Genomic DNA, 57671 nt, shown 5'->3' with positions numbered 1-57671 from the left:
GCCCACGATGGCGAGGGTAAAGGACATCAGACCAACTTTCTGCGATTCAGACGCGCCCCATAGCGCATCTGTGCGGCAACCGCCAGAGCTCAGCGGTACGCCAGCAAGTCACCCTTGGAAGAAACCACGTACAATGTACGCCCGGCAACAACCGGCGCTGTGGTAGCACCGCCAGGCACATCGGCTGTCCGCAGCAGGCTGCCATCCTCAGGATTGAAGAACCGCAGGAAGCCGTCATTGGACGCAATGGCAATCTGCCCGCCTGCAAGAACCGGGCCATAATGCACATAAACCGCACCGCGCTTGCCGGGTTTGTCTTTCAGGTATCCGGGCAGATCAACAGCCCAGATCACCTCGCCGCTGTCCGCATCAAGGCGCAGCAGCTGGTTCTGATCGCTTACCTGGAACAGGCTGCCGCCCGCCACCCATGCGGTCCCCGAGGCACCTTCGCGCGCGGTCCACAGCCGGTCACCGGACTCCAGATCAAAAGCCACGGTCCGGCCCGAGTTGTTGCCCGCGTAAAGCCGCTTGCCCGAGACCACCGGCGCGCCGGTCACATCGCTGATCCGCGACAGGGTCTGGCCGGTGCGCTGGCCTGACACGGAAGCACTCCAGCGCCGCAGGCCGCCGCGGCGGAAGGTGGCAATCAGATCGCCAGAGCCAAAGGCAAAAATGGCAAGATCCTTGGTTACCACAGGTGCCGGTGCGCCAAGGATGTTCGAGGCCGAAGGCGAGGCTTCGATCTGCCATGCGATACGGCCGTCTTTGGCATTCAATGCCCAGCCGGTGTCATCGCCTGCCACCAAATAGACAAGCCCGCCGCTCACGCGCGGCTGTCCTGAGCCTGTAGCCTCCAGCTCCTGGCGCCAGATCAGGCTGCCATCCGAGGCATCCAGAGCCGTCAGCACTCCAAAGCCGGAAGAGATATAAAGCACACCGCTGTCATAGGCCAAGCCGCCGCCGGTCGCCTGGCCTTCGTCATCCGCAGCCGGGATCAGCTCGCTTTGCCACAGAACCTGCCCTTGGGGCGATACCCCAGACACCTGGGCCGCGCTGTCCAGCGTATAAATGCGCCCGCCGCCTACAACCGGCGCCGCAGTGATGCGCTGGCGGCGGCCATCGCCTTCGCCGATCGACGCGGACCAAACCTGCTGCGGCGCTGCGGACAATGCAGGATGCGCAGTCCGGCCCGCCTCGGCGCCATGCCCCTGCGCCCAATCCGCATTTGCGACCTGTTTCGGCAGCGCAATGGCGCGGGCCTGGTTCACCACATCCTCAGAAATCCCCGGACGGATGTCTTCACGCTCGCCGCGCAGGATGATTTCCTCCTCGGAGCAAGCGGCCAGGAGGACAGCAGCTGCGCTGCCGCACAAAAGCGCCCGTGCCCGGGAGAAAGTCTTGTTTTTTGTCATTACCCTGCCCTGTCTTCTGCCGTTTGTGTTCCGCAATGTCCCATCCGCGGAGCGCCTGACCCTTTGGGTTACCCCTCTGGCGCAGCAGCATCCCCGACGGTGCCGCCAAGCGCCACAATCACCTGAGTTGCCCGTTCTTTCAAGTCTGCACTGACAGCAGCATCCGCCGCGATCTCCTGCAGCCTCGCAATCGCTGCCTGGCTGTCGCCGTCCTCGATATCCAGCAATGCCAGCTGTTCCGAGGCCAGCAGCGCCAGCGGTGCCCCCGGCTGGGCAAGCGCCTCGTACTGCAGACGGCGGTCCGCGACGCTCAAGCTGCCTGCCTGCAGCGCCAATGCCTTGAAGCTGGCGATATTGCGGTAGATCAGCGGCAGTTCGCCATCAACGGCCACCGCCACAAGCTCGGCAACAGCCTCCGCGGTCTTCCCCGCCTCCGCCAAAGTTCCGGCTTTCAGCATCTTCAGAATGGCGGCACCGCCGCTGCTGTCTGCAGACACGGCTGCCAGCGCTTCGGCCTGCTTTTCGCTGCCATCGATTTCCAGCGCCGCTGTAATCGCGTCGCCCAAGGCCTCGGCGGCCGCCTGATCCTGGGCCTTGGTGTATTCCCGGAAGGCCGCGCCGCCTACGATCAGCGCCACTGCAACGCCGCCGATCCAGCCATAGCGTTTCAGAGTCAGGTAGAGCCGGTCGCGGCGGACCTCTTCGGTCACCTCATCGATAAAGCTGTCGGTATCGCTCATGAAAAGCCCCTGATATGCGCCGCCCGGGCCTGCGCCCAAGGTGGTATTGAATGCGTCGCGCCCCTCATACCCCGGCTCTGAGGCCAAGCCAAGTGGCCCATTTGCAGCAGATTTCCCTCCCTTCGGCGCAGAAAAGCAAGAAATGTGAACTGAACCACTTAGTTTAGAATGGACATCGCCTATATGACGTCTATCACATACGCGCGAGTCCCACCGTGATATGGCCCGGCCAGCCTGTGGCCGCAGCCGCTGCACAGGGGATCAGACAGGAAACAGGAAAGGCCCGACATGCGTATCGTTCCAATGCTGACAGCAGTGGTGGTGACAGCCAGCCTCTATATGGTTGTTATTCAGCGTGACGATCTGATGGCCTTTGCCAGGGGGGAAGAGCCTGCGGACGCGGCTCAGGCTGGCTCTGAAACGGCAACCGCGGCGCAGCCAGAGCTTGCCCAGGCCGAAGATTCGCGAGTCGGCGTGGTGGCCCTGCAAAGCAAGGCGCGCACGATTGGCAGCGCTGTGATCCTGCGCGGCCAGACACAAGCGATCCGCCAGGTCGAAGTGCGGGCTGAAACCACCTCTACCGTGATTTCCGAACCCCTGCGAAAAGGCGCGCAGGTCAAGGCCGGCGATCTGCTGTGCCAGCTGGACCCCGGCACCCGCCCCGCCATGCTGCTGGAGGCCAAGGCCCGCCTCAGCGAGGCCCGTGCCCGTGTTCCCGAGTCAGAAGCGCGTCTTGAGGAAGCCCATGCGCTGCTTAAGGAAGCCCGGATCAATCTGACTGCTGCCTCCAAACTGTCGGAAGGCGGATACGCTTCTGAAACCCGTCTGGCCTCGGCCGAGGCGGCGGAACGGTCCGCCGTTGCTGGCATTGCCACCGCGCAAAGCGGTCTGGAAACCACCCGTGCCGGTATTGAGTCTGCAGCTGCTGCGGTAGCCAGCGCACAAAAGGAAATCGACCGCCTGGCCGTCACCGCGCCGTTCGACGGCTTGCTTGAAAGCGACACCGCAGAACTGGGCAGCCTGCTGCAGCCTGGCAGCCTTTGTGGCACCGTGATCCAGCTTGATACCATCAAGCTGGTCGGCTTTGTGCCCGAGGCGGAAGTGAACAAGGTAACGCTGGGCGCAGATGCCGGGGCCGAACTGGCCACCGGCCAGCGGGTTCAGGGCAAAGTGACCTTCCTCAGCCGTTCTGCGGACCCGAACACCCGCACCTTTGAGGTGGAGATCACCGTTCCCAACCCCGACCTGAATATCCGCGACGGACAGACCGCGGATATCGCGATCTCCGCGGCCGGCCGACTGGCGCATAAGGTACCGCAATCGGCGCTGACCCTGAACAACGAAGGCCGGCTGGGCGTCAGGGTTGTCGGTTCTGACAGCACCGTTGTCTTCTACCCCGTACAGATGCTGCGGGACGAGGCCGACGGCGTCTGGCTTGGCGGCTTGCCCGAAACCGCGGATGTGATTGTTGTGGGGCAGGACTTCGTCACCGAAGGCGTCGCCGTAGCGGCCACCTACCGGGAGAGTGAACAGTGATCGGCATCGTCAATTGGGCCGCCGGCCGTGCCCGGATGGTTCTGGCCTTTATAGCAATCTCGCTGCTGGTCGGCGGGTTTGCCTATTCCATGCTGCCCAAAGAGGGTGAGCCGGACATCGAAATCCCGGCCCTGTTCATCTCGGTCCCCTTCCCCGGCATTTCCGCCGAGGACGCCGAATCCCTGATGGTCAAGGTGATGGAGACGGAGCTGGCCGACCTCGACGGACTCGACAAGATGACCTCCACCGCCGCCGAGGGCTATGCCGGGGTGGCGCTTGAGTTTGAATTCGGCTGGGACAAGACCGCGATCATGGCCGACGTCCGCGACGCCATGGACAAGGCCGAGGCGGAATTCCCCGAGGGCGCCGAGAAATACTCGATCACCGAGATCAACTTCTCGGAATTCCCGATCGTCATCGTCAACCTGACCGGCGCCGTGCCGGAACGCACGATGGCTCGTATTGCCAAGGACTTGCAGGACGATATTGAGGCGCTGGACGCGGTGCTGGAGGCCGGCATTGCCGGCAACCGTGACGAAATGGTCGAGGTGCTGATAGACCCGCTGCGGCTGGAAGCCTATAATGTCACCGCGCTGGAGCTGATCAATGTTGTGCAGAACAACAACCAGCTGATTGCCGCGGGTGAAGTGGAGTCCAGCCAGGGCGCCTTCTCGGTCAAGATCCCCTCCTCCTTTGACGACGTGCAGGACATCTACCGGCTGCCGGTCAAGACCAACGGCGACCGTGTGGTCACTCTCGGAGAACTGGCGCAGATCAACTTCACTTTCGAGGACCGCGAAGGCACCGCACGTTTTAACGGTGAGGACACGGTGGCGCTGCAGGTGGTCAAGCGCAAAGGCTACAACCTGATCGACACCGTCAATCTGGTGAAGGAGACCATCCAGGCCTCCAAGGCCAAATGGCCGCCAGAGCTGCAGGCCGCGGTCGAGGTCGGCACCTCCAACGACCAAAGCCGGGTTGTCGGCTCAATGGTCAGCCAGCTGGAGGGCTCGGTCCTGACCGCGGTTGCGCTGGTGATGATCGTTGTGCTCTCCGCGCTTGGCAGCCGTGCTGCCCTGCTGGTGGGCTTTGCGATCCCCACCTCTTTCCTGCTGTGCTTTGCCTTCCTCGCGCTGATGGGCGTCACCATTTCCAACATGGTGATGTTCGGCCTGATCCTTGCTGTGGGCATGCTGGTCGACGGCGCCATCGTGATTGTGGAGTACGCCGACAAGCGCATCAAGGAAGGCACCGGCCCGATGCACGCCTATGTCGAGGCGGCGCAGCGGATGTTCTGGCCGGTGGTTTCATCGACCGCGACGACGCTCTGCGCCTTCCTGCCCTTGCTGTTCTGGCCCGGTGTTCCGGGCGAGTTCATGGGCATGCTTCCGGTCACCATGATCTTCGTTCTGTCCGCCTCGCTGGTGGTCGCACTGATCTACCTGCCGGTGATGGGCGGTGTCACCGGCCGCATCAGCCGCACCTTCGAAGGCGCCTCCCGCGCGCTGCGCATGATCGCGCCCTGGTGGCTGCGTGCCGCTCTGGTGCCGTTGCCGATGTGGGGAATGTTCGCCGGCGCCATGCAGATGCTGAACCCGGCCTACCTGCTGGGTGCAGGCGCGGGCATGGGCGGCGTACTGTTCGGAGGCCTGATTTTTACCCTGTCGGCCTTTGCTGCTTCCATCACTCTCAGCGCTGCCAAGATCGAACGCGAGCAGAAGGAAGCCGCTCCCGGCTACCGCCACACCCCGTTCGGCCATGTGATCAAGTTCATCGCCGGCAACCCGGTGATGCCGGTTGTGACCATTGCAGCCGTTGGTTTTGCCATCATGTCAGTTTTCGCGGCCTACGGTGAAAACAACCGCGGCGTCGAGTTCTTCGTGGATTCGGAACCGGAACAGGCCTCGGCCTACGTCCGCGCCCGCGGCAACATCTCGCTGCACGAAAAGGACGTGATGGTCCGCGCCGCCGAAAACATCATCATGCAGCACCACGCGGTGATCAACGTTTTCTCCTTTGCCGGCGACGGCGGCCTCAACACCGACAGCTCCGGTGCCCAGCTGCCTCCGGACACTATCGGACAGGTCCAGTTTGAGATCATCCCCTGGGAGGACCGGCCCACCCAGACCGAGCCTCTGGGCGGTTGGTTCGGCGGGCTGCTGACCGAATACCTGGGCGTTGAAAAGGAAATCATTGCCGAGGAATACGGTGGCAACACCGTGCTGGACGAGCTCAACGCCGAACTGGCCAAGCTGCCCGGTTTCGAGGTCGAGGTCCGCGCCCTGGCGCAGGGCCCCGCCACCGGCAAACCAGTGCACCTGCGCCTGCGCGGCGACGGCTGGGAAGATCTGACCTCCGCCACTCTGGCCGCGCGGGAGCATTTCGAGAGCGTCCCGGGCCTGATCCTGATCGAGGACAGCCTGCCCCTGCCCGGCATCGACTGGCAGATCGACGTCGATGTCGAGAAAGCCGGCCGTTACGGCGCCGATGTGGCCACTGTAGGCGCCATGGTTCAGCTGGTCACCCGCGGCATTCTCCTGGACACCATGCGGGTCGACAGCTCGGACGAAGAGATCGAAATCCGCGTCCGCCTGCCCGAGCAGGACCGGGTGCTGTCGACGCTCGACAACCTCAAGGTCCGCACCGCGGATGGGCTGGTGCCGCTGTCGAACTTCATCACGCGCAAGCCGGTGCCGAAGCTGGCCCAGATCAACCGGATCGGCCAGGAGCGTTATTATGACGTGAAAGCGGATGTGACTGCCGGCCTCAGCAAAGTCGAAGTCCAGGACTCGGACACCGGTGAGGTAACACGGCTGGCCCTGCTTAAGGAACTACCCGAAGGCAACGCTGCGGCTGGCGAAACGCTCACTGCCCCAAACGGCAGCACGCTGGAACTGGTTCATCTGACGGGCGCCGAAAGTTTTGACGCCGTGCTCACTGCATTGGAAGATGATGCCAGGATCGTCCCGGTGAACCCGAACGAGCGGATCGCCGTCATCACCGAATGGCTCGAAACCAACCCGCTGCCGCGCAGCATTTCATGGGAATGGACCGGCGACCAGGAGGAGCAGGCGGAATCCGGTGCCTTCCTGTCCAAGGCCTTTGCCGGCGCCCTGGCCTTGATGTTCGTGATCCTGCTGGCCCAGTTCAACAGCTTCTACAACTCGGTGCTGGTGCTGCTGGCGGTGGTGCTGTCCACCACCGGGGTGCTGATCGGCATGCTGGTGATGAACCAGCCGTTCTCGATCATCATGACCGGCACCGGCATCGTGGCGCTGGCGGGCATTGTGGTGAACAACAACATCGTGCTGATCGACACCTATCAGGAGTTCAGCCAGAAGATGCCCCGGATCGAAGCGATCATCCGCACTGCCGAGGCCCGCATCCGCCCGGTGCTCTTGACCACCATCACCACGATGGCCGGCCTGACGCCGATGATGTTCGGGGTCAGCCTCGACTTCATCAACGGCGGCTATTCGATCGACAGCCCCACCGCGCTGTGGTGGAAACAGCTGGCGACCGCAGTGGTCTTCGGCCTGGGCATTGCAACCGTGCTGACCCTGGTGCTGACACCGTCGCTGCTGGCGCTGCGGGTGTGGTTCTCCACCTATATGCGGGCCCTTGGCCGGGCACTGTCGCGGATCACCCGCGGCCGGTCCAGCCGCATCGCCCAGGACAGCCGCCTGTTTAAAAAGGCGCGCAAGCTGCCCTCCACTGAGATCCAGTGGGTCGACGAGCCGGCAGCACGGCAGTCCGGCTCCACGGCCGCAGAGGACGAACCCGAACCGCCACTGCCGCAAGGCAGGTTGCGCGCTGCCGAGTAACACAAAAAAGCCCCGCTCCGGCGGGGCTTTTCGCTGCTGCAGCCAGCTTCGGCCAGCAGGCAAAACTCAGTCGGTAAAGGTGTATTCACCCAGATCGCACAGATCGAGGCCGAAGTCCTCGGCCTCGGACCCGTCCGAGAATCCGCCGCGGATGTCGTAAACGCAAGTGGTCGCACCGTCGGCGATCTCAACGTCAATCTCGTAACCCGGCGCCAGATAGCCGCCTTCAAGAAGGTTTTCTTCCCAGCTGTCCGAAGACGCAGGCGACACGTTGAACTCCACAAGGTCAGCGCTGCTTTCATTCACCAGAAGGAATTGCAGATCCTCGGCAAAGGCCGGGGCTTGGAAGGCCAGCAGAGCAGCCGCGGCGGCGGCGGGCAGAAGTTTCTTCATCAATTCGTCCTTTCAGCCGGGCCGCACGGCGCCATGCCGCAGGTCCCGGAATAGATGCACTCTAGATGTACCACTGCACCGGTCAATGGGGAAACCGGCTGGTGGTTTCCCCGGCCCCTTTGCCCGGCGCACTGTTCACGCTTCCGCAGGGAAGATCTGATAGCTGCAGACAGAATTGGACAGCAACCTGCGGGAGAGTTACATGGCACGCCAACAGATCGTCTTGAAAGGGTTTGCTGCCGCCGCTGCACTGCTGTTGCTGGCCGCGGGAACCTACTACAGCCTCGGGCCTGACCGTACGGCAGCCCCCGCCGAAGCTATCGCCGTGATCGCTCCAGATGGCAAGGAGGCCCGTTCAACAGCACTGCTTGTGACCGGTGCCGGGGGCTGGGAAGGGGAACTGCAGGCCCGGGCGGAGCGTTTGTCGGAAATGCACACCCTGGTGATCGCCGTCGACGGGCCCGCACTGCTGGCCCGGGCCGACGGCAATTGCGCCGCTGCCGCGCCGCTTCTGGCAAATCTCGCCCGCCGCCTTCAGCAGCAAAAGGGCGCCCGCGCCCGCACCCCGGTGCTGACCGGCTATGGCGACGGGGCGGCGCTTGCCTTCTTTGCAGCCGATGCAGCGCCCGGACTGTTCAAAGGTCTGGTGACAGTCGGATTCGACGCCGCGCAAACCATATGCCCGGGAACGGCGCTGCAGGATGCCCGGGCAAGCAAAGCTCCGCTGCGCTGGCTGGACATTGCCGAGCCGGGCCTAACCTCTGCCGCCGAAGACATCGCCGGCGCGACCGCAGTGGAGACAGGCCCCGAACCCCGCCGCACATTCTATCAAAGCTACCTAAGGCTGGCAGGCACCGATCACGCCTTTGACACCGGAACGGCAGCCAGCGGCAAAGATCTAGACGGGCTGCCGCTTACCATCCACCAGGACCCCGGCGCCCCCGTCAGCGACACTTATGCCATTTTCCTCTCGGGCGATGGCGGCTGGGCAAATTTCGATGAGCAAGTGTCAGACCGGCTGGCGGCGCGCGGCATCCCTGTCGTTGGCATTTCCAGCCTGCGCTATATGTGGCGGGAAAAGCAGCCCGCCCAAATCGCCGCTGACCTGGCCCGCATCGATGCGCATTTCCGCCCGGTCTTTGGCCGCAGCAAATTGCTTCTTCTTGGTTTTTCCCTCGGCGCCAACACCCTGCCCTTTGCGGCCGCCGAACTGCCCGCGGAACTGCGCGAGCGTTTGGCCGGTGTCGGCCTGATCGCACCCGAGACCCGCACGGGCTTTGAAATCGTGGTCGGCGGCTGGCTGGGCCAGCAGACCGGTTCGGTGGCGGTTGCCCCGGCGATTGAGGCGCTCTCTGCCAGCTTGCCGCCGGAGCGGGTGTTTTGCCTTTATGGCAGCCGGGAAACCGTCAGCGCCTGTCCCCTTGCCCGGCTGCCGGGTATGCAATTGGTGGAGTTTGAGGGCGGCCATCACCTTGGCAACGATCACGACGGTATCGTCCGGGTCCTGGCGGCCGTTGAGCGCGCCAGCAATTGAGCCTGTAACTAATTGCGCCCCGGGCGGCGGCAGCTATCCCGTTGTCTTCCTGCGCTCACGCAAAACTCACAGAATAGAAATTCAACAAATTAACAAATAAAGAATCCACCCCAATAAAAACGTTCAATTTGAGCAAATAAGAAGGCATCCCGCCAGTTCCATTCAAAGGAGCCGCCAAAAACAACAACATTACCTCAAGACTCTGTTTTACATACATAATTCGACCAAGATCGCTCAACGAAACAAAACAATCCGATTTCCTAGACGCATCAATTGAGCCATTTGCGCCACTTAACGATGAAAAATGACGCATATCACCGAGGCTTATCACAAGCCTGATGCGCTCGCCCTTACCCAGGCGAATTGCGGAATTCACGTTATGTTATCGTTTACATGTAAATGAAAATTCGGAGCCAAAACTTTCCCGCTCCAGGTGTTCTTTCTTGTTAGGGAAAAGAAAATGTCATTACGATCGCAAATTCTGGCGCTGATCGCGATCCCGTTTATCGCCTTGGCCGGCATCGGCGGGTTCAAGGCGCTCGCTGACTGGGGACGGTTCCAAGCCGCCCAAGTCACACAGGCCGGAACCCAGGAATCCGTGGCCCTGATGAAAGTGGTCCACTATCTGCAAGTCGAACGCGGTTTGTCAGCCGTCTACCTGTCCTCCGGCGGTGAATCCGGAGCCTCTGACCTGGAAAGCACCCGGGTCAAAGCGGATCAGGCTATTCAAAACGTTCCGGAGACTGCGGCCGGCACGCTGAAGCATCTGAACGGTCTCGGCAGTTTGCGCAATTCCGTTACTGCGCTTGAACTCAAGCCTGGTCAGATGGGCGCGCAGTATTCCGGCGCCATTGCAAATGTTCTGCAAGACGTCAGCACCCAGCTGCTGCACCAGGAGAACGCCGAACTGGGACAGCTCAGCTCGGGCCTGGTCAGCCTGGCGTACGCCAAGGAAGCCGCCGGCCAGCAGCGCGCAGCGGGTGCCGCAGGCTTTGGCAACGGCAGCTTCAACTTGAACATCTACCGCTGGTACAGCCGCACCGGCGCTGTCGAAAAGCAACTGCTCGACATTGCAGGCCTCGCCCTGAACAGCATGCTGCCGGGCCTGAACATCCGCAAGGGACTGGAGCCCACCGGACTGCCCGGAATCCGCGAGCAGGTTCTGGAGGCCGGCCCCAGCAACCCGGCGCCGTCCTATACGTCCCGCGACTGGTTCGACCGGGCAACCAGCTGGGTCAGCTCTCTTCACGGTGTGGAGAACACCGTCGCCGACGCCATGATGGCGATTGCCGCAGAAGAAGCCTCCAACGCCCGTCAGGCGCTGATCATCACCCTGGCAGCTGTCGCGGTCTCCCTGATCGCCAGCGGCATCATCGGCCTGCGCCTGATCACTGCTTTCACCAAGCAATTCGGCGCCCTGCAATCGGACCTGGACAAGCTCGCCCGTAAGGAGTTCGACTTTGAACCTGCCTTCCTGCAGTCGAATACCGAAGTCGGCAAACTCAGCCGCTCGATGGAGCAGACCCGGGCGGCCCTGGCAGAGGCCGAGGACAAACTGGCCTCTATCGAAGCCAGCCGCATCGCCGACCGCGGCGCTGTTGTCGGCAAGCTGGACGACCATCTCGCCCGCCTGTCCAGCCGCGATCTTGAATGCACAATCAATGAGGCCTTCCCGGAGGAGTATGAAGACCTGCGCAAGAGCTTCAACACCACCGTGGAGAACTTGAAGGAAACCATTGAGCAAGTGATCTCGGCTACCGGCAGCATCCATAATGGCGCCACCGAAATCAGCACAGCATCGGACGATCTGTCCAACCGCACCGAAAGCCAGGCGGCCACGCTGGAGCAGACCGCCGCTGCGCTGGAGGAGCTGACCGCATCGGTGAAATCCTCGGCCGAGGGCGCGCGCGATGTCGAGAAGACGATGCAGGAAGCCCGCCGCGAAGCTGAATCCAGCGGTGAAGTGGTTCAGAATGCGGTCGCTGCTATGACCGAGATCGAGCAGTCTTCGATCAAGATCTCTCAAATCATCAGCGTGATCGACGACATTGCCTTCCAGACCAACCTTTTGGCGCTGAATGCAGGTGTTGAAGCTGCCCGCGCAGGCGAAGCCGGCAAAGGCTTTGCGGTGGTTGCATCGGAAGTGCGCGCTCTGGCACAGCGTTCCGCCGATGCCGCAACCGAGATCAAGGCGCTGATCGGTGACAGTTCGAAACACGTCAAGCAAGGTGTTGAACTTGTTGGTGAAACTGGCGACGCACTGACCAACATTGCGGGCCGGGTCAACAAAATCTCAGAGCTGGTCACCAACATCGCCGAAGGTGCATCCGAACAGTCCACCGGGCTTTCCGAGATCAACACCGGGGTCAGCCAGCTGGATCAGGTGACCCAGCAAAACGCCGCGATGGTCGAGGAGGCCACTGCTGCCGGCCATATGCTGCACAGCGACGCCAGCAAGCTGGCCGATCTGATGGGGCAGTTCAAAATCGCCGGTGTGGCTGTTTCGTCAGCCCGCAAGCCAGCGGCAGCGGCACCCGCCGTCCCCAGCGCACATGGCGGCGACATGGATTTCGAAGCGGCACTGCCGATGCCTGCCCAGGCGGCCAATGCCAAATGGGACGATTTCTGACCGCAGCCTGCGATCAGCAAGCAACAACCAAGGCCGGTCCCAGGACCGGCCTTGTGCATTCCGGCAGACGGGTTCCGTCAGGCTGCATCCTGATCGGCTTGCTGGCGCTGCCACAAGCGGGCATAGCGCCCCTGCCGGGCCAGCAGGTCTTCGTGCGTTCCCGTCTCGGCAATCTCTCCCTGTTCAAGCACCACGATCCTGTCGGCCTCGGCAATCGTAGACAGCCGGTGGGCGATGGTGATCACCGTGCGCCCCTGCCCGGCCCGCGCCAGTGCTTCCTTGATCTCTTGCTCGGTGTCGGTGTCCAGCGCCGAGGTCGCCTCGTCCAGAAGCAGCACCGGGGGGTTCTTCAGCAGCGTCCTGGCAATTCCCACCCGCTGCTTCTCGCCGCCCGACAGCTTCAGCCCGCGCTCGCCCACCTGGGTGTCGTAGCCATCGGGCAGGCCAGTTATGAAGTCGTGGATCTGCGCATCCCGCGCGGCCTGTTCGACGTCTTCCTGAGTTGCACCGTCCCGGCCATAGGCGATGTTGTAGCGGATCGTGTCATTGAACAGCACGGTATCCTGCGGCACCACGCCGATGGCCTGATGCAGGCTTTGCTGCGTCACACTGCGCACGTCCTGGCCATCGATTTTAAGCACCCCGCCAGTGACATCGTAAAAGCGGAACAGCAGCCGTCCGATGGTCGACTTGCCGGAGCCGGTGGAACCGACAATGGCCACCGTCTGACCAGGCTCGGCTTCCAACGACACGCCTTTCAGGATCTCCCGGCCCGGCTCATAGGCAAAGCGCACATTCTCCAGCGTGATCCGGCCGCCGTTCACCTTAAGTTTCGAGGCATCCGGCCGGTCGCTCACATCCGCAGGCTGCTCCAAAAGGTCGAACATTTCGCCCATGTCGACCAGGCTCTGGCGGATTTCGCGGTAGACGGTGCCGAGGAAGTTCAAAGGCACGGTGATCTGGATCATGTAGGCATTGACCATGACAAAATCGCCCACGGTCAGCGCGCCTTTTTCAACCCCGATGGCCGCCATAACCATAACGCCAATCAGGCCGGCCGTAATGATCACACTCTGCCCGAAATTCAGAGCCGCCAAAGAATAGGCGGTTTTCAAGGCTGCCTGCGCATAGCCCCGCATTGCGCCGTCATACCGCGCCGCTTCGCGCTCTTCGGCGACAAAGTATTTCACGGTTTCAAAATTCAGCAGGCTGTCGATGGCTTTCTGGTTGGCGTCGGTGTCCTGCTTGTTCATTTCCCGGCGCAGCTTTACCCGCCACTCGGTCACCGCAAAGGTGAACCAGACATAAAGCCCGATCGTGACAGCCACCACCGCAAGGTACCAAGCGTCGAACAGCACCGTCAGGATCACCGCAACCAGTGTCAGTTCCAGGATCAGCGGGCCGATGGAAAACAGCATGAAGCGCAACAGGAACTCGACGCCTTTCACCCCGCGCTCGATAATCCGGCTCAGACCGCCGGTCTTGCGGGTGATGTGATAGCGCATCGACAGTTTGTGGATATGGGTAAAGGTCTCCAGCGCCAGGCGGCGAAGCGCCCGCTGCCCGACGGGGGCAAAGACCGCATCGCGCAGCTGCTGGAAGCCGGTGGTCAGGATCCGCGACATGCCATAGGCCACTGTCAGACCGACCGCGCCCAAAGCCAGCGGCGGCACACCCTCGCCCGCCAGGCTGTCCACTGCCCCCTTGTACAGCATAGGCGTATAGACAGCGATAAGCTTGGCGGCCACCAGCACCGCCAGCGCCAGCACCACCCGCAGCTTCACGGCGCGGTTGCCTGCGGGCCACAAATACGGCCCCACCTTGCGCAGAGTGCGCAAGCCCGAGCGGCGTTCTTCTTCGGCGAGGTCTGCTTGCGTCGGCGCTGAGGCCTGATCGGTCTGGGTCATGGCTTATCCTGGCTAGACCCTCTGAGATACGCACCCGTTCACGGATTTGCGAGGGGCAGAAGTAAAAAACGCGCCGCAAGGGCGCGTTTTTGTTCCGTTATTCGGGAATGGTAAAGACCTGCCCCGGGTAGATCAGATCCGGATTGCGGATCGCACCCCGGTTCGCCTCGAACACCCGCACATAGAGGAAGCCGCTGCCGTATTTTTCCTGCGAGATCGCCCAGAGGGTGTCGCCCTTCTGCACTGTCACCGCGCGCACCAGCGGCGCGGGCTGATCCGGCGATACATCGCCGCCCGGCTGCGGCAGCGCCTCCGGCGCCTCGCGTTTGAACGGGGTTTCCAGGCGGCTTACCACTTCGCCGCTGATCAGCTCGATCTCGTCCAGGCGCAGAGTGTAAATACCTGGCTCGACGCCATCCAGCCGTCCGTTCCAGCGGCCATCTCCACCGGTTTCCAGCTCGGCAACAGGCGCGTTATCAACATACACCCGCACCCGGGATTGCGGACGGGCACGGCCCGACAGCTCGACGCCGCCGGTGCCATTGTAGCTGATCGAATCCAGCGCAACTTCGTCACTGAGCTCGGGATCGGAAGGGATGGCGGGCTGAACCACCTCGATTCCATCTGCATCCGCCCGCAGCACCGCCACAGCCTGGTTCTGAGGCTGCGGGGCAGCCGGATCGCTGGCAACCTCCGGATCTTCCGCCGGCACAGGCGCTTCGGCCGCAACGGCGGCATCCTGGGCTGGAGCCTCAGCCTCCGCAGCGGAAGTTCCCTCAGCTGCGTCTTCTGCCGCACCACTGCTTTGCCCAGCAGGTTCCGCACCCGCGGGCTGCTCGGCCGCAGCGCTGACCTCCGGGTCCAAAGCCGCGACCTGCTCAGACTCTTGAGCTGTCTCTTCAGATTGCGCAGTTTCTTCTCCCTGCGCCGCTGCCACGTCCTGCACCGCGTCTTCAGCCGCGGGCGCATCTTGGACCGAGGCAGCCGTTTCCGCATTTTCCACCGCAGCCGTCTGTTCTGACTGCTGCTCTTCCAGGCTGGCGACCGGATTTACCGGCGCAAGAATGAAAGAGGCATCCGACGCGCTCTGCTGCCCGCCATGCTCCGCCAGCAGCGAAACCACCCTGGCATCCGCACTCGGCTCAATCGTGGTCAGCGAAACAAATTCACCGCCTGCCGGAACCTCCACTTGTTCCAGAATTTCGCCATCCAGCAAAACCAGGACCCTGACGCCTTCCTGCGCCCGGCCCGCAATGACTGCCGCACCTTCACTGTCGACACGCACCAGATCCAGTTCCGGGGCGTCGAGGACAAAGATCTCTTCTTTGGCGTCCGGTTCGGGCAGCGCCGCTTGCGGAGCAACGTCCGCACCGTCTGCCGGCTCAGCCAATGCGATCTGTTCCCCGGTGCCCTCATCTGCTGGCTCCTGAGGAACGATAACCGTTTCGTCCTCGGCAGTTACGGGCAGTTCTTCCTCTGCTGCAACTGCCTCAGATCCACCCGCATCTGCCGGTTCCTCTGCCGCAACCGGCTCCGCTGCAGGTTCCGCATTGGCAACCGTCTCGGCCCCGTCCGTCTGATCTGTCCCGGCCGCTGCCACCGAATCCCCGGCGTCGCCAGATTGCGACAGACCGTTGTTTTGCAGCGGCTGGCCGGACTCATCCCCGTCGCCTGTAAACGTCCCGCGATCAGCCGCAGTCTGGCCGCCGGCCTGGCCGCCGTTTGCTGCGCCCGGCTCCGGCTCCCCCGAGCCGAACACGCCGAGCTGAAACAGCACCACGCCGCCCAGCACCACGGCTGTTCCAGCAATACCGCCAAGTGTGAGGGCCCCAAGACCCCCGCTTCCAGATGCATCCGCCATTGCGATCCCTTCAAGAGTTGCGGAATGTGGCCTTCCGCTTAGTTGAGCAAATCTAGCAATCCCGCTATCACGGGTCAAAACACCAATTGCGTTTCACCTTGAAATTCCACGGAAAGGCTGGCCGATGAGCATCAAATCTGTCTGTGTCTACTGCGGCTCCCGGGCCGGCGCGCTCCCCGCCTATGCCCAGGCTGCCCGGGAGTTCGGCCAGGCTCTCGCTGAAAACGGGATGCGGCTGGTCTACGGCGCCGGCGATGTCGGGCTGATGGGCGAAGTGGCGCGCGCGGCGCAGGCAGCCGGTGCCGAGACCTTTGGCGTGATCCCCGGCCACCTCGAGAAACGCGAAGTCGGCAAGTCGGATCTGACCACCTATGTGGTCACCGAGACCATGCACGAGCGAAAGAAGGTGATGCTGTGGAACGCAGACGCCGTTGTGGTGCTGCCCGGCGGTGCCGGATCGCTGGACGAGCTGTTCGAGGCGCTTACCTGGCGGCAGCTGGGGCTGCACGGCAAGCCGATTGTGATCCTGAACACAGCAGGCTACTGGGACAAGCTGCGCAGCTTGCTTGAGCATGTGGTGGATCAGAGCTTTGCCAGCCGGGAGACAGCAGACTACCTGATCTGGGCCGACACGCCGGCAGCCGCGATTGCTGCCCTGCGCGACACGCGTTCCTGACGCAGGGCAGAAAAGGAAAACACGGCCACGGCGCTCCAGATCAAGGCAAAGGCGATGCCGTGCCACTGGCTGAAGGGCTCGGCAAAGACCAGCACCGCAACCAGGAACTGCAAAGTCGGGTTCAAGTATTGCATAACCCCGACCGTGCCCAGCCGCACCCGCTTGGTTGCATAGCTGAACAGGATCAGCGGCAGACCCGTCAGGATGCCGGAAAACGCCAGCATTGCAGCATCCAGCGGCCCGCCCAGGAAGCCCGCGCCGCCTGTCGTCCAGATCACCGCCAGGGCCACAGGCAGGATCAGCAGCACCTCGGCTGTCACCGACACGACCGGTCCTAGCGGCAGTTTCTTTTTGGCCACGCCATAGAGCGCAAAGCTCACCCCGAGAACCAGCGCAATCCAGGGGGCCACCCCCAGCCCAAAGGCCAGAACCGCAACCGCCAGCGCCGCCAGGCCAATTGCCGCGCCCTGTGCCCGGGTCAGCATCTCGCCAAAGACCAGCCGCCCCAGAAGCACGCTGAGCAGCGGAAAGATATAGTATCCCAGGCTTGCCTCGGTGGCGTGGCCCGTCTGCACCGACGAGATGAACACAAACCAGTTGAGCGAGATCATCGCCGTCGCGCAGACCAGCAGCACAGCGTTGCGCCCGCTGCCCAAGGCTGCCCACAAGGCACCGATCCGTCCCTGCAGCAGCAGGACACCGGCAAAGAACAGGAACGACCACAGCACCCGGTGCGACAGCACCTGCTCGGGCGCTACATGCGACAGCGCCTTGTAGTAAATCCCTGACAGCCCCCAAACCACGCAGGCCGCGATCATTGCCAGGATGCCTTTGGCCGACTCACTCATAGGCTGCCCTCCCCGGCAACGCATGAGCGCCGCGCGGGCCGCTTGCAAGACTCAATCGAACTTCCGGCTGTGGAACGGCGCGTTAATCCACCGCCCGCTCAACCGCTGCTGCCAGCTTCAGAACCTGATCCTGCAACGCCTCCAGATCGCTTTTGCCCAGCATCTGGAAGTGACGCCTGTCTACCTCGCCGACCTTGGCCATAACCTGTTCGGCGAGCACCTGCCCGGCTTGTGTCATCCGTACGATGCGGCTGCGCCCGTCTTCCGGGTTCGGCAGCCGCTCCACTGCACCGCGCCGCTCCAGCTCAATCAGCACCTTGGTCATGCCGCCCGATGTCAGCAGCGCCGAACGGTACAGCTCGGTCGGTGTCATCTGCCGCGGCGGCGCGGACGCCCGCAGCGTCACCAGCACCTCAAAGGCGGCAGGCGTCAGGTTGAACTCTGTCAATACCTGATCGGTTCGGGCCCGGATCAGCTCGCCAACCCGGATCAGCGCTATTGCCATCCGCGACTGCGTAAAGGACGCCTCCGGCCAATGCGCCCCGATGCGGTCCAACAGGTCTTGTACAGGGTAGATGTCAGTCATGGCGCCTCCTGCCGTGATTTTAGATTTATCTTTCCAGAAAGGCAATTCATCGATATACCTTTCCAGAAAGATAAAAGGAGCTGCCATGACCGACCTCGCCAACACCCTGATCGACACTCTTCCCAAAGCCGAACTGCACCTACACATCGAAGGCACGCTAGAGCCCGAAATGATGCTCGCGCTTGCTAAACGGAATAAGGTCCAGCTGCCATACAAGGATGTGGAGGAGATCCGTAAAGCCTATGAGTTCAATTGCCTGCAGGACTTTCTTGACCTTTACTACCAAGGCATGTCGGTAATGCTGACCGAGCAGGATTTCTATGACCTCACCTGGGCCTACCTGCTGCGTGTGCAGGCCGACGGGCTCACCCATGTTGAAATGTTCTTTGATCCGCAAGCGCACACCTCCCGCGGCGTCGCCTTTGAAACCGTATTGGGCGGCATCACCACCGCGCTGGAAGATGCCCGCAAGGAGATGGGGATCAATTCCAAGCTGATCATGTGCTTCCTGCGCCATCTGCCCGAGGAAGAGGCCTTTCACACCCTCACCTGCGCCTGCAAGCACAAGGAGCACATCTTCGGCGTCGGCCTCGACAGCACCGAACAGGGCCACCCGCCCGCCAAGTTCGCCCGCGTGTTCGAGGCCGCCCGCAACGAAGGTTTCACTCCGGTGGCGCATGTCGGTGAGGAAGGCACTGCTGAAAATGTTCGCGAAGCGCTGGATATTCTGAAAATCGACCGCGTCGACCACGGCAACCACGCGCTGGACGACCCGGCCTTGACCCGCCGCCTGGCAGAGCAGCAGACCCCGCTCACCATGTGCCCGATCTCCAACTGGCGGCTGAAGGGCATCCCGTCGCTGGCGGCCAGTCCGGTGAAGAATGCTCTGGACGCAGGTCTTCTGGTCACGGTGAACTCAGACGATCCCTCCTATTTCGGCGGCTACCTGAACGACAACTACCGCGCGGTGCATCAGCATCTGGAACTCACCGAGCAAGAGATCATAACACTGGCCAAGAATTCCTTTGCAGGTTCCTTCCTGAGCGACAGGGAGAAACAAGCCCAGCTCGACAGGATTGATGGGCAATGCGAGATGCTGAAAAAGAGCCTCTGAAACGCAAAACGCCCGGCCAATCGGCCGGGCGTCTCAAAATCGCATTGACTGGAATTACATCCGCGAGGCGACGTTTTCCCAGTTGACCAGGTTGTCCAGGAAGTTGGTCAGATAGGCGGGACGCTTGTTGCGGAAGTCGATGTAGTAAGAGTGCTCCCACACGTCGCAGCCCAGCAGCGCGGTCTGGTTGAAGCACAGCGGGTTCACACCGTTTTCGGTCTTGGTCACAGCCAGCGAGCCATCAGCATTCTTGACCAGCCAAGCCCAGCCGGAGCCGAACTGGCCTGCGCCGGCAGCGGAGAACTGCGACTTGAACTCGTCAACCGAGCCAAAAGATTCCACCAGAGCCTTTTCCAGCTCACCCGGCATCGCGCTTTCGCCCGGGCCCATCATTTCCCAGAACTGGTTGTGGTTCCACAGCTGCGAGATGTTGTTGAAGATGCCGTTCTGGGCCACCGCATTTGCGTCGTAGGTGCCTTTGATGATCTCTTCCATCGACTTGCCTTCCCACTCGGTGCCGGCGATCAGCTTGTTGCCGTTGTCGACATAGGCCTTGTGGTGCAGGTCGTGGTGGTATTCCAGGGTCTCGGCCGACATGCCTTTGGCAGCCAGAGCGTCATGTGCATAGGGAAGATCGGGAAGTTCAAAAGCCATTGGGGCCCCCTGTGAAATAAGTTTGCGTTCCTGCGCAGATACATGCTGTGTGCACGCTATCAGGTCAAGAGCCAAGGCGCGCTATCCAAGCAAGGTCTATGTGCATTTTTCCGCACAGGAACCGCCGCTGCATGAACCGGCTGGAGCGTCCGCAGCCCACAAAGTCAGAATTGCAACTGATCCAGGTCACGTATGCCGCTTCGCTGAATCTGTTCGCAGGTCAACTCGCCTCTTTGGCCGGCTTGCAAGTGAATTCACCATTGATCCTTTGGCGATTGGACATCGGCACAGTTGCAAACATCCTGCCAGTCATATCCGTACTATCAACGTCCATTCGATAGTTTACTGGTGTATTGAAGTTCAAAGTGGTTGGGACGCTGGACTGCCATTTTACCCGCAACCGTTCCGAAGATTTCCTTTTGACTTTTGCCTTTGCTGTTGCCGTATGCGGCTTCCCGCCCAGTTCGAGAAGTTCAGGGATAAAAACTTCTGCCGAAGCGGAATCTTTGTGGAACGTCAATTCCAAGTAATAGGGCAGCCAGTTCCCGTAGGCATTTGAGGTAACTTCACATCCATACGTCGTGTTCGGTGCCAATGCGCCTGCCTGCACCGTCTGTGCAAGAAACGCTGCGCCAACTAGAAAATTTGCCAGTACGAGATGCTTCAAAGTTCTCTCCCAAATGTTACCGATTGGACGCTGTCAGAATCCAATTCCTAGCGTCGGCTTATAGCTGTCAGGCTGAGGTAGACTCTCTCAGTCCGTTTTGACTTTGCATTTCCCACGGGCGCGCGAGAAATTGGCAAACCCCGAGAAGGTGGCCCGAACCGAGAGCGTGCGCTTGCTTTCATTAAAAACGGCAGCAAAATGCCCGATTGTTGTGCTGACCCGATTGCGGACCGGCACCGCATCTACTGTCCAGCTCAGATCAAAAGCATGTGCTTTCCGCGGACTGATCCTAGCCTCAATCGGTTCTCCTGCTGCCTCGTGAATGAAGGCGTCATAGACTTTTGCTCCTTGCCGGTCTTTGTCCAGCAGAACCAACACCCTTGGCGGGACACCGCCATCGTTGGTGTTTGGTTTCATTTCACAGTCATAGACGATCTCAGCCGCAGCCGGCTGGAAACCCAAACCCGCCGCACAGGCAAACGCAGCCAGCACAAAATGCTTCATCGGGTAATACTCTCCACGTTGTTTCAATCTCTGCTTGCAATCATCACAATTATCTTTGCAAGCGAAACTCCAGCAGTCCAAGTATCAACCTCTGGCTTTGCGGACCGGCCGCAACACATGCGGGTCAATGCCACTCGGACCCGTTCTGCGCCAACTGCGACATGGTGCGCTGCAGCTGGCAGCTGCCCGATCCGCGCGGCAGCTGAGCGCCGTCGCCAGTGCGAACCGATTGAATGCTCATCTTCAGATTGGCGGTGTTCAGCACCGCCCGAAACCGCGGCTCGGCCTTGCCCGCTTCCGCCGAGACTGCAAGCCCGGGCAGAGACCAGCTAAGCGCAAAAGATGTTTCGCTGCGCTTGACCACCTTGGCAGGGACCGAGACGCCGAACGCCGCATCCTCGACCTTTGCCGCAGTGAAATCTTCCGAAAAGTGCACTTTGATCCGGCTGGGAATCCAGGAGGCGCCGGAAATCGGTTTCAAGTTGCAACTGAAGCTGGTGTCCGCCAGCACACCTGCACCTGCCAGCGTAAAACCAAGTGCTAGAACCCAGCATTTCGGCAGACCCATCAGCCGCTCCTCGAAACCGTCTACAGGGCTGCCACCGAGAACCAGGCAACAGCCGCAAAATCAATCAGTTGCAGTGACTGCAAAAGGTAGTTTCCCCTAGGTAAGACCCGACAAAAAAACGGTGCCCCGGGATTTCCAAGGCACCGTAAATGACGCATCATGGCGTCACAAGCAAAAAGCGAGTGATACTTTTAATAAACACCCACTTTACTTTGCGGATGCGCAGCGGCGCTCAGAAGTTTGAACACATATTCGCCGACCGAGCGGAAGCAGACGATGTAGAAGCTGCCGTCCTCGTTCATCCAGAAGGCACCAGCCACCTGGGCCAGGCGCGAGCGGCGGAACTCGCCGGGGGTGAAGGCGTCGCCGTCAAAGTCCACGGGGCTCACCTTGCCCAGCACCTCGCGCGCGCCCTCTCCCGACAGGCGGAAGAAGCCGCGGGCGTCGGAGACGTTCACCGCCAGCGCATGCTCACCTGCCAGCGCTTCAGCCAGCTCAGCGGTCTTGGCGACAGCATCCTCGTAAGGCACCAGCAGCAGCAGCTCATCCGGGGACATCCAAGCAGCCGCGCCGTTTTCGGCAACCGAAATGGTGCGCTGTGCCGGAACCTCGGCGCCGGTGGCTGCTTTGACGGCCGCCTTCAGCGCTTTGGAGTCCAGATCGCCGCGCAGGGTGATCATGCCCTGCAGGCCCGCGTCCTCGACCTTGGCGATCCCGGTATACTGGGCGCCGTTCAGTACGGAAACAGCCTTAGACATTCTGCTTTTCCCCTTCCTTGTCGTAGAAGACCGGGTCAACGATCTTGGCTTTGTAGGTCTTGCCGTCGGTGCCCGGGAACTCGATCACTTCGCCCATGCGCTTGGGACCGTGCTTGACCAGGCCCATGGCGATGCCGCGGCCCAGGGTCGCGGAATGGTAGGTCGAGGTCACCCGGCCGATCATGTTGCGCTGGCCGTTGGCGTTGACGCCTTCACCCACTGCATAGGCGCCGTCGGGCAGCACCGAACCGTCCACGGTTTCCAGGCCAACCAGCTGCCAGCGCTCCGGATCGACCATGTGCGAACGGGCTTGCGCGCGTTTGCCCAGATAGTCTTCCTTCTTCTTCGACAGCGCCCAATGCAGACCCAGATCCTGCGGGATCACGGTGCCATCGGTCTCGTCGCCGATCATGATGAAGCCCTTCTCAGCACGCAGGATGTGCAGGGTCTCGGTGCCGTAAGGCATGACGCCGAATTCCTTGCCTGCTTCATACAGCGCATCCCAGAACGCCTGGCCTTCAGAGGCCGCAACCGCGATCTCGTAGGACAGCTCGCCCGAGAAGGAGATCCGGTAAGCCCGGGCGTCGAATTCGCCGATCTTGCCGTCACGCCATTCCATGAACGGCAGCGCCTCTTTCGAGACATCCATGCCGCCGCCCGCTGCTGCGTTCAGCTTCTCCAGCACCTTGCGGGCGTTGGGGCCGACCACAGCAACCTGAGCGTACTGCTCGGTCACGTTCGCAACGTAGACTTTCCAGTCCCACCATTCGGTCTGCAGCCACTCTTCCATCCAGCCGTGGATGCGCTCGGCACCGCCGGTGGTGGTATGGCACAGCCAGGTGTCCTCGTCGATGCGGGCAACCACACCGTCGTCCATCAGGAAGCCGTTCTCGGTGCACATCAGGCCATAGCGGCATTTGCCGATCTTCAGCGTGGACATCATGTTGGTGTACATCATGTCCAGGAACTTGCCTGCGTCGGGGCCCTTGACCACCAGCTTGCCGAGGGTCGAGGCGTCCAGCAGGCCGAGGTTCTCGCGGGTGTTTTTCACCTCGCGGTTCACCGCGGCATGACGGTCCTCGCCCGGGCGGGTGATGGCGAACGGACGGCGCCACTGGCCAACCGGTTCCCAATCCGCGCCGTTCTGGTCCATCCAGTCAGCAATCGGCGTCTTGCGCACCGGCTGGAAGATCTCGGCCCGTGCCTCACCGGCGATCGCGCCCAGCGAGATCGGGTGGTAAGGCGGACGGAAGGTGGTGGTGCCCACCTGCGGGATTTCCGAGTTCAGGCTGTCGGCCAGAATGGCCAGGCCGTTGATATTGGACAGTTTGCCCTGGTCGGTCGCCATGCCCAGCGTGGTGTAACGCTTGGTGTGCTCAACGCTTTCATAGCCTTCGCGGGCCGCCAGCTGCACGTCCGACACTTTCACGTCGTTCTGATAATCCAGCCAGGACTTCATGCGCAGCTTGATGTCAGCCTTGGCCGGCATCAGCCAGACCGCTTCCATCTGCACTTCCGCCTCGGACTCGCCTTTGGCAGCCGCCACGGTTTTTGCCGGGAAGCCGGCCTCTTCAGCCGCCTTGGCACCAGCCGCCGCCGCGTCTTCCAGCAGCGCGCCCAGGCCGAATTCGCCGTTTGCGGCACCGGCCGGAACCACAAAACCGGTTCCGTCATGGCCCAGCGGCGGACGGGAGGCATCGGGGCGGAAGTTGGCGTTCACCTCGTCCCAGATCAGCTTGCCGCCGCAGTGGGACCACAGGTGCACCACCGGCGACCAGCCGCCGGACATGGCAACTGCGTCGGCCTGCACGGTTTCACGCGCGCCGCCTTCGCCGTTCTGGGCGCAAATGGAGACCTCGGTCACGCATTTGCCGTCCTTCACCTTGGCGATGGCGCGGCCCAGCTCGACCCGGATGCCCTTTTCGCGGACGGCTTCCATCAGCGCGCCGCCGCCGGTTTCGCGGGTGTCAACCACGCGCACCACTTCGACGCCTGCGTCATGCAGCACCAGCGCGGTGCGGTAGGCGTCGTCGTTGTTGGTGGCAACCACAACCTTCTGGCCGGGGTTGATACCCCAGTTCACCACATAGTCGCGCATTGAGGCCGCCAGCATCACGCCGGGAACATCGTTGCCTGCAAAGGACAGCGGACGCTCGATCGCACCGGTTGCGGTGACGATGCGGGTTGCCCGGATCCGCCACAGACGGTGGCGCGGGCCGCCCTGGCCCGGCGCATGGTCGGTCAGGCGCTCATAACCCAGGGCATAGCCGTGGTCATAGACGCCCGAGCCCATGCAGCGGTCGCGCAGGGTGACGTTGTCCATACCGCGCAGCTCGGCCAGGGTCTTCTCGATCCAGACCTCGGGCGCTTCACCGTCGATGGTGCCGCCGTCGACCGGCGCGCGGCCGCCCCAGTGGCTGTTCTGCTCCAGCACCAGAACCTTGGCGCCGGTGGCCGCTGCCGCCTTGGCCGCCTGCAGGCCAGCAACACCGCCGCCGATCACCAGCACATCTGCGAAGAAATAGAAGTGCTCGTAGGTGTCGGCGTCCTTCAGCTCCTTGTCGGGGGCTGCGCCCAGACCTGCGGACTTGCGGATGATCGGCTCATAGACGTGCTTCCACAGCGGACGCGGGTGGATGAACATCTTGTAATAGAAGCCGGCGGTCAGGAAGCGCGACAGCTTGTTGTTCACCGCCAGAACGTCGAACTCCAGGCTCGGCCAGTGGTTCTGCGACTGCGCAGTCAGACCCGAAAACAGCTCGGTGGTGGTAGCGCGCTGGTTCGGCTCGTAACGGTCGCCCACGCCCAGTTGCATCAGCGCATTGGGCTCTTCCGAACCCGATGCCACAACGCCGCGCGGACGGTGGTATTTGAACGACCGGCCCATCATCACCTGGCCGTTGGCCAGCAGTGCGGATGCCAGGGTATCGCCGGCGTAGCCCTGCATGGACTTGCCGTTGAAGGTGAAACCGATCTGTTTGGAGCGGTCGATCAGCCGGCCGTGTTTGGCGAGACGCGTGCTCATGTGCTCAGACCTTTCAAAAGAAAAGCGGATGTTTCAGTCAGGCGGAGGATCATTTCTGCTCGTCCGCAAATTCACGCCAGGTCCAGCCCGGGCGCTTGGCAGCGATCTTGTCGATGATCTCCTGCGTCGGCACAGAGGTCTGGGCGGTGTAGGTGCCGAAAACCTCTAACGTGGTGGTGCAGCGCGCCGCGTGGAACCACTTGCCGCAGCCATTGGCATGGCGCCAGCGTTCAAAGTGAACACCTTTGGGATTTTCGCGCATGAACAGGTAGTCATGGAACTCATCATCCGAGGAGCCGGGGCCAAAGCGCTTCAGATGCGCTTCGCCGCCCGCGGCCAGTTCGGTTTCTTCGGCTTTGACGCCGCAGTAGGGACATTCAAGGATCAGCATAGGCGGAACCTCCAGCTTGAATTTTCGGCGCGGCTACCCACGTGAATCTCATGTTGATCTGGATTCTCGTTGCGGTTGCCGCAGCTTTGCTTCTTCTCGGTTACATCGATTGGCGTCGGCATGAACGCGACCACCCGGAAGGCAAGTTCAAAGGCCCTGCGCCCGTCAGGTTTGCGAAGCACATGCTTTGCCACCTGTTTGACGGAGCACTGAGTGCCTTCTGACTTGCCACCCCCCATCAGTGCGCCACACCAGCGGCGACGCTCTCGTCGATGAACTTGCCTTCTTTGAAGCGGTTGATCGAGAACTCCTCGGTCAGCGGCGAGTGGCCGGTGGCCATCAGCTCTGCCATCGCCCAGCCCGAACCCGGGATCGACTTAAAGCCGCCGGTGCCCCAGCCGCAGTTGATGAAGCAGTTCTGAACCGGGGTCTTGGAAATGATCGGCGAGCGGTCGCCGGTCACATCCACGATGCCGCCCCACTGGCGCAGCATCTTCAGGCGGCTGACCATCGGGAAGGTTTCGACCAGGGCGCGCACGGTTTCCTCGATATGGTGGAAGCTGCCGCGCTGGGTGTAGTTGTTGAACCCGTCGGTGCCGCCGCCGATGACCATCTCGCCTTTGTCCGACTGAGACATGTAGCCGTGCACGGTGTTGGCCATCACAACCACATCCATGCACGGTTTGATCGGCTCGGACACCATCGCCTGCAGGGCCACGGATTCCATCGGCAGACGGAAGCCCGCCATTTCCGACAGCACCGAGGCGTTGCCGGCAACGATCATGCCGATCTTGTCGCAGTCAATCGGGCCTTTGGTGGTGTCGACACCCACGGTGCGGCCGTTTTCGGTGCGCACACCGGTGACTTCGCATTTCTGGATGATGTCCATGCCCATGTCGGAACATGCACGCGCGTAACCCCAGGCCACGGCATCGTGACGGGCGGTGCCGCCGCGTTCCTGCCACAGGCCGCCCAGCACGGGGTAACGGGGGCCGTGCAGGTTGATGATCGGCACGATCTCTTTGACGCGCTCCGGGGTGATCCACTCGGTCTGCACACCCTGCTGCTGGTTGGCATGCGCGGTGCGCTTATAGCCGCGGATCTCATGCTCGGTCTGCGCCAGCATGATCACGCCGCGCGGGCTGAACATCACGTTGTAGTTCAGGTCCTGCGACATGGTCTCATAGAGGCTGCGCGCCTTTTCATAGATCGCGGCCGAGGGATCCTGCAGGTAGTTCGAGCGGATGATGGTGGTGTTGCGGCCTGTGTTGCCGCCGCCAAGCCAGCCTTTCTCGATAATTGCGACATTGGTGATGCCGTAATTCTTGCCCAGGTAATAGGCGGTGGCGAGGCCATGCCCGCCCGCACCAACGATGACAACATCGTAATGGCGTTTGGGTTCCGGCGAGCGCCAGGCGCGCTCCCATCCGGTGTGATAGCGCAGGGCTTCCCGCGCAACAGCAAAGACTGAATAGCGTTTCATGAGCGAATCCGATGGTTCGTGTCTGGTAGCGGGTATGCCCTAAACGCATGGCTGACCCGTGCCGTTTATCGTCCCCTTTCTGCGTTATTGCGACATATCTTAATGACGCATTGCGGCATGCCCCGCGCCGGCGCGGCAGTTTGGCCCTTTTGTTCAGCCCGCCCCGCATATAGATGAAATCCAAACTACGGAGACACTATGGTTTTCTGGATAGTCACCGCATTCATCGCCTTTGCGGCAGCCCTCCTGCTGGCAATGATCCTTGTCCGCGCCCGCGAATTGGGCGAGCCGGCCGCAGCCTACGACCTGCGCGTTTACCGCCAGCAGCTGCGCGAAGTGGACAAGGACCTGGCCCGCGGCGTCATCGTCGAGGCCGACGCCGAGCGCATCCGCACCGAGATTTCCCGCCGCATCCTGGCCGCCGACGCCCAGCTGCAAAAGCGCAAGAGCGGCCCGGCACAGCCCAAGGGCCTGTCCCTGGTCTTTGCCGGTGCAATGGCGCTGCTGATCACTGGCGGCACATTGGGGGTATACTGGCAGCTTGGCGCACCGGGCTACGGCGATCTGGGCCTTGAGGACCGCATCCGCCTGGCAGGCGAGCGCGCCGAAAACCGCCCCTCCCAGGCCGAAGCAGAAGCCGATGTGCCCGCCCTGCCCAAGCCTCAGGTTGAGGAAGGCTATGTTCAGCTGGTTGAACAGCTGCGCAAAACCGCAGGCGAGCGTGCAGACGACCCTCAGGGCCAGGCCCTACTGGCACAGCACGAAGCCAACCTCGGCAACTTCAAGGCGGCTTATGAGGCCAAGGAGAACTACATCCGCCTGGCCAACGGCCAGGTCAACGCCCGCGATTTCACCGAGCTGGCGGAGCTGCGGATCATGGCAGCAGGCGGCTATGTCTCGCCGGAAGCGCAAACCGACCTGCGCAAGGCGCGCGCCATTGACCCTGAGCATGGCCCTGCCCGCTATTACTGGGGTCTGATGCTGGGCCAGATCGGCCGCCCGGACCTTGCCTACCGCGAGTGGGCCGAAACCCTGCGGAGCGGCCCGGCTGAAGCCCCCTGGATCCAAGGCATCCAGGGCCAGATCGAGGAAATGGCCTTCCGCGCCGGCGTGCAGCATCGCCCGATCACCCCTGGCGGCGGCTCCGCCCCCGCTGCCCTGCCCGGCCCCAGCACCGAACAGATGGAAGGCGCGGCAGAGCTGTCTGCAGAAGAACAGCAGGAGATGATCCGCGGCATGGTCACCCGCCTGTCGGACCGCCTGGCATCCGAGGGCGGCAGCGCAGATGAATGGGCCCGGCTGATCGGTGCCCTTTCCGTGCTGGGCGACACTGACCGCGCCCGCACCATCTATGATGAGGCGCGCACTGTGTTCTCGGCCGACCCCGAAGCGCTGGCCCTGATCGACACCATCGCCGCCCAGGCAGGACTTGCAGAATGATCCACGACGCTTTTGAAGACTTCGCCGCTGCCCTGCCGCCGATGAACGCGCTGATGGGGCTGGACCTTGGCACCAAGACCATCGGCGTTGCTGTCTCGGACCGCATCGGCGCCGTGGCCACGCCATTGGAAACCGTCAAGCGCAAGAAATTTTCGCTGGATGCCGCACGGCTTCTGGAGATCCAAAAGGAACGCGATATCAGCGGCATCCTGCTAGGCCTGCCGCGCAACATGGACGGCTCTGAAGGCCCCCGCTGCCAGTCCACCCGTGCCTTTGCCCGCAACCTCGCCCAGCTCACCGATCTCCCGATCGGTTTCTGGGACGAACGGCTCAGCACCGTGGCGGCAGAAAAAGCGCTTCTTGAAGCAGATACGACACGCAAACGCCGTGCAGAGGTTATCGATCACGTCGCGGCCTCCTATATTCTCCAAGGCGCATTGGACCGGATGCGGCATTTGACGAATGGATGATCGATGACTGACGACGTTTGGAAACGGGACGAAATCCAGTCCCCCTGCATCAAGATCTGCGTCGTCCATCCGGAGGCACGCATCTGCACGGGCTGTTACCGCTCCATTGACGAGATCCGCGACTGGTCGAAGATGACCAATGACGAGCGCGCTGACATCATGAGCGACCTCCCCGCCCGCGCCAGCAAACTGGTCAAGCGCCGCGGCGGCCGCGGCGCAAGGCTAAAACGGAGCTAACGCGGCGCGCGGCAAAGCCGGCGTTTAGGCACCAGGCGGGAAAACATTGCCCCAAAGTTCCGCACGTGAACAATTGGGGCAGTTTTCCTGTCGTATCGCAGCCGGCAGGCTATGATGCTGCTTGCCGGAGGACTTCAGGCTGGAACGCCTCCTGGCCGGCTCCGCTCCAGTTCTGATCCCAAGCCTGATCCAGCGCGGTCTCAGCAGCGCTGCTGCCGCCTGCCAGCTCAAAACTTGCCACGGTGCTGCGCAGGCGGCTGGCGTCCTGAAGCAGCTTGCCGGCCGTTTCCGACGACTCGTTCACCAGGTGCGTGTTCTGCTGGGTGTTCTGGTCCAGGCTCGACAAAGACGAGGACACCTCGTTCATTTGCAATGCCTGCTCCTGCGTCCGGTCGGACACCTCGGCAATCAGCTTGCTGATGTTGGTGACCTCATCCTTTACCGTCGCAATGAGGCCGCCGACCTTGCCAGCCAGGCTTTTGCCTTCGGACACCCGGGCGTTGCTGGTCTTGCTCAGCCCGCCGATCTTGCCGGCCGCATCCGACGTATGCTGGGCCAGCGTTCGGACTTCGTTTGCCACCACCGCAAAACCGCTGCCGGTCTGCCCGGCGCGCGCTGCCTCGACGCCTGCGTTCAGCGCCAGCAAGTTGGTCTGGAAAGCGATATTGTCGATCAGGTCGGAGATCTTCAGAATCTCCTCCGACGACGCCTCAATCTCCTCCATCGCGGCCATCACCTTGTCGAACCCTTCGGCGACTTCAAACGCGCTGTCGCTCGCAGACTGCGCCGCGCCGCGAACTTTCTCGGCGCTTTTGGAGGTCTGCTGCACCGATTGCGTCACTGATGCTGTCACTGCGTTGGCTTCCTCCAGCGAAGCAGCATTGTCTGTCGAAGACTGCTGAACATTGTGCATCATTGTGGAGAGGGACGACGCGCGGCCATCCAGCGAGTCGGCACCGCTGCGGGCACGGGATACGATCCGCTCCAGCTCTGCCCGTGCAGTTTCGGCATGGGACAGGATCTCGGCATAGCGGCCTTCAAGATCGGTTTCCGCCCGCTGTGAAAGGTCGCCACGGGCGATCCGCTCCAGAATTGCGGAGATCTCGAGGAACGCTTTGTCGAGCTGCTCCATCAGCCCGTTGGCCGAGGTCACGATTCCGCGGCCGTCGCCCTTGGCACTGTCGATGCGGCCGCTGAAATCGCCGCGGCGCGCCATTTCGGTGATGTTCTGCACCTCATCCGCCAGCATCGAATTGCTGCGGGAGGCCTGAATGGTCTGCTCCAGGCTGCGGGCCAGTTCGCCAAACTCATCCTTGCGCCCGGCGCCCGGCACTCGGGAAACCTCTTCGCCGTTATAAAAGGCATGCATGGTCTGGGTAATCCGGGCCAAGGGACGCAAGATGCTGAGGATCAGAACGGTTCCGGTCAGAAGGGTAATGAGGACCATGGCCGTTGTTGCGTATTTCGAGGCGGTGCTTGCGGCAAGATAATCTGCCCGCAACTGATCGATCCTCCCGGCAATGCGCAGTTCCGGCGAGGCCAGGAACTCATCAAGCGGCGCCATGATGTCGGCTTTGTACTGATGATATTCCTTCGAATGCATCAGATCCCGCGCCAGGGCAAAGTCGGGTTCTCCCTCGACGGTGTAGTTCCCCGCGTTGTCCGGAAAGAGCCCTTTCACCGCGTTCATGGCCTGCACTTCCAACGCAACAAGCCCGTCGGAGTTGGCCTTGGCCTTTTCCAGCAAAGCAAATTCCTGCTCGGTGAAACCGGCATCCCGCATCAGGTCCTCCAGCGACCGGGTGAGGCCGCTGCCGGGCGGAACCGGGCGGCCCGCAGCCACGAAATCCCAGTACACCCGGTGGTAGTCCGCGGGGCGCTCCTTTTTGCCATTCCGAATTGCAAGAATATCCATGTACTGCTGTTCGTAAGACGCATCGCCCGTGACAACATATGTCCGGGCAAGCCTGGTCAGGTCATCGCTGGACTGGCGCAGCTCGTCGGCCAGCAAATATGACTGGTACTGCTGCTCATAGGCTCGGGTCAGGTTCTCCTCCGCAGCAGAGCTGAGCCGGGTTGTCACAAAGACGGCAGAGGCACTCAAAAGCCCGGCAATGGTTAGGGCAACCCCTAGAATTGATATTCTTTGACGGGTAAACACGATGCTTCCTCACAAGTTACATGTTCGCAATACGACTTTTACGCGGGAGTGAATACCAGCGGGTTAACTCTCGTCTCACGGTGCTTTTATTCAGAAAAACGTATGTTTAGGGGAAATCTGGATCAGAAAACCAAGGGGAAGCGTTGCCGCAATTTAAGATTTCCAGAATACTCATTCACATTCAGTTCGCAAAGCCTCTCAAAAAAACAGAGCAACCATCTGAAATAAAACATGTATCCTTGGCACGACGGCCATACCTTAGCGTCCAGCTCCATGCAGGATCTCGTTTTGAAAATTCCAAAACTTCGCACGGTCAGGATGCACAACACTATCTCCAGAAAAGCGTCCAGACCTTTGCGAAACCATGTTATAACCGTTTTACGAGCATACATTCCCGTGGCATTTCATCCAACCGGAAGAAAGTTTATGATCCGGCGGCCTTCTCCAGCGGTCTTGGCTTTCGGGGATTCGCTGGGGATATTACAACTTTTGCAATATAAACGGTGGCCTGCTTGAGGCCGAACCCACGCCGCCATCCGGCTTTCCCGGCTACCGGTGCCAATCACAAAAAACATGTGCGTTTCAGCCAATCCGGCCCGCCCAGGAGAAAGTGCAGTTTCCGCTCCTCCGGCGAACATGGCGGCGCGAAACCCAAAGGGGCTTCTCTGCCGGTCGCCAGCACCGCTTACCCAGCCACTGCCTCCGCCAGCCATCCCTTAGTCCAGTCCGCAAGTTCCGGACGGAAATAGGCGATCATGCGGCCCTCTTCCGGCGCCGTCGCCCCCTCGCCCCAAGGCGCGACCCCGTGCAGGCACAACCGGTGCATCAGATAGGACTCGCCAGGCTTGGCATGCACGGTGATCCGCGGGCAGGTCTCGAACACTTCGGCGCGGGCCGCAGTGTAGGCGTCGGTCACATCCACATCTACCCAGCCGGTCCTGGGCACACCCTCAAATGCGGCGGCAAAGGCGCGGCGCATGATGTGGTGGCTGCCCTCCCAGATCACCAGCGGCGAAGCGTCCGGGCTGCTTTCATTGAGCGGAATGCCCAGCACCCAGGCATGCGGTTCCTCCACCTTGCGTCGGCGGTGCTCGCCGTACATTTTAACCCCGTCCACATGCGCCGCATCGCGTTTGATGCGGTAGCGGAAGGCGGCCTCGCCCTCACCCGGGCGCGGGCGCGGGTAACCGGGAAAGACCGAGGACACCTGTGCCCGGTGCAACGAGGGTATGGAGCCAATGTTGCGCCTGATAAAGTCTACCGGCGCTCCGGCCAGAGGCGGGCCGTCCTGCAGCCGTCCTTCTGAATCATTCGGCAAGGCATCGACACCGATGAACCAGGTACGCTCGCATTGAAACCATTCGGCGCAGGCCGGGTCGTCCAGCGACCGGATCCCGTGCTTCAGCGCATCCGCAGCCCAATCGGCCACTTGGCGGTCGTGGTCGAAACGCACCCAGCCCTTGCCCCGGTAGTGCTCCAATTGCTTTTCCATAATCTTCAATACCCAAACGCCTTGCGCAGCATGTTAAGCGCCACCAGCACCAGGAACGCACCGAACACCCGCTTCAGCGGCTTCGGGTTCATCGCATGTGCCAGTTTCACGCCCCAGGGTGCCGTCACCAGGGTCATCGCAATCACGATGAAAAAGGCCACCAGATTGACCGCACCGATCGTGAACGGCGGCCGTGTGGCCGGGTCCACCTCCAGCAACAGGAAGCCTGCCACCGATGGCACCGCAATGATCACGCCAAAACCTGCCGCTGTTGCCACCGCCCGGTGCACCGCAACCCCGTGCAGGGTCATCAGCGGCACCCCGAAGCTGCCACCTCCAATCCCCATCAGGACCGACAGGAACCCGACCGAGGGCGAAAGCGCCATCCGCTTGCCGCCCCGTGGCATGGTTTCGTCCAGCCGCCATTCCGAACGTCCCAGCCCCAGGTAGCAGCCGATCACCAGCGCCAGCCCGCCAAACACGCCCTGCAGCACCGTGGAGCGCAGGGCCGAGGCCGCAAGCACACCGACAATTGCGCCCAATGCGATGCCAAGCCCCCAGCTGCGCAGGATCTCCCAGTCCACAGCGCCCTTCTTATTGTGGCTCATCACCGAGCGCACCGAAGTAACGATGATTGTCGCCAAAGAGGTCGCAAGGCAGATCTGCATCAGCTGATCGCCGCCGTAGCCCAGTGTCTGGAAGGCATAGAAAAACGCGGGCACCAGCACGATGCCCCCGCCGACACCAAGCAGCCCGGCGAGAACGCCCGCAAAAGCGCCGATCACCACCAGAAGCCCCGCCATCTGCATCAGCAGTGCAGGCTCCGGCCATAGGGCAGCGGTCACGGCGGGATCGGTCATGCGGGCACCTCGGAGTTATGCGTCACCGGCAAAGGGTTAGCTGCCGCCGCCAGCCAGCACAAGGCAATAGCACGCAAGGGCGCTGCGTCAGGCTGCCGCCTGGCTTGCCACCTGTGCCAGCGCCTGTTCCACCAGTTCCGGCCCGGCGCCCGAGCGGCAGGCACCCTCGGACAGCATCCGCCGCCACTGCCGCGCGCCGGGCTTGCCCGCAAACAGCCCCAGCATATGGCGGGTGATCTGGTTCAGCTTGGCACCTTCCGACAGACGCGCCTCGATATAAGGCAGCATCTGCAGCACCGCCGTCGCGGGATCGCTTGCCGCACCGCGGCCGTAAATCTCGGGATCAGCCGCACAAAGCACATCGGCCGGCTGGTGATAGGCCGCCCGCCCCACCATCACGCCATCCAGGCCACGGTCCAGATGCCCTTTGGCCTCGGCCAGCGTCGCAATGCCGCCGTTGATAGAGATGTGCAGATCCGGAAACGCCGCCTTCATCCGGTGCACCAGGTCATAATCCAGCGGCGGAATGTCCCGGTTCTCCTTGGGGCTCAACCCTTGCAGCCAGGCCTTGCGGGCATGGATGGTCACCCGCTGGCAGCCGGCCGTGCGGACTTTCTCCAGGAAATCCGGCAGAACGTCTTCCGGTTCCTGCTCATCAACGCCGATGCGGCATTTGACGGTGACTTCGACCTGCACCGCTTCGCGCATCGCAGCAACGCAATCGGCCACCAGCTCCGGCGTCTGCATCAGCACAGCGCCAAAAGCCCCGGACTGCACCCGGTCGCTGGGGCAGCCGCAATTAAGGTTGATTTCATCATATCCCGCCTCAGCCCCCAGCCGCGCGGCCTCGGCCAGTTCTCCCGGGTCCGAACCGCCGAGCTGCAGCGCCACCGGATGCTCTTCAACGTTGAAGTCCAGCAAATGCAGCGCCCCGCCGCGCACCAGCGCCGGAGCGGTGACCATCTCGGTATAGAGCAGCGTCTCCCGGCTCAGCAGCCGGTGCAAATAGCGGCAGTTCCGGTCGGTCCAGTCCATCATAGGCGCAACGGAAAGACGTGCAGCCTGGTGCAGGGGGGCAAAATCTGTCATGCCGCGCCATATAGGCCCTGCGCCGCCATCTGCCAAGCCGATCTGACTTGCTGAGTTCCCTGCGCCCCGCCGCTACCCGGCCAAGGACGGCAGGTAGAGAACGATCCCCGGGAAGGCGACCAGCAGGGCAATGGTCACACCATCCGCAATGAAGAACGGGGTCACGCCGCGGAACACATCCTGCACGCTCAGATCATCGCGCACCCCCGCCACCACAAAGCAGTTGAGGCCGATAGGCGGGGTGATCAGGCAGAACTCAGCCATTTTCACCACCAGGATGCCGAACCAGATCGCGCACATGGTGCCGCTCATGCCAAAGGCGCTGTCTGCTGCGGCGACGCCCTCGCCGCCATTCAGCGCCATCACCGCCGGGTAGACCACCGGCAGCGTCAACAGCAGCATGCCGATGGCATCCATAAACATGCCCAGCACCGCGTAGGCCAAGAGGATGCAGATCAGGATCACCATCGGGCTCATCTCCAGCGAGGTGATCCAGTCGGAAAAAGCCCCGGGCAGATCCGCAAAGCCCAGGAACCGCACATAGATCAGCACCCCCCAGATGATGGTGAATATCATCACCGTGAGCTTGGCGGTTTCCAGAAGAGCAGATTTCAGTTCCGCCCATTTCATGCCTTTGAAGACTGCCATGCAGAAGACCACAAAGGCCCCCAACGCGCCGCCCTCGGTTGGCGTCCCCCAGGCGTCGCCGCCAAAGGGGTTGTAGACAAAGCAGATGATGATCACGACGACAAAGATGATCGGCAGCGCACCGGGCAAGGAGGCAAACCGCTGCCCCCAGGTGAAGCCTTTGACCGGCGGGCCGACGGATTTGAAGATCACTGCGATACCGACAATCAGCAGCCCGTAGATCACCGCCGAGAATGCGCCCGGGATGAAACCTGCGAGCAGCAGCTTACCCACGTCCTGCTCAACGATGATGGCGTAGATCACCAGGATCGCCGACGGCGGGATCAGCGAAGCCAGAGTGCCGCCTGCAGCCACGACGCCGGCTGCGAACTGCTTGTTGTAGCCGATCTTCAGCATCTCGGGGATGGCGATGCGGGCGAAGACGGCTGAGGTAGCCACAGAGGCGCCGGACACGGCGGCAAAGCCAGCAGTGGCAAAAACGGTGGAGACCGCCAGCCCGCCTGGAAGCCAGGCAATCCAGCGCTTGGCGGCTTCGAACAGCGCCCTGGTAAGGCCTGAGTAATATGCCAGATAGCCGATCAGGATGAAGGTGGGGATCAGGCTGAGGGCCTGGCTGGAGACCTTGGAATGCGGCACCTGGCCCGCAATTTTGACCGAGACGGTCAGCGCCTTGCCGAACCGTGCCGGATCGTAGCCAAACTTGGCCCAGAAGATCCACACCAGACCGATGAGGCCCGCCAGGCCGGCTGCAAAGGCCACCCGCATCCCCAGCACCACCATCAGCAGCAGGCCGCCCGTGACCCACAGTCCGATTTCAATGGGTTCCATATGCCTTACCCCTGCCCGCCGGTCTTGTTCTCGTTGCTGTCATGGCCTTCCAGCTGCTCCGCTTCCGCTGCGGCCTGCTCTGCCGCGCTCTGGATCAGCGGCACCGCCACCGGCGCCTCCAGCCCCAGCACAAAAGCGCGGCCGTAGCCCCAGATCTGCAGCAGCAGCCGCAGCCCCAGCACCGCAAAGGCCACCGGCGCCAGCAGCTTGGCGGGCCAGATCGGCAGGCCGATATCGATGGAGCTGTCGCGGCTCCACCAGGGGGCGGCGAAGTCGAAAGAGCGCAGGAAATGCGACCAGCTGCCCCAGACCAAGGCGGCGATCAGCAGGAAGATCAGCAGGACAGAGATCAACTCAAACAGCCACAAAGCACGGCCCCGCAGCGCGCCGATGAAAATATCCATGCGGATGTGGGCGCCGTCGCGCTGCACAAAGGCTATGCCCATGAAAGCGATCAGCGGCATGATCTGCTCGATCCAGTCGACATAGCCGGGCAGAGGCGCGTTTGCGGCATTGCGCCCGCCAACCGAGACCACGGCGAGGATCATCAATGAGAACACCGCGATGCCGCTCAAGAGCGCCAGCAGACGTTCAGCCTTCAATAAACTTCGGTCCAGCCTGCTGATCAGGCTGCCGTCCTCCAGGACTGCTGCTCCAGCCGCCATGCCCTGCCCCCATCTGTCTGTGTCGTCAAAGACAGAAAGGGCCGGAACTTTTCGCCCGGCCCTCTCCATGTCAGTTCAGGCTCAGCTGCCCGAGCGGTGGTCGCTCAGTGTCTTTTGAACCAGGTCATACAGTTCCTGTGCCGGCAGGCCCTGGGCGGTCATGTCCTCGATCCACTGAGCGCGGATCGGGTCGGCGGCCACTTTTCGGAACTCGGCCAGCTGATCGTCGGAGATGGTGACTTTCTCGACGCCTTTCTCGGCCAGAACGCTGTCCCATTTCGCCAGCAGTTCACCGTAGTTAGCCAGATAGTGATCAATCGCCTCCGCAATCGAGCTGTCCAGCGCCTCGCGCTCGGCGTCGCTCAGGGCGTCATAGGCATCGGTGTTGACCACCACCGGGCAGTTCACGGTGCCCGGGTTGAGGTTGGCAGTCCACCAGTCGGCGCGGTTAATAGTGCCGAACGCCAGATGCGCGTGCTGGGCAAAGGCGACGGTGTCGACCACACCGGATTCCATCGCGTTATAGGCCTCAGTCGCAGTGACCGAAGTCGGCACCGCGCCGACGGCCGAGAACGCCTTGCCGATGCCGCCGGTGGCGCGCACGCGCATGTCCTTGAACTCGGCCAGCTCATCCCGTGGCTCACCGGTGCCGACAATATTGTACTGCGGCATCGGCGAGGTCATCAGCAGCTTGGCGTTCCAGCGCGCCAGATCCGCCTGCACCGCCGGATGCGCATAGACCGCGTTGGCCACGGCCACTTCTTCCTCCAGCGTGTTTACGCCCAGGAACGGCAGTTCCAGCACGGTGATCGAAGGGTTCTTGTCGCGGTGGTAGCCAGCGCAGAACTGCGCCATCTCAAAAGCGCCGATGGAGATCCCGTCGAGGTTCTCCTTGTTCTTTGAGAGGCCGCCATAGCTGATGTTCAGGGTGAACTCGCCGCCTGTCTTCTCAGAGACCAGCTCAGCCAGTTTCTCCACATGCTCGGTAAAGGCGCGGCGCTTGCCCCACAGGGACACGTTCCACTCGGTGGCCGCAGCCTCGCCTGCCATAGCAACGCCAGCAGTTGCCGCAACAGCAGCAGTCAGAAATTTATTCATGATGTAACTCTCCCGGATTGCGCCCTTTTCCGCTGTGGCGGGTGCCACCGGCGGGCGCTTGGGCGTCAGGCTAACGGCTTGCCCGCGCGCTGCCAACCCCCAGGGCGGAAAGGTTACGCAGCGACTCGCGCCAGACGCGCGGCCCCGGACCTGGAGCTCCTGTTAAAGCGGCAGGTGGCACAATATGCCGCAGTGCAGAAGCGGCATGTTTCCGCCAACAGCGCACGCCCTGCCCCAAGCAGCCCTATCAGCCCCGTAAATCAGTCGCAAAGTCGTTTACATGTAAGTGTTTGATTTCGCGTTATCTGAAAATCAATATCTCCAAAAACTTTACAGATTAATAGCCTCAAGGGAAATTCGTTCACAAGCAAATGCTTAAAAACCGGTCAGTTATTCACAAATTTTCAGCCTGCTCTATTATCGATGCCCAGGAGGAAACGGTTTGACAGCCGCGGCACAGCGTTGTCGTTTGTCTTGCCAATATAATTTCTGGGAGGAAACCGCATGAACGCGCTGCACGCAGACGCTGTCTATCCGCCATCCGACGAAACCGTTGCCCGCGCGCATGTCAATGCCGCGAAATACCAGGAGATGTATGAGGCCTCGCTGGCCGATCCGGACGCGTTCTGGAGCGAGCAAGGCAAGCGCATCGACTGGATCAAGCCCTTCACCCAGGTGAAGGACGTGAACTACAACTTCGGCAATGTTTCGATTAACTGGTACGGCGACGGCACCCTGAACGTTTCCGCCAACTGCATCGACCGCCACCTGGAAACCCGCGGCGACCAGACCGCAATCATCTGGGAGCCGGACAATCCGGAGGATGAGGCGCAGCATATCTCCTACAAGGAGCTGCACCGCCGCACCTGCCGGATGGCCAACATTCTGGAGTCGATGGGCGTGCGCAAGGGCGACCGGGTGGTGATCTATCTGCCGATGATCCCCGAAGCGGCCTATGCCATGCTGGCCTGCGCCCGCATCGGTGCCATTCATTCCATCGTCTTTGCCGGCTTCTCCCCCGACGCGCTGGCGGCCCGCATCAACGGCTGCGACGCCAAGGTTCTGATCACCGCGGATGAGGCCCCGCGCGGCGGCCGCAACACGCCGCTGAAATCCAATGCCGACGCCGCTCTGCTGCACACCAAGGACACGGTGAAATGCCTGGTGGTCAAGCGCACCGGTGGCCAGACCACCTGGGTGGACGGGCGCGACCACGACTACAACGAGATGGCGCTGGATGCGGATGATTACTGCGCACCGGCTGAGATGAACGCCGAGGATCCGCTGTTCATACTCTACACCTCCGGCTCCACCGGCCAGCCCAAAGGCGTGGTGCACACCACCGGCGGCTATATCACCTATGCCGCGATGACCCATGAGATCACCTTCGATTACCATGATGGCGACGTCTACTGGTGCACCGCGGATGTGGGCTGGGTGACCGGCCACAGCTATATCGTCTACGGGCCCCTGGCCAATGGCGCCACCACGCTGATGTTCGAGGGCGTGCCGACCTACCCGGATGCCTCGCGCTTTTGGCAGGTCTGCGAGAAGCACAAGGTGAACCAGTTCTACACTGCCCCCACCGCCATCCGCGCGCTGATGGGCCAAGGTACTGAGTTCGTTGAAAAATGCGACCTCTCGGCGCTGCGCACCCTGGGCACTGTGGGCGAGCCGATCAACCCGGAAGCCTGGACCTGGTACAATGACGTCGTCGGCAAGGGCAAATGCCCGATCGTCGACACCTGGTGGCAGACCGAGACCGGCGGCCATCTGATGACGCCGCTTCCGGGCGCCCACGCAATGAAGCCGGGCGCGGCGATGAAGCCCTTCTTCGGCATCCAGCCGGTGGTTCTGGACCCCCAGTCCGGTGTCGAGATCGAAGGCAACGGCGTTGAAGGCGTGCTCTGCATCAAAGACAGCTGGCCGGGCCAGATGCGCACCGTCTGGGGCGACCACGAGCGGTTCGAGAAGACCTATTTCTCCGACTACAAGGGCTACTACTTCACCGGCGACGGCTGCCGCCGCGACGAGGACGGCGACTACTGGATCACCGGCCGCGTCGACGATGTGATCAATGTCTCCGGCCACCGCATGGGCACGGCTGAGGTCGAAAGCGCGCTGGTGGCCCACGCCGCCGTGGCCGAGGCCGCCGTGGTCGGCTACCCGCATGAGATCAAGGGCCAGGGCATCTACTGCTATGTCACCCTGATGAATGACCGGGAGCCGTCCGAGGAACTGCGCAAGGAGCTGCGCACCTGGGTGCGCACCGAAATCGGCCCGATTGCCAGCCCGGACGTGATCCAATGGGCGCCGGGCCTGCCGAAAACCCGCTCCGGCAAGATCATGCGCCGCATCCTGCGCAAGATCGCCGAGAACGACTTCGGCTCGCTGGGCGACACCTCGACCCTGGCCGATCCCTCGGTGGTCGAAGACCTGATCGAAAACCGTGCGAACAAGGGGTGATTGACCGATGAATATGGCAGTACTCACCCGTCCCGCCGTGCTGATCCTGCTGGGGCCTCCGGGCGCCGGCAAGGGCACCCAGGCACGGATGCTCGAAGAGAAATTCGGCTATGTGCAGCTGTCGACCGGCGACCTGCTGCGCGAAGCGGTTGCCGCGGGCACGCCTGCGGGCCTCGCCGCCAAGGCGGTAATGGAAGCAGGCCAGCTGGTCAGCGACGAGATCGTGATCAACATCCTGCGCGACCGCCTGACCGAGCCCGATTGCACCAAGGGCGTGATCCTCGATGGCTTCCCCCGCACCACCGTGCAGGCCGAGGCGCTGGACGATCTGCTGGCGGAAACCCAGCAGAAGATCAACGCCGCGATCAGCCTGGAGGTGGACGACGCTGCCATGGTCGAGCGCATCTCCGGCCGCTACACCTGCGGCGGCTGCGGCGAAGGCTACCACGACAGCTTCAAGCAGCCCGCCGAGGCAGGCAAATGCGATAAATGCGGCGGCACCGAAATGAAGCGCCGCGCCGATGACAACGCCGAAACCGTTGCCAGCCGGCTGGAAGCCTATCACGCGCAAACCGCGCCGCTGATCGCCTACTACGGCGGCAAGGACGTTCTGAAAACCACAAATGCCATGGGCGAAATCACCGACATTGCCCAGGACATGGCGGCCATCGTGACCGAGGCCACCGCCTAACGAACAAGAAACGGGGCCTGCCTGACACGCAGGACCCCGTCCCCCGGACATTGGAATACCCATCGGCACCGCCCAGGCGGACCGGAGGAGTCATGCCTGCACGCCCGTGAACCCGGCGGCAGGCAAACGGAGAGAGTCTGCCCGGTCCCCCGCGGCGGCTCAGGAGGAAGAAGGAGGAGCCGCCATGGCGGACCAAACCACAAACGCCGCAAAGGCCGCCGAAGCCGATAAGGGCTATTGGGCGGCCAATGTGCGCATCATCATTATCAGCCTGGTGATCTGGGCTGTTGTTTCATTCGGCTTCGGCATCCTGCTGCGCCCGCTGCTGTCCGGCATCAGCGTCGGCGGCAGTGATCTGGGCTTCTGGTTCGCCCAGCAAGGCTCAATCCTGGTGTTCCTGGGGCTGATCTTTTTCTACGCGATCCGCATGAACAAGCTGGACCGTGAATACGGCGTGGAGGAAGAATAAGATGGACCAGTTTACCATCAACCTGCTGTTTGTGGGCGCCTCCTTTGCGCTTTACATCGGCATCGCCATCTGGGCCCGCGCGGGCTCGACTTCTGAATTCTATGCCGCTGGCCGGGGTGTTCACCCTGTTACCAACGGTATGGCCACCGCGGCCGACTGGATGTCGGCGGCCTCCTTCATCTCGATGGCGGGCCTCATTGCTTTCACCGGCTATGACAACTCCACCTTCCTGATGGGCTGGACCGGCGGTTACGTTTTGCTGGCGCTGCTGCTGGCGCCCTATCTGCGCAAGTTCGGCAAGTTCACCGTGTCCGAGTTCATCGGCGACCGCTTCTACAGCCCGACCGCCCGCGTGGTGGCTGTGATCTGCCTGATCGTCGCTTCGACCACCTATGTGATCGGCCAGATGACCGGCGTTGGCGTGGCTTTCGGCCGCTTCCTGGAAGTTTCCAACACCGCCGGCCTGCTGATCGGCGCCTGTGTGGTCTTCGCCTACGCCGTGTTCGGCGGCATGAAGGGTGTAACCTACACCCAAGTGGCCCAGTACTGCGTGCTGATCACCGCCTATACCATCCCGGCGATCTTCATCTCGCTGCAGCTGACAGGCAACCCGATCCCGGCCCTGGGCCTGTTCGGCGACCACGCCGCTTCCGGCGAGCCTCTGCTGGCCAAGCTGGACGCAATTGTGACCGAGCTGGGCTTCAAAGAGTACACGCTGCATCACGCCGACACCTTCAACATGGTGCTGTTCACCCTGTCGCTGATGATCGGCACCGCCGGCCTGCCCCACGTGATCATGCGCTTCTTCACTGTGCCGCGCGTGGCTGACGCCCGCTGGTCGGCCGGCTGGACCCTGGTGTTCATTGCGCTGCTGTACCTGACCGCTCCGGCTGTTGGCGCCATGGCCCGTCTGAACATCACCGAGATGATGTGGCCGAACGGCGGCATCGAGGGCGGCGCTGTGACCGTTCAGCAGATCGAAAACGATCCGCAGTACGACTGGATGGCCACCTGGCAGAAAACCGGTCTGCTGGCTTGGGAAGACAAGAACGGCGACGGTGCGATCCAGTACTACAACGACAAGAACCCTGATCTGCAGGAAACTGCGGCAGCCAACGGCTGGGCCGGCAATGAGCTGACCAAGTTCAACCGCGACATCCTGGTTCTGGCCAACCCTGAGATTGCCAACCTGCCGGGCTGGGTGATCGGCCTGGTGGCGGCTGGCGGCCTGGCGGCGGCCCTATCTACCGCGGCTGGCCTCTTGCTGGCGATCTCCTCGGCTGTCTCGCACGACCTGATCAAGGGCTCGATCAACCCCAGCATCTCGGAAAAAGGCGAGCTGCTGTCGGCCCGTATCGCCATGGCTGTTGCCATTGCTGTTGCGACCTACCTGGGTCTGAACCCGCCGGGCTTTGCCGCGCAGACAGTGGCGCTGGCCTTTGGCCTGGCCGCCGCTTCGATCTTCCCGGCGCTGATGATGGGCATCTTCACCAAGGTGAACAACAAGGGCGCCGTGGCCGGCATGCTGGCAGGCCTGATCGTCACCCTGATCTACATCTTCCTGCACAAGGGCTGGCTGTTCATCCCGGGCACCAACTCCTTCACCGATGCAGATCCGCTGCTGGGCACCGTCAAATCCACCTCCTTTGGTGCGATCGGCGCGATGGTGAACTTTGCGGTGGCCTTCATGGTGTCGAAATCGACCGAAGCCATCCCGGCCGAGATCGAAGAGCTGGTCGAAAGCGTCCGCATCCCGCGCGGTGCAGGTGCCGCACAGGACCACTAACCTCCCCTGGGCGGGCCCTCCCTCGGCGGCCCGCCACCTCCCTGATGGTCCCGTCCGGCACTTTGGCTGGCGGGGCCATTTTTCTGATTTCAAAGGTGCTGCCATGTCCCTTGATGAAACCGGCCTGATCCGCTTCCTGTCCTCGGTGCATCCCTACGACAGCCTGGAGCCCGCATTGCTGAGCGGCCTCGCTCCGAAGTTCCGCCAGATCCAAGCTGCAGCCGGTGATCCGGTCTACGTGCTGAACGAAGAACTGGAGGGGCTCTATCTGGTTCATTCCGGCGAGGTCGAGGTGACCGATGAGAACAGCATCCCGGTTTCGATCCTCGGCCCCCGCAACTCTTTTGGCGAGCGCGGTCTGACCCGCAGCGGCCGCGCAGTGACCTCGGCCCAGGCGACCACAGATACCCTGCTCCTTTTGCTGCCAAAAGCAGACTTCCACGCCCTGATGGCAGAGCATGCGCAGATCGCTAAATTCTTTGATCGCCGCCGCCCCGGCAGCCGCGAGGGCAACAGTCTGGCCACCACGCGCGTTGAAGCGATCATGGCGCGCGACCCGGTCACCTGTTCCGGCGGCCTCACCTGCCAAAGCGCGGCACAGCTGATGCGCAACCATTTCATCTCTTCGGTCTGCGTCACCGACGGAGACCGTCTGCAAGGCGTCCTTACCACCCGCGACCTGACTGGCAAAATTCTCGCAGCGGGCAAGCCCTTCTCCACCCCGGTCAGCACAGTGATGACCCCGGACCCGCTGACGCTGGCACCCTCCGCCATCGGCTCTGACGTTCTGCACATGATGATGGAGCACGGCATCGGCCATATCCCGGTGACCGAAGGCGGCAGGCTGGTGGGCATTGTGACCCAGACCGACCTGACCCGTTTCCAGGCCGTGAGTTCCGGCGAGATGGTCTCTGCCATTGCTGGCGCCGCTTCGGCAGCGGAAATGGCAAAGGTCACCGCAGAAATCCCTCGCCTGCTGGTGCAACTGGTTGCAGGCGGCAACCGGCATGAGGTTGTGACCCGGCTGATCACGGACATTGCCGACACTGCGACCCGCCGCCTGCTGGCGCTGTCCGAGGAAAAACTCGGCCCGCCGCCGGTACCCTATCTGTGGCTTGCCTGCGGCTCGCAAGGCCGGCGCGAGCAAACCGGGGTATCTGATCAGGACAACTGTCTGATCCTTTCTGACGAAGCAGCGCCGGAAGACGAAAGCTATTTCGAACAGCTGGCCGCTTTTGTCTGCGATGGGCTGAACACCTGCGGTTATGTCTTCTGCCCTGGCGAGATGATGGCCTCAAATCCGCGCTGGCGGCAGCCGCTGCGTGTCTGGCGTGAATACTTCCGCGGTTGGATCGCCAAGCCGAACCCGGAGGCACAGATGCTGGCCTCGGTGATGTTCGATCTGCGCCCCATCGGCGGCGAAGCCAACCTGTTCGAGGACCTGCAGCGGCAAACACTGGCGGCAGTCCGCGCAAACTCGATTTTCACCGCGCATATGATTGCCAACTCGCTCAAGCACACGCCACCGCTGGGGCTCTTGCGCGGTCTCGCCGCCATCCGTTCTGGCGAGCACCGCAACACGCTGGACATGAAGCACAACGGCGTGGTGCCGGTGGTGGACCTTGGCCGGATCTATGCGCTGCAGGGGGAACTGGCTGATGTGAACACCCGCGCCCGGCTGGAAGCCGCTGAGGCCGCCGGCGTGCTCAGCCCCTCCGGTGCTCGCGATCTGATGGACGCCTACGACCTGATTGCCCAGACCCGGCTGGAGCATCAGGCGGCACAGATCCGTGCGGGTCAGGCGCCGGACAATTACCTGGCACCGTCGAGCCTCTCAGATTTTGAGCGAAGTCATCTGCGCGATGCGTTTGTTGTGGTAAAGACAATGCAATCGGCGGTTGGGCACGGCAAAGGTATACTGGGCTGACACCTGCGCGTGTTGACGCCGGGGATGCCTCCGGCGGGAGTATTTTTGGCAAGATGAAAGAGCCGGCCGGGCTCTGAAGAGGAATTGGCATGTTTCTGGAACTGATTGCGGTGATCTTTGCAGGCATTGCGGCGGCGGGTGTGGTGATGCTGCTGGGCAAGTCCCTAGGCGAGCGGCTGCCGCGCTGGTTGGCGCCGGTTGCGGCGGGGCTGGCGATGATAGGCGTCACCATTGCCTCGGAGTACGGCTGGTATTCCCGCACCGCGTCCGGCCTGCCCGAGGGGCTGGTGGTGGCGGAAACGGTTGAGAACCGCAGCTTCTACCGTCCGTGGACCTATGCTGTGCCTTACGTTGACCGCTTTGCCGCCATTGATACCGCCACGATGAAAAGCCACGCGGACCACCCGCAGGTGCACCTGGCCGAGATCTATTTCTTCGGCCGCTGGGCCGCGGTGACCAAGCTGCCGGTCTGGCTTGATTGCGGCACCGGGCGGCGGGCGCTGTCTGCCGGCGCTGCTGAATTCAGCGGCGGGCTGCCGGAGGGGCTGAACTGGATTGAACCGGGCGCCGGTGATGCGATCCTGGCCACTGTTTGCGGAGGATAGCGATGCTCACCCGGCTCAGCCTGCGTTTGCGGATTTTCCTGTTCTTTTGCCTGCTGGCGCTTGGCGGCATTGCTGTCACCTGCGGCGCCCTGTGGCTGGGCTTCGCCCGGGCAGGCCAGCCGGAGCTGGCAGATGCGTTCCTGTTCTCAGGGCTGCTGAGCATCTTTGCAATCCTGGGACTGTGCGCCGCGGTTTGGCTGCTGTTCGATGAAAACGTCGCCAAGCCGATCGAACGCCTGGCGGCCGAGATGCGCGCACGCGCGCATGCTGGTGTGACCCGGCAAATGGACACACACGGCGCCCGCTATCTTGGCGACCTGGCCGCCGCGGCGGAGGGGCTGGCCGGGAAACTGGGAGAATCCGCCCTCAATGCTGCCGAGGCCATTGCCCTCGAGACTGCGCATCTGGAAGCCGAGAAAACCCGCCTTGCTGCGCTGCTGACCGATATTCCTATTGCCACGCTCATGGCCGGCCCTTCGCACCGGATTGTGCTGTATGACGGCCAGGCAGCTGCAGTGCTGGCGCAGGAGGCTCCGCCCCGGCTAAATGCGCCGCTGTCCAGCTATCTGGATCAGACCGGGCTTGAAGCGGCCTATGGCAGGATGGTGCGCAGCGGCAAGGAAGCCGCAGCACAGGTCAAAAGCGCAAGCGGTGCTCAGGTATTCGATTTGCGGCTGAAACCGCTTGGCGGCGCTCCGGGCTACATCATCCTGTTTGAAGGCTCCCATCCCGGCCTTGCGCCAGAGGACACACGGCCCCTGGTTTATGATTTTGCCCTGCTGGAGGGCAGTCAGGCCGCAGGAGGAGACCAGAAACTTGCCGGTCTCAGCTATGTTGTCTTTGACACCGAAACCACTGGCCTGCTTCCCCATAAGGATGAGATCGTGCAGATCGGCGCACTGCGGGTGGTGCGCGGCCGGATCATCGACGAGGAGCAGTTTGAAACCCTGGTGGATCCGGGCCGGCCGATCCCTGCCGTGTCGGTCAAAGTGCATGGCATCAGCGATGCGATGGTGCAGGGTGCGCCGGATATCTCCGAGGCCGCGCGCAGCTTGCACCGGTTTGCCTCGGATGCCGTGATGGTAGCCCATAACGCCCCCTTTGATATGGCTTTCCTGCACCGCCACGCGAAACGCGCAGGGGTCGCTTGGGATCAACCCGTTCTGGACACCGTGCTGCTGAGCGCCGTTCTGTTCGGCGCGTCGCAATCCCATACGCTTGACGCGCTGTGCGAACGCCTGGATGTGACCATTCCGGCGGCAGTGCGCCATACCGCAATGGGCGACGCCCGCGCCACCGCCGAAGTGTTTTGCAAGATGCTTCCCATGCTGGAGGCGCGGGGCCTCAGCACGTTTGGTGCAGTGCTGGAAGAGACCCGCAAGCACAGCCGCCTTATTGAAGACATGAACTAGGTAGACAATCGGCGCCATGCGTGGCAGGTCACTGTCCGGAACGAACAAGAGGCGCGCGGCATGGCCGAAACCAGCTTTATTCCCGGGCCGGAGACTGCCCGGATCTATCGCGATGCTCTCGGCAGCTTTGGCACCGGGGTGACCGTGATCACCACAGTGACCAGCCGCGGCCCGCTGGCCATTACCGTCAACAGTTTCACTTCCGTTTCCCTGGACCCGCCGCTGCTTTTGTGGTGCCCGGCACGGGCTTCCATGCGCCATGATTCCTTTGCAAAGGCAGACAATTTTGCCATTCACGTGATGGCCGAAGATCAGCTGGGACTAGCCAAGCACTTTGCCGCACACGGAGAAGATTTCACAGCCGCTGCCTGGCAGCCGAATGCCCTCGGCGCGCCGGCTCTGGACGGGGTGATTGCCCGTTTCGACTGCCGCAACTATGCCGCCCATCCGGCCGGTGATCACACCATCATCATCGGCGAGGTTGCCAGCGTCACCACCCGCCCGGGCAAGGGGCTGATTTTCAAGCGCGGCCAATACGGCGGGTTTCTCGAACAAGGCTGAGGGCCGCTGATACCTCAAGCAGGGCGTTGGATTCTTTCAGAAATTCCGGCCCCTTTTCCCCTGCCGGATAAGGGCTGCCGCTCAACTGGGGTCTTCTGCCTGCACCGGGCCACTGGCCGTTTCCTCTACGTTCCCCAAGTTGTCATTCCTGCCAGCCAGCAGATGCGGCAGCACCGCCGCAGCCGACAAATCCATTGCCGCCTCCATACTCAGCGCGCGTTGCGGGCAGATCGTAATGCACAGGCCGCATTGAAAGCATTGCGATTCAACAAAACTCAATTCGCAGCCGTTTTCAGTAAAGCTGAGAGCATCCGAAGGGCAAACCCAAACACAGCTGCTGCAATGGTTGCACAGCTCTTCATCCAGGCTGATGGACCCGTAAGGCGCCTGGTCCGGCAAGGAGACACGATCCATGCTGGCGGGCAGCAGCGCCGCGGCGCTGGCCCGGGCAGTATCCCGGCGGCTGCCCATAGCCAGAACGTCCGGCGTCACCGAAGGGAAGGGAAACACGCTTGCCGCCAGCCGCCGGGACAATCCCGTGTCGCGGTCAAAAACCAGCACGCGCCCCAGCCCGCCAAGCGCCTGCACCAATTCGACTTCGCGCCGCTGATGCGGAATATCCTGTTCGCTGGCGCATACCTGCATATGGATGACATCAAACCCGCTCGCCAGCGAGTGCAGAAGATCCGTGTGGCCGATCCTGCTCAGGCAGCAAACCGATACAGGAATGATGTCGCATTGCCGGCTGTTCAGATCCGCCAGCTCCGCAGGCTCAGCCTCATACAGCACCAGAACCTGACCTCTGCCGGTCTGGCTCTTGCGCACATAAGCCTCCCGGCACAATTCCATCAATGGCAATTCGCAGCCTTGGTCCATCACAGCCAGGAGGGCTGAGCATCCTCGCACCGGCTGCCGCGATCGGCACACGGCACGTTCCGCCTGAGGGCAAAGGCACAGGTAATGCGGCGGGTAGCTGGATTGCCTCTGCCCATCGGGGGTATGAGCACATATCTCTCCCATGAGGTGAGGGTACCACAAAAAACCACGCCCAAAGCGTGTATTTTGGAATCACTGCCAATTTATTGCAATTTTAACCAAACTGCTTTGGCTCAGGGCGGCAGATCTTTCCGATGCAGCAAGCGCCGCAAGGCAAAACACGGTGAAGAAAAGCCGTACTAGCGGGCACCGCTTTACTCAAAGCCGATCATACGTCTTCGGGATTGAAGTCAAACACTGCGGCGCGAACGCCTGATAGTCCGGACGAAAGGCCGGGTGAACACCACGCGGCCTCCCATCAATAAGAACAGGGGTTGTCCGATTGGACTGCGCCTGTTGAGAGGGGGCAGAAAGAAGGAACCGGTTAAAGCCCCCTCGCCCAGCATATTGTTCTGTGCCAGGCTGCTCTCCATCGCAGGCAGCAGCCTGGCCGTTGAGCATCGGCCGGTGTGCACATCTTCTGCAACCACAGCCCGGAAATCAGAAAACCCCGCCAGGCATCAATGCCAAGCGGGGTCATAGATTTAGAATCCTCAATCAGGATGCCAGACGTTACTTCAGCGCTGCATCCGTGATGGCATGAGTCCAGGCGCCTTCCGGAGCCTTAGTGATCACCGGATCGGAGCCGCCGCCCATCAAGGTTGCTACCGTGCGCTCGTAATCCGCCGGATCCAGCGCGCCGTTGCTGCCTGCGGTCAGCTTGGCAATCTCACCCATCATCCGCTTCTGGTGGGTCTCGGTCTGGGCACCGGAGGCATCATTGTCCAGAACGATTTCCGCCGCCTCATCCGGGTTTTCCTCAGCGTATTTCCATCCCTTCATCGACGCACGCACAAAGCGTTCCATCTTGCCGGTGAACTCCGGATCGCTCAGCTTCTCCTCCAGCACATAAAGACCGTCTTCCAGCGTCGCCACGCCCTGGTCTTCGTACTTGAAGGTGATCAGCTCATCCGCACCGACACCCGCATCAATGACCTGCCAGTACTCATTGTACGTCATGGTCGAGATGCAATCCGCCTGGCGCTGCAGCAGCGGGTCGACATTGAAGCCCTGCTTCAGAACTTCCACACCGCTGTCGCCCTTGCCCTCGGTCGAAATGCCCAGCTGACTCATCCAGCTCATGAAGGGGAATTCATTGCCGAAGAACCACACACCCAGGGTGCGGTTGGCCAGATCGGCAGGTGCAGCGATACCTGTGTCCTTCCAGCACGTCAGCATCATGCCCGAAGATTTGAACGGCTGGGCAATGTTGACCAGCGGCAAACCCTTTTCGCGCGCGGCCAGTGCGGCCGGCATCCATTCCACCGTCACATCGGCGCCGCCGCCGGCAATCACCTGGGTCGGCGCAATGTCCGGGCCGCCCGGCAGGATAGTGACGTTCAGGTCCTCTTCTTCATAGAACCCCTTGTCCAGCGCCACGTAGTAGCCTGCGAACTGTGCCTGTGTCACCCATTTCAGCTGCAGCGTCACGTCGTCCGCTGCCTGGGCCGCACCTGCCGCCCCCAGCGCCAAAGCCGCTGCCGTCATAATGTGCTTCATTGGTAAGTTCTCCCTATTGATTTTCGTTTGTCCGGGTTTCTTTTTGTTTTCACTTTCCCGTATGTGTTGTATCTGCTCAACCCCTCTATTCAGCCCCGCTGGGACGGGTGCCAGAAGGTGAAGCTCTTCTCGATCAGCGCAACCAGCCCGTAGAAGGCTGACCCCGCAAGGGCAGCCACCACGATCTCAGCCCAGACCATGTCCAGCGCCAATTGGCCAACGCTGGTGGAAATCCGGAAGCCCATGCCGACTGTGGGCGAGCCGAAGAACTCCGCCACAATTGCCCCGATCAGCGCCAGCGTGGTCGAAATCTTCAAACCGTTGAACACAAACGGCAGCGCCGCTGGCAGCCGCAGCTTGAAGAAACTCTGCCAGTAGCCGGCGGCATAGGTCTGCATCAGGTCGCGCTGCATCTGGTCGGTCTCGCGCAGGCCCGCCACGGTGTTCACCAGCATCGGGAAGAACACCATGACCACAACCACCGCGGCCTTGGAGTGCCAGTCGAATCCGAACCACATCACAAGGATCGGCGCGGTGCCGACAATCGGCAGCGCCGCCACGAAGTTCCCCACCGGCAAAAGCCCGCGGCGCAGGAAATCGCTGCGATCGACCAGGATCGCGGTCAGAAACGCCGCGCCGCATCCGATCACATAGCCGCCAAGCGCGCCTTTCAGGATGGTCTGGGCAAAGTCCTCCCACAGGATCGGAATGCTGGAGGCAAAGCGTTCGGCAATCACGGAAGGCGCAGGCAGGATCACCAGCGACACTTCCAGCCCGCGCACCAGCAGCTCCCAGACCACCAGCACGGTGACGCCAAAGATCGCAGGCACCAGCAATTGAACACCACGCGTCGCCGCCGCCGGGCTGTTGGCCAGGCGGCTGTTCAGCCACCAGCCCAGACACCAGACGAGAACAGCAAGGACAACCATCACCATGACGCACCCTCCTGCTTCTTTCTGGGCCAAATACCCCGGGTGAGCCGCGCAGCGGCGAGGGCAGAGCCCTCCTTCCAACGCTCAATCATGCCCGCACCCCCATCCGGTTCAGCACCAGCTTTTCAATCAGCCCCAGCAGCGCCACCAGCGCCGCCGCCAGGATTGCCGCCGCAAACAGTGCCGACCAGATCTGCACGGTCTGCCCGTAATAACTGCCCGCCAGCAGCCGTGCGCCAAGTCCCGCAACCGCACCGGTTGGCAGCTCACCCACGATGGCGCCCACCAGCGATGCCGCAATACCGATTTTCAGCGAGGCAAACAGGTATGGCATCGAGGACGGCAGCCGCAGCTTCCAGAACCCTTGGGACGTCGAGGCGCTATAGGTTTTCAGCAAATCAAGCTGCATCGAATCCGGTGCCCTGAGCCCCTTCACCATGCCGACAACCACCGGGAAAAAGCTCAGGTAGGCCGAGATCACCGCCTTGGGAATGATCCCCTGCACCCCGATGGAATAAAGCACCACAATGATCATCGGCGCCAGCGCGATGATCGGAATGGTCTGGCTGACAATCGCCCAAGGCATCACCGACATATCCATCACCCGGCTGTGCACGATGCCCACCGCCAGCAGGATGCCGAGACCGGTGCCGATGGCAAAGCCTAAGAGGGTGGCGCTCAGCGTCACCTGCGCGTGATAGATCAGGCTGCGTTTCGAGGTGATCTTCTTTTCCACCGTGGTCTTCCACAGCTCCACCGCCACTTGATGCGGCGCCGGCAGACGCGGGCGCTCCTGCACCCAGGTATCGCCAATGGCAAAGGTGTTCGTTGCCACCAGCCCTACTTCACTCATGTCCCGGCGCGCCTTTGGCGTGGCAGGTGTTACTTCGGCCCCTGCCCGCTCAGCCGCATCCAAAACACCCTTGATGTTCATCGGCACGCAGGCGGCGTACCAAAAGGCAATGATAGCAGCGAGCACAGAGAGAACGGCAACAAGGCTTTTCATACCCTTGCCCTCCCAATCTGGCAGCCGCCCGGTACACTGGGGCGGCACATGGGCTGCACGCCCGGCGCCGCCCAGTTTCTAAGGCAAAACTCAGTCATCGGCATGCCCCGCCCTAAGCCCCTCACGCACCCGATGCGCAATCTCGATGAACTCAGGGCTGTCGCGGATATCCAAGGGACGTTCCTTGGGCAAGGTGCTGTCGATCACATCATGTATGCGCCCGGGCCGCGGCGACATCACAACGATCTTTGTCGACAGATATACTGCTTCCGGGATCGAGTGGGTGACAAAGCCGATGGTCTTGTTGGTGCGCGCCCAGAGCTTCAAGAGCTGTTCATTCAGGTGGTCGCGCACGATCTCGTCCAGCGCCCCGAAGGGTTCATCCATCAGCAGGATATCAGCGTCAAACGCCAGCGCCCGTGCGATGGAGGCCCGCTGCTGCATACCGCCTGACAGCTGCCAGGGAAACTTGCCGCCAAAACCCGACAGCTCAACAAGTTCAAGCACTTGCTGAACGCGCTTCTCCTGTTCCGCTTTGGAGTATCCCATGATCTCCAGCGGCAGCTTGATGTTCTTGGCAATGGTCCGCCACGGGTACAGCCCCGCCGCCTGAAACACATAGCCATATGCCCGGTTGCGGCGCGCCTCGTCCGGGGTCATGCCGTTCACGGACAGGCTGCCGCCAGTGGGTGTCTCCAGCGCAGCAATGCACCGCAAAAACGTGGTCTTGCCGCAGCCGGACGGACCGATGAAGGAGACAAAATCGCCCTTATTGATCTCCAGGCTCACATCCTTCAGCGCGTGCACCGGGCCGTCGTTGGTCTCAAACGTCAGATCCAGGTGTTTTGCCTCGATCACGCAATCTGCAGGACCTGTTGAGGAAGCGGCGGCCTCGGGACGGATTGCCTGGGTGGTCGTTTCCATATTCATATCTTCGCCTTGATTTCACACAGGAAAACGGGCCGCCGTTACCGGCAGCCCGTTCCTGATTTACACGCCTGTCGCCGGGATGCCGCTGCGCTCCACCGGACGCGGAGCGGTCAGTTCTTTCCAGGTCGACAGCGCCTTGTTCACCGTGGTGTTGGGCGCGCGCTCGACAAACTTGCCGTGGCCCTCCTGGCAGCGGATATCGCCGTCATGCACCGCCACATGGCCGCGGGTCAGGGTAAAGCGCGGCAGGCCCTTCACTTCATGCCCTTCGAACACATTGTAGTCGATTGAGGACTGCTGGGTGCCTGCCGAGATGGTCTTGGTCTTAGCCGGATCCCAAACCACCAGATCGGCATCGGCACCGACCAGAACCGCGCCTTTTTTCGGGTAGCAGTTCAGGATCTTGGCAATGTTGGTCGAGGTGACGGCCACAAACTCGTTCGGTGTCAGCCGGCCGGTTTCCACCCCATGAGTCCAGAGCATCGGCATCCGGTCTTCCAGGCCGCCGGTGCCGTTCGGGATCTTGGTAAAGTCACCAACCCCATAGCGTTTCTGCTCGGTGGTAAAGGCGCAGTGATCCGTTGCCACCACCGAGAGCGAGCCCGACTGCAGACCGGCCCACAGGCTGTCCTGATGCTGCTTGTTGCGGAACGGCGGCGACATCACCCGGCGAGCAGCGTGATCCCAGTCCTTGTTGAAATACTCGCTCTCATCCAGGGTCAGATGCTGGATCAGCGGCTCGCCCCAGACCCGCTTGCCCTGCATCCGGGCGCGGCGGATAGCCTCGTGGCTGTCCTCGCAAGAAGTATGCACGACGTAGAGCGGCACGCCCGCCATATCGGCAATCATGATGGCGCGGTTGGTGGCCTCGCCTTCCACCTGCGGCGGGCGGGAATAGGCGTGAGCCTCTGGGCCATTATTGCCTTCTGCCAAGAGCTTAGCGGATAGCTCTGCCACCACATCGCCGTTTTCCGCATGCACCATAGCAATGCCGCCCAGCTCCGCCAGCCGCTGGAAGGAGGCGTAAAGCTCGTCATCATTCACCATCAAAGCGCCCTTGTAGGCCATGAAGTGCTTGAAGGTGTTGATACCGCGTTCCTGGATCACGGTCTTGATGTCGTCAAAAACCTGCTCGCCCCACCATGTCACCGCCATGTGGAAGGAGTAGTCGCAGTTGGCGCGGGTGGATTTGTTGTCCCAGCGCTTCAGCGCGTCCAGCAGGCTCTCGCCTGGATTGGGCAGTGCAAAATCCACCACCATCGTGGTGCCGCCCGCAAGCCCCGCGCGGGTGCCGGACTCAAAGTCGTCCGAGCTGTAGGTGCCCATGAAAGGCATCTCAAGATGGGTATGCGGGTCGATCCCGCCCGGCATCACATAACAGCCGGTGGCATCCAGTTCCTCATCGCCCTTCAGGTTCGGGCCGATCTGTGTGATCACCCCGTTTTCGATCAGCACATCCGCCTTGTAGGTCAGATCGGCGGTCACGATGGTGCCGTTTCTGATGACTTTACTCATGGTTACAACTCCCTGAACCGGGGCGCATTTTCACGCCTCCATTTGTCTCTTCCGCCGCTGCGCGCCGTCTCTTCCTCTTGCCGGAAATATCCCGGGGGTCTGGGGCCGGCCCCCAGCTATGAAACGATTTCAGCAGTTTCGACCACCGCGTGGAACAGGACATTGGCGCCGGCTTCGGCCCATTCCTTGCTGATCTCTTCCGCCTCGTTGTGGCTGAGGCCGTCAACGCAGGGGCACATCACCATTGCAGTCGGCGCCACCCGGTTGATCCAGCAGGCGTCATGGCCTGCCCCCGAGATGATATCGAGATGTGAATAGCCCAGCCGCTCTGCCGCGCTGCGCACCGCGGTGACGCAGCCGTCGTCAAAGGCAACGGGATCAAAGCCACCGACCTTTTCGAATTCGATGTCCACCCCCATCGCCTCGGCAATTTCGCTGGCCTTTTCCCGCAAACGGTTTTCCATATCCGTGATCACGTCCAGATCAGGGCTGCGGAAATCAACGGTGAAAACCACCTTGCCCGGGATCACATTGCGCGAGTTGGGAAAGACGTCGATATGCCCCGCTGCCCCGACCGCGTGCGGCGCATGGCTCCAGGCAATCACGTCCACTTCCTCCAGGATCCGTGCCATCGCCAGGCCTGCATTGCGCCGCAACGGCATCGGGGTGGAGCCGGTGTGGGCGTCTTTGCCAGTGACCGTCACCTGGGTCCAGCTGAGGCCCTGGCCATGAGTTACCACGCCGATGTCCTTGCCTTCCGCCTCAAGGATCGGGCCCTGTTCGATGTGCAGCTCAAAGAAGGCATGCATCTTGCGGGCGCCGGTTTCCTCTTCGCCGCGCCAGCCGATGCGGCTCAGTTCATCGCCAAACTTCTTGCCTTCAGCATCCTCCCGGTCATAGGCCCAGTCCTGAGTGTGAATACCGGCAAACACACCCGAAGACAGCATAGCCGGCGCAAAACGCGTACCCTCTTCGTTGGTGAAGTTGGTCACCACAATCGGATGCTTGGTCCTGATATTCATGTCATTGAGCGAGCGGATCAGCTCCAGCCCGCCGAGCACCCCCAGCACCCCGTCATACTTGCCGCCGGTCGGCTGGGTATCCAGATGCGAGCCAACATAGACCGGCAGCGCCTCCGGGTCGGTGCCTTCGCGCCGGGCAAACATGTTGCCCATCTGGTCGAGCCCCATGGAACAGCCCGCGTCCTTGCACCATTTTCGGAACAGGGCGCGGCCCTCGCCATCCTCGTCCGTCAGCGTCTGGCGGTTGTTGCCGCCCGCGACACCAGGACCGATCTTGGCCATCTCCATCAGGCTGTCCCACAGCCTGTCGCCATTGATTTTCAGATTCTGTCCAAGCGACGTCATCTCCAGCTTCCTTCCCTGTTCGCCCGTCTTTGCAGGCTTCGGCCGGCGTATTCGCCGTTTCCGGTGGCTTTGAGTGCTGGCCTGTCACTGTTCCGGTCCGGCTGGATCCGGCCAATGATTTGACCAACTGGTCAAACTCACGCTATCACGGGTTCACACTCAGTCAAGAAATTGCCGCATGCCTCTTGAAAAAAACGGTGCTTTTGCCGGAAATAGGTAAAATTCCGCACTTCAGCTGGCAGGTGCGGCAAAAACAGACAAGGACGGACATGCCCGCAGACCGCGCGCCCACCCGCATTCAGAAAAAGAATCGCGCCGCCATTCTCGAAGCCGCGCTGGACGTTTTTTCCAGCCATGGCTTCCGCGGCTCCACCGTGGACCAGATCGCCAAGGCGGCGGGCCTCAGCAAACCGAACCTGCTGTATTATTTCCCCTCAAAGGAAGCTATCTTCAATGAGCTGATGGCCGGGCTTTTGGACACCTGGCTGGACCCGCTGCGGGCGCTGGACCCTGAGGGGGAGCCGCTGGAAGAAATCCTTGCCTATGTGCAGCGCAAACTGCAGATGAGCCGGGATTTTCCGCGCGAAAGCCGACTTTACGCCAATGAGATCGTGCAGGGGGCGCCGCGTTTGCATGACGTCATTGCAAGCGATCTGAACGTGCTGGTGGAGGAAAAGGCGCGGTTGCTGCAGGGCTGGATGGATGCCGGCCGTATCAACCGGGCCCACCCCAAGCATCTGCTGTTTTCGATCTGGTCGCTCACCCAGCACTATGCTGATTTTGATGCGCAGGTGCGTACGCTGATGGGGGATGAAGACCCCTTTGACGCGGCGCCGCAATACTTGGAAACTCTTTACCGCCGGATGCTTACGCCGCAGAGCTGACTTTCCGCCAGCGAACGTTTTCACCGAAAGGGAAACGCTCCCGCGCCCGCAGGTGCCATCAGCAATGCTGATACCCCCTTGGCGGCCTTGGGCCCGGCGCCGCGCTATGCGCGGCGCCGGGCCCAACGGGAGACGGTCTCCTGCAAAGGAGGCCGGCGACGGGCGGGAGAAGTCCCGAAGCCGGAACTGACGATGGATCACTCGGCGGCGGTTGCGGCCGGGTTGTTCGGGTGGGTGGTCCAGTTGGCGTAATCGCCCGAAACCACCTCGCCGGTGCGCTCGTCGATCTGGCCTGCCGCGACCTCCTCCATAGTGATGCAGCCTTCAACCGGGCAGACATTCACACAGAGGTTGCAGGCGACGCATTCGTCGTCCTTCACAGTGAATACCCTGTCTTCGCTCATCGCAATTGCCTGGTGCGAAGTGTCCTCGCAGGCGGCAAAACAGCGGCCGCATTTGATGCAATCGTCCTGATTGATCTTGGCCT

50 protein-coding genes (2 of these 50 running past the window's edge) are annotated in these 57671 nt (G+C 62.0%); 18 read left to right on the top strand and 32 right to left on the bottom strand.

The window, feature by feature from the left end:
• The 3 genes from der to RA19_RS20130 form a co-directional block, all read right to left on the bottom strand.
• Positions 1–27: the start of a ribosome biogenesis GTPase Der gene (gene der / locus RA19_RS20140; RefSeq protein WP_039166120.1), read on the bottom strand. The gene continues 1437 nt to the left of window position 1, outside the view; the window shows 27 of its 1464 coding nt (coding positions 1–27); the start codon lies at positions 25–27; the stop codon falls past the left edge of the window.
• Between the two features lie 62 nt (positions 28–89).
• Positions 90–1412, bottom strand: a complete 1323-nt coding sequence (locus RA19_RS20135; protein WP_039166118.1) for a PQQ-like beta-propeller repeat protein — start codon at positions 1410–1412, stop codon at positions 90–92.
• Positions 1413–1480: 68 nt separating this feature from the next.
• Positions 1481–2152 (bottom strand): hypothetical protein, encoded by a 672-nt coding sequence (locus RA19_RS20130; RefSeq protein ID WP_039166605.1) that lies wholly within the window; start codon positions 2150–2152, stop codon positions 1481–1483.
• Positions 2153–2440: 288 nt separating this feature from the next.
• Here RA19_RS20130 and RA19_RS20125 point away from each other — a divergent pair, with 288 nt between their 5' ends.
• Together RA19_RS20125 and RA19_RS20120 are read left to right on the top strand one after the other, a co-directional pair.
• Positions 2441–3688, top strand: a complete 1248-nt coding sequence (locus RA19_RS20125; protein WP_039166116.1) for an efflux RND transporter periplasmic adaptor subunit — start codon at positions 2441–2443, stop codon at positions 3686–3688.
• Entirely contained in the window at positions 3685–7512 is a 3828-nt protein-coding gene (locus tag RA19_RS20120; protein ID WP_039166114.1) for an efflux RND transporter permease subunit, read from the top strand. Before RA19_RS20125 ends, RA19_RS20120 begins: the two co-directional genes overlap by 4 nt.
• Before the next feature lie 66 nt (positions 7513–7578).
• Here the strand turns inward: RA19_RS20120 and RA19_RS20115 are convergent, their stop codons facing one another.
• The gene (locus tag RA19_RS20115) at positions 7579–7905 is read right to left on the bottom strand and encodes a hypothetical protein (RefSeq protein WP_039166111.1); all 327 of its coding nucleotides are present in this window, start codon (positions 7903–7905) and stop codon (positions 7579–7581) included.
• A 202-nt stretch (positions 7906–8107) separates the two neighbouring features.
• Here RA19_RS20115 and RA19_RS20110 point away from each other — a divergent pair, with 202 nt between their 5' ends.
• Positions 8108–9439 (top strand): AcvB/VirJ family lysyl-phosphatidylglycerol hydrolase, encoded by a 1332-nt coding sequence (locus RA19_RS20110; protein ID WP_039166110.1) that lies wholly within the window; start codon positions 8108–8110, stop codon positions 9437–9439.
• Between the two features lie 55 nt (positions 9440–9494).
• Here the strand turns inward: RA19_RS20110 and RA19_RS26675 are convergent, their stop codons facing one another.
• Complete coding sequence (locus RA19_RS26675) at positions 9495–9815, bottom strand: hypothetical protein (RefSeq protein ID WP_152615836.1); 321 nt, start codon at positions 9813–9815, stop codon at positions 9495–9497.
• Positions 9816–9899: 84 nt separating this feature from the next.
• Between RA19_RS26675 and RA19_RS20105 the strand changes: the two genes are divergently transcribed.
• Positions 9900–12068, top strand: a complete 2169-nt coding sequence (locus tag RA19_RS20105) for a methyl-accepting chemotaxis protein (protein ID WP_039166108.1) — start codon at positions 9900–9902, stop codon at positions 12066–12068.
• 77 nt (positions 12069–12145) lie between these two features.
• Here the strand turns inward: RA19_RS20105 and RA19_RS20100 are convergent, their stop codons facing one another.
• Positions 12146–13975, bottom strand: coding sequence for an ABCB family ABC transporter ATP-binding protein/permease (locus RA19_RS20100; RefSeq protein ID WP_039166107.1), 1830 nt, complete (start codon positions 13973–13975; stop codon positions 12146–12148).
• 97 nt (positions 13976–14072) lie between these two features.
• Entirely contained in the window at positions 14073–15836 is a 1764-nt protein-coding gene (locus RA19_RS20095; protein WP_193748308.1) for a LysM peptidoglycan-binding domain-containing protein, read from the bottom strand.
• 124 nt (positions 15837–15960) lie between these two features.
• Between RA19_RS20095 and RA19_RS20090 the strand changes: the two genes are divergently transcribed.
• Positions 15961–16512: an LOG family protein gene (locus RA19_RS20090; RefSeq protein ID WP_039166104.1), complete on the top strand. Its 552-nt coding sequence runs from the start codon at positions 15961–15963 to the stop codon at positions 16510–16512.
• Here RA19_RS20090 and rarD read toward each other — a convergent pair.
• Together rarD and RA19_RS20080 are read right to left on the bottom strand one after the other, a co-directional pair.
• Positions 16449–17360 (bottom strand): EamA family transporter RarD, encoded by a 912-nt coding sequence (rarD, locus tag RA19_RS20085; protein WP_039166102.1) that lies wholly within the window; start codon positions 17358–17360, stop codon positions 16449–16451. The genes RA19_RS20090 and rarD overlap by 64 nt on opposite strands.
• Before the next feature lie 82 nt (positions 17361–17442).
• Entirely contained in the window at positions 17443–17946 is a 504-nt protein-coding gene (locus RA19_RS20080; protein WP_193748307.1) for a MarR family winged helix-turn-helix transcriptional regulator, read from the bottom strand.
• 85 nt (positions 17947–18031) lie between these two features.
• Between RA19_RS20080 and RA19_RS20075 the strand changes: the two genes are divergently transcribed.
• The gene (locus RA19_RS20075) at positions 18032–19060 is read left to right on the top strand and encodes an adenosine deaminase (RefSeq protein ID WP_039166100.1); all 1029 of its coding nucleotides are present in this window, start codon (positions 18032–18034) and stop codon (positions 19058–19060) included.
• Between the two features lie 54 nt (positions 19061–19114).
• Here RA19_RS20075 and RA19_RS20070 read toward each other — a convergent pair whose 3' ends face one another.
• From RA19_RS20070 to RA19_RS20040, 8 genes are all read right to left on the bottom strand, one after another.
• Positions 19115–19714, bottom strand: coding sequence for a superoxide dismutase (locus RA19_RS20070; RefSeq protein WP_039166098.1), 600 nt, complete (start codon positions 19712–19714; stop codon positions 19115–19117).
• A 220-nt stretch (positions 19715–19934) separates the two neighbouring features.
• Positions 19935–20381, bottom strand: a complete 447-nt coding sequence (locus RA19_RS26670; RefSeq protein WP_152615835.1) for a hypothetical protein — start codon at positions 20379–20381, stop codon at positions 19935–19937.
• 87 nt (positions 20382–20468) lie between these two features.
• Positions 20469–20885 (bottom strand): hypothetical protein, encoded by a 417-nt coding sequence (locus RA19_RS20065; protein ID WP_039166096.1) that lies wholly within the window; start codon positions 20883–20885, stop codon positions 20469–20471.
• A 124-nt stretch (positions 20886–21009) separates the two neighbouring features.
• A complete protein-coding gene (locus RA19_RS20060; protein ID WP_039166094.1) occupies positions 21010–21453 on the bottom strand; it encodes a hypothetical protein in 444 nt (147 codons plus the stop codon).
• Between the two features lie 191 nt (positions 21454–21644).
• Entirely contained in the window at positions 21645–22211 is a 567-nt protein-coding gene (locus RA19_RS20055) for a sarcosine oxidase subunit gamma (protein WP_039166092.1), read from the bottom strand.
• A complete protein-coding gene (locus tag RA19_RS20050) occupies positions 22204–25236 on the bottom strand; it encodes a sarcosine oxidase subunit alpha family protein (RefSeq protein ID WP_039166091.1) in 3033 nt (1010 codons plus the stop codon). The genes RA19_RS20055 and RA19_RS20050 overlap by 8 nt, the downstream gene beginning before the upstream one ends.
• A gap of 49 nt (positions 25237–25285) precedes the next feature.
• Entirely contained in the window at positions 25286–25627 is a 342-nt protein-coding gene (locus RA19_RS20045; protein WP_039166089.1) for a sarcosine oxidase subunit delta, read from the bottom strand.
• Between the two features lie 238 nt (positions 25628–25865).
• The gene (locus RA19_RS20040; protein WP_039166087.1) at positions 25866–27110 is read right to left on the bottom strand and encodes a sarcosine oxidase subunit beta family protein; all 1245 of its coding nucleotides are present in this window, start codon (positions 27108–27110) and stop codon (positions 25866–25868) included.
• Between the two features lie 198 nt (positions 27111–27308).
• Between RA19_RS20040 and ccmI the strand changes: the two genes are divergently transcribed.
• The 3 genes from ccmI to RA19_RS20025 are packed head-to-tail and all read left to right on the top strand — an operon-like array spanning position 27309 to position 29257.
• On the top strand, positions 27309–28550 hold the full coding sequence (gene ccmI, locus RA19_RS20035) for a c-type cytochrome biogenesis protein CcmI (RefSeq protein ID WP_039166085.1): 1242 nt from the start codon (positions 27309–27311) through the stop codon (positions 28548–28550).
• Complete coding sequence (gene ruvX / locus RA19_RS20030) at positions 28547–29020, top strand: Holliday junction resolvase RuvX (protein ID WP_039166083.1); 474 nt, start codon at positions 28547–28549, stop codon at positions 29018–29020. Before ccmI ends, ruvX begins: the two co-directional genes overlap by 4 nt.
• A 3-nt stretch (positions 29021–29023) precedes the next feature.
• Positions 29024–29257 (top strand): DUF1289 domain-containing protein, encoded by a 234-nt coding sequence (locus RA19_RS20025; protein WP_039166081.1) that lies wholly within the window; start codon positions 29024–29026, stop codon positions 29255–29257.
• A 109-nt stretch (positions 29258–29366) separates the two neighbouring features.
• Here RA19_RS20025 and RA19_RS20020 read toward each other — a convergent pair whose 3' ends face one another.
• From RA19_RS20020 to RA19_RS19985, 7 genes are all read right to left on the bottom strand, one after another.
• Positions 29367–31418 carry a methyl-accepting chemotaxis protein gene (locus RA19_RS20020; protein ID WP_152615834.1) on the bottom strand — a complete coding sequence of 684 codons (2052 nt, stop codon included), beginning with the start codon at positions 31416–31418 and terminating at the stop codon, positions 29367–29369.
• A gap of 685 nt (positions 31419–32103) precedes the next feature.
• Positions 32104–32910, bottom strand: a complete 807-nt coding sequence (locus RA19_RS20010; protein ID WP_039166077.1) for a hypothetical protein — start codon at positions 32908–32910, stop codon at positions 32104–32106.
• Positions 32911–32915: 5 nt separating this feature from the next.
• Positions 32916–33770, bottom strand: a complete 855-nt coding sequence (locus RA19_RS20005; RefSeq protein WP_039166075.1) for a sulfite exporter TauE/SafE family protein — start codon at positions 33768–33770, stop codon at positions 32916–32918.
• A gap of 87 nt (positions 33771–33857) precedes the next feature.
• The gene (gene dusA / locus RA19_RS20000; protein WP_039166074.1) at positions 33858–34859 is read right to left on the bottom strand and encodes a tRNA dihydrouridine(20/20a) synthase DusA; all 1002 of its coding nucleotides are present in this window, start codon (positions 34857–34859) and stop codon (positions 33858–33860) included.
• 72 nt (positions 34860–34931) lie between these two features.
• A complete protein-coding gene (locus RA19_RS19995; RefSeq protein WP_039166072.1) occupies positions 34932–36335 on the bottom strand; it encodes a TRAP transporter large permease in 1404 nt (467 codons plus the stop codon).
• 5 nt (positions 36336–36340) lie between these two features.
• The gene (locus tag RA19_RS19990) at positions 36341–37000 is read right to left on the bottom strand and encodes a TRAP transporter small permease subunit (RefSeq protein WP_039166071.1); all 660 of its coding nucleotides are present in this window, start codon (positions 36998–37000) and stop codon (positions 36341–36343) included.
• Positions 37001–37081: 81 nt separating this feature from the next.
• Complete coding sequence (locus RA19_RS19985) at positions 37082–38098, bottom strand: C4-dicarboxylate TRAP transporter substrate-binding protein (RefSeq protein ID WP_039166069.1); 1017 nt, start codon at positions 38096–38098, stop codon at positions 37082–37084.
• Positions 38099–38602: 504 nt separating this feature from the next.
• On the opposite strand from RA19_RS19985, the gene acs reads away from it, so the two are divergent.
• From acs to RA19_RS19945, 8 genes are all read left to right on the top strand, one after another.
• Positions 38603–40564, top strand: coding sequence for an acetate--CoA ligase (acs, locus tag RA19_RS19980; RefSeq protein ID WP_039166067.1), 1962 nt, complete (start codon positions 38603–38605; stop codon positions 40562–40564).
• 7 nt (positions 40565–40571) lie between these two features.
• Complete coding sequence (locus tag RA19_RS19975) at positions 40572–41255, top strand: adenylate kinase (protein ID WP_039166066.1); 684 nt, start codon at positions 40572–40574, stop codon at positions 41253–41255.
• A 184-nt stretch (positions 41256–41439) separates the two neighbouring features.
• On the top strand, positions 41440–41724 hold the full coding sequence (locus tag RA19_RS19970) for a DUF4212 domain-containing protein (RefSeq protein ID WP_039166064.1): 285 nt from the start codon (positions 41440–41442) through the stop codon (positions 41722–41724).
• Between the two features lies 1 nt (position 41725).
• Complete coding sequence (locus RA19_RS19965) at positions 41726–43510, top strand: sodium:solute symporter family protein (protein ID WP_039166062.1); 1785 nt, start codon at positions 41726–41728, stop codon at positions 43508–43510.
• A gap of 103 nt (positions 43511–43613) precedes the next feature.
• On the top strand, positions 43614–45437 hold the full coding sequence (locus tag RA19_RS19960; RefSeq protein WP_039166060.1) for a DUF294 nucleotidyltransferase-like domain-containing protein: 1824 nt from the start codon (positions 43614–43616) through the stop codon (positions 45435–45437).
• Positions 45438–45526: 89 nt separating this feature from the next.
• Positions 45527–46042 (top strand): hypothetical protein, encoded by a 516-nt coding sequence (locus RA19_RS19955; RefSeq protein ID WP_039166059.1) that lies wholly within the window; start codon positions 45527–45529, stop codon positions 46040–46042.
• A 2-nt stretch (positions 46043–46044) separates the two neighbouring features.
• On the top strand, positions 46045–47454 hold the full coding sequence (locus RA19_RS19950) for a 3'-5' exonuclease (RefSeq protein ID WP_039166057.1): 1410 nt from the start codon (positions 46045–46047) through the stop codon (positions 47452–47454).
• A gap of 60 nt (positions 47455–47514) precedes the next feature.
• Positions 47515–48015: a flavin reductase family protein gene (locus RA19_RS19945; RefSeq protein WP_039166055.1), complete on the top strand. Its 501-nt coding sequence runs from the start codon at positions 47515–47517 to the stop codon at positions 48013–48015.
• Between the two features lie 81 nt (positions 48016–48096).
• Here RA19_RS19945 and RA19_RS19940 read toward each other — a convergent pair whose 3' ends face one another.
• The 7 genes from RA19_RS19940 to RA19_RS19910 all read right to left on the bottom strand — a co-directional run bounded on the left by RA19_RS19940 (position 48097) and on the right by RA19_RS19910 (position 56300).
• On the bottom strand, positions 48097–48864 hold the full coding sequence (locus RA19_RS19940) for a 4Fe-4S dicluster domain-containing protein (protein ID WP_052261950.1): 768 nt from the start codon (positions 48862–48864) through the stop codon (positions 48097–48099).
• 699 nt (positions 48865–49563) lie between these two features.
• Positions 49564–50550, bottom strand: coding sequence for an ABC transporter substrate-binding protein (locus RA19_RS19935; protein ID WP_039166054.1), 987 nt, complete (start codon positions 50548–50550; stop codon positions 49564–49566).
• Positions 50551–50639: 89 nt separating this feature from the next.
• Complete coding sequence (locus tag RA19_RS19930) at positions 50640–51485, bottom strand: ABC transporter permease (protein WP_039166053.1); 846 nt, start codon at positions 51483–51485, stop codon at positions 50640–50642.
• 85 nt (positions 51486–51570) lie between these two features.
• Positions 51571–52488, bottom strand: coding sequence for an ABC transporter permease (locus RA19_RS19925; RefSeq protein WP_039166052.1), 918 nt, complete (start codon positions 52486–52488; stop codon positions 51571–51573).
• A gap of 90 nt (positions 52489–52578) precedes the next feature.
• Complete coding sequence (locus tag RA19_RS19920; RefSeq protein ID WP_039166050.1) at positions 52579–53418, bottom strand: ABC transporter ATP-binding protein; 840 nt, start codon at positions 53416–53418, stop codon at positions 52579–52581.
• 60 nt (positions 53419–53478) lie between these two features.
• Positions 53479–54933, bottom strand: a complete 1455-nt coding sequence (gene hydA / locus RA19_RS19915) for a dihydropyrimidinase (protein ID WP_039166049.1) — start codon at positions 54931–54933, stop codon at positions 53479–53481.
• 116 nt (positions 54934–55049) lie between these two features.
• Positions 55050–56300 carry a Zn-dependent hydrolase gene (locus RA19_RS19910; RefSeq protein ID WP_039166046.1) on the bottom strand — a complete coding sequence of 417 codons (1251 nt, stop codon included), beginning with the start codon at positions 56298–56300 and terminating at the stop codon, positions 55050–55052.
• Positions 56301–56569: 269 nt separating this feature from the next.
• Between RA19_RS19910 and RA19_RS19905 the strand changes: the two genes are divergently transcribed.
• Complete coding sequence (locus RA19_RS19905) at positions 56570–57184, top strand: TetR family transcriptional regulator C-terminal domain-containing protein (protein ID WP_039166043.1); 615 nt, start codon at positions 56570–56572, stop codon at positions 57182–57184.
• A 197-nt stretch (positions 57185–57381) separates the two neighbouring features.
• Here the strand turns inward: RA19_RS19905 and preA are convergent, their stop codons facing one another.
• Positions 57382–57671, bottom strand: the 3' portion of a protein-coding gene (gene preA, locus RA19_RS19900) for an NAD-dependent dihydropyrimidine dehydrogenase subunit PreA (protein ID WP_039166042.1). It continues 1015 nt past the right edge of the window; the window shows 290 of its 1305 coding nt (coding positions 1016–1305); its start codon lies beyond the right edge, outside the window; it ends in the stop codon at positions 57382–57384.

Source organism: Leisingera sp. ANG-M1 (assembly GCF_000813745.1).
Classification (GTDB): Bacteria; Pseudomonadota; Alphaproteobacteria; order Rhodobacterales; family Rhodobacteraceae; genus Leisingera.
Note: the sequence above shows the minus strand (reverse complement) of the source record. Positions and strands in the feature narration are given on the sequence as shown.

What these genes read in the sequence shown, in the direction of transcription:
- RA19_RS20135 (WP_039166118.1), bottom strand. Translation starts at nt 1,412, where the DNA reads ATGACAAAAAACAAGACTTTCTCCCGGGCACGGGCGCTTTTGTGCGGC.
- RA19_RS20130 (WP_039166605.1), bottom strand. Translation starts at nt 2,152, where the DNA reads ATGAGCGATACCGACAGCTTTATCGATGAGGTGACCGAAGAGGTCCGC.
- RA19_RS20125 (WP_039166116.1), top strand. Translation starts at nt 2,441, where the DNA reads ATGCGTATCGTTCCAATGCTGACAGCAGTGGTGGTGACAGCCAGCCTC.
- RA19_RS20115 (WP_039166111.1), bottom strand. Translation starts at nt 7,905, where the DNA reads ATGAAGAAACTTCTGCCCGCCGCCGCCGCGGCTGCTCTGCTGGCCTTC.
- RA19_RS20110 (WP_039166110.1), top strand. Translation starts at nt 8,108, where the DNA reads ATGGCACGCCAACAGATCGTCTTGAAAGGGTTTGCTGCCGCCGCTGCA.
- RA19_RS20105 (WP_039166108.1), top strand. Translation starts at nt 9,900, where the DNA reads ATGTCATTACGATCGCAAATTCTGGCGCTGATCGCGATCCCGTTTATC.
- RA19_RS20100 (WP_039166107.1), bottom strand. Translation starts at nt 13,975, where the DNA reads ATGACCCAGACCGATCAGGCCTCAGCGCCGACGCAAGCAGACCTCGCC.
- RA19_RS20095 (WP_193748308.1), bottom strand. Translation starts at nt 15,836, where the DNA reads ATGGCGGATGCATCTGGAAGCGGGGGTCTTGGGGCCCTCACACTTGGC.
- RA19_RS20090 (WP_039166104.1), top strand. Translation starts at nt 15,961, where the DNA reads ATGAGCATCAAATCTGTCTGTGTCTACTGCGGCTCCCGGGCCGGCGCG.
- rarD (WP_039166102.1), bottom strand. Translation starts at nt 17,360, where the DNA reads ATGAGTGAGTCGGCCAAAGGCATCCTGGCAATGATCGCGGCCTGCGTG.
- RA19_RS20080 (WP_193748307.1), bottom strand. Translation starts at nt 17,946, where the DNA reads ATGACTGACATCTACCCTGTACAAGACCTGTTGGACCGCATCGGGGCG.
- RA19_RS20075 (WP_039166100.1), top strand. Translation starts at nt 18,032, where the DNA reads ATGACCGACCTCGCCAACACCCTGATCGACACTCTTCCCAAAGCCGAA.
- RA19_RS20070 (WP_039166098.1), bottom strand. Translation starts at nt 19,714, where the DNA reads ATGGCTTTTGAACTTCCCGATCTTCCCTATGCACATGACGCTCTGGCT.
- RA19_RS20065 (WP_039166096.1), bottom strand. Translation starts at nt 20,885, where the DNA reads ATGAAGCATTTTGTGCTGGCTGCGTTTGCCTGTGCGGCGGGTTTGGGT.
- RA19_RS20060 (WP_039166094.1), bottom strand. Translation starts at nt 21,453, where the DNA reads ATGGGTCTGCCGAAATGCTGGGTTCTAGCACTTGGTTTTACGCTGGCA.
- RA19_RS20055 (WP_039166092.1), bottom strand. Translation starts at nt 22,211, where the DNA reads ATGTCTAAGGCTGTTTCCGTACTGAACGGCGCCCAGTATACCGGGATC.
- RA19_RS20050 (WP_039166091.1), bottom strand. Translation starts at nt 25,236, where the DNA reads ATGAGCACGCGTCTCGCCAAACACGGCCGGCTGATCGACCGCTCCAAA.
- RA19_RS20045 (WP_039166089.1), bottom strand. Translation starts at nt 25,627, where the DNA reads ATGCTGATCCTTGAATGTCCCTACTGCGGCGTCAAAGCCGAAGAAACC.
- RA19_RS20040 (WP_039166087.1), bottom strand. Translation starts at nt 27,110, where the DNA reads ATGAAACGCTATTCAGTCTTTGCTGTTGCGCGGGAAGCCCTGCGCTAT.
- ccmI (WP_039166085.1), top strand. Translation starts at nt 27,309, where the DNA reads ATGGTTTTCTGGATAGTCACCGCATTCATCGCCTTTGCGGCAGCCCTC.
- ruvX (WP_039166083.1), top strand. Translation starts at nt 28,547, where the DNA reads ATGATCCACGACGCTTTTGAAGACTTCGCCGCTGCCCTGCCGCCGATG.
- RA19_RS20025 (WP_039166081.1), top strand. Translation starts at nt 29,024, where the DNA reads ATGACTGACGACGTTTGGAAACGGGACGAAATCCAGTCCCCCTGCATC.
- RA19_RS20010 (WP_039166077.1), bottom strand. Translation starts at nt 32,910, where the DNA reads ATGGAAAAGCAATTGGAGCACTACCGGGGCAAGGGCTGGGTGCGTTTC.
- RA19_RS20005 (WP_039166075.1), bottom strand. Translation starts at nt 33,770, where the DNA reads ATGACCGATCCCGCCGTGACCGCTGCCCTATGGCCGGAGCCTGCACTG.
- dusA (WP_039166074.1), bottom strand. Translation starts at nt 34,859, where the DNA reads ATGACAGATTTTGCCCCCCTGCACCAGGCTGCACGTCTTTCCGTTGCG.
- RA19_RS19995 (WP_039166072.1), bottom strand. Translation starts at nt 36,335, where the DNA reads ATGGAACCCATTGAAATCGGACTGTGGGTCACGGGCGGCCTGCTGCTG.
- RA19_RS19990 (WP_039166071.1), bottom strand. Translation starts at nt 37,000, where the DNA reads ATGGCGGCTGGAGCAGCAGTCCTGGAGGACGGCAGCCTGATCAGCAGG.
- RA19_RS19985 (WP_039166069.1), bottom strand. Translation starts at nt 38,098, where the DNA reads ATGAATAAATTTCTGACTGCTGCTGTTGCGGCAACTGCTGGCGTTGCT.
- acs (WP_039166067.1), top strand. Translation starts at nt 38,603, where the DNA reads ATGAACGCGCTGCACGCAGACGCTGTCTATCCGCCATCCGACGAAACC.
- RA19_RS19975 (WP_039166066.1), top strand. Translation starts at nt 40,572, where the DNA reads ATGAATATGGCAGTACTCACCCGTCCCGCCGTGCTGATCCTGCTGGGG.
- RA19_RS19970 (WP_039166064.1), top strand. Translation starts at nt 41,440, where the DNA reads ATGGCGGACCAAACCACAAACGCCGCAAAGGCCGCCGAAGCCGATAAG.
- RA19_RS19965 (WP_039166062.1), top strand. Translation starts at nt 41,726, where the DNA reads ATGGACCAGTTTACCATCAACCTGCTGTTTGTGGGCGCCTCCTTTGCG.
- RA19_RS19960 (WP_039166060.1), top strand. Translation starts at nt 43,614, where the DNA reads ATGTCCCTTGATGAAACCGGCCTGATCCGCTTCCTGTCCTCGGTGCAT.
- RA19_RS19955 (WP_039166059.1), top strand. Translation starts at nt 45,527, where the DNA reads ATGTTTCTGGAACTGATTGCGGTGATCTTTGCAGGCATTGCGGCGGCG.
- RA19_RS19950 (WP_039166057.1), top strand. Translation starts at nt 46,045, where the DNA reads ATGCTCACCCGGCTCAGCCTGCGTTTGCGGATTTTCCTGTTCTTTTGC.
- RA19_RS19945 (WP_039166055.1), top strand. Translation starts at nt 47,515, where the DNA reads ATGGCCGAAACCAGCTTTATTCCCGGGCCGGAGACTGCCCGGATCTAT.
- RA19_RS19940 (WP_052261950.1), bottom strand. Translation starts at nt 48,864, where the DNA reads ATGGAATTGTGCCGGGAGGCTTATGTGCGCAAGAGCCAGACCGGCAGA.
- RA19_RS19935 (WP_039166054.1), bottom strand. Translation starts at nt 50,550, where the DNA reads ATGAAGCACATTATGACGGCAGCGGCTTTGGCGCTGGGGGCGGCAGGT.
- RA19_RS19930 (WP_039166053.1), bottom strand. Translation starts at nt 51,485, where the DNA reads ATGGTGATGGTTGTCCTTGCTGTTCTCGTCTGGTGTCTGGGCTGGTGG.
- RA19_RS19925 (WP_039166052.1), bottom strand. Translation starts at nt 52,488, where the DNA reads ATGAAAAGCCTTGTTGCCGTTCTCTCTGTGCTCGCTGCTATCATTGCC.
- RA19_RS19920 (WP_039166050.1), bottom strand. Translation starts at nt 53,418, where the DNA reads ATGAATATGGAAACGACCACCCAGGCAATCCGTCCCGAGGCCGCCGCT.
- hydA (WP_039166049.1), bottom strand. Translation starts at nt 54,933, where the DNA reads ATGAGTAAAGTCATCAGAAACGGCACCATCGTGACCGCCGATCTGACC.
- RA19_RS19910 (WP_039166046.1), bottom strand. Translation starts at nt 56,300, where the DNA reads ATGACGTCGCTTGGACAGAATCTGAAAATCAATGGCGACAGGCTGTGG.
- RA19_RS19905 (WP_039166043.1), top strand. Translation starts at nt 56,570, where the DNA reads ATGCCCGCAGACCGCGCGCCCACCCGCATTCAGAAAAAGAATCGCGCC.